46 protein-coding genes (1 of these 46 running past the window's edge) are annotated in these 57,671 nt (G+C 34.8%); 23 read left to right on the top strand and 23 right to left on the bottom strand.

Translation table 11 applies throughout. The features are described from left to right. The 7 genes in view from FNW38_RS12650 to FNW38_RS12620 are tightly spaced (at most 34 nt apart) and all read right to left on the bottom strand, a layout consistent with a single transcriptional unit that may run on beyond the window. On the bottom strand, nucleotides 1-1,212 hold the 5' portion of the coding sequence (locus FNW38_RS12650) for an MFS transporter (RefSeq protein ID WP_144065072.1). Its footprint begins 150 nt before the window's first position; only the first 1,212 of its 1,362 coding nucleotides appear in the window; it begins with the start codon at nucleotides 1,210-1,212; the stop codon falls past the left edge of the window. Then, on the bottom strand, nucleotides 1,196-2,623 hold the full coding sequence (gene uxaC, locus FNW38_RS12645) for a glucuronate isomerase (protein ID WP_144065071.1): 1,428 nt from the start codon (nucleotides 2,621-2,623) through the stop codon (nucleotides 1,196-1,198). The genes FNW38_RS12650 and uxaC overlap by 17 nt, the downstream gene beginning before the upstream one ends. A 7-nt stretch (nucleotides 2,624-2,630) precedes the next feature. Then, nucleotides 2,631-3,821, bottom strand: a complete 1,191-nt coding sequence (gene uxuA, locus FNW38_RS12640) for a mannonate dehydratase (protein ID WP_144065070.1) — start codon at nucleotides 3,819-3,821, stop codon at nucleotides 2,631-2,633. Nucleotides 3,822-3,855: 34 nt separating this feature from the next. Next, on the bottom strand, nucleotides 3,856-4,668 hold the full coding sequence (locus FNW38_RS12635; protein WP_144065069.1) for an SDR family oxidoreductase: 813 nt from the start codon (nucleotides 4,666-4,668) through the stop codon (nucleotides 3,856-3,858). An 11-nt stretch (nucleotides 4,669-4,679) separates the two neighbouring features. Next, nucleotides 4,680-5,345, bottom strand: coding sequence for a beta/alpha barrel domain-containing protein (locus FNW38_RS12630; protein WP_144065068.1), 666 nt, complete (start codon nucleotides 5,343-5,345; stop codon nucleotides 4,680-4,682). A gap of 10 nt (nucleotides 5,346-5,355) precedes the next feature. Continuing rightward, a complete protein-coding gene (locus FNW38_RS12625) occupies nucleotides 5,356-5,808 on the bottom strand; it encodes a YhcH/YjgK/YiaL family protein (protein ID WP_144065067.1) in 453 nt (150 codons plus the stop codon). 11 nt (nucleotides 5,809-5,819) lie between these two features. Next, entirely contained in the window at nucleotides 5,820-6,833 is a 1,014-nt protein-coding gene (locus FNW38_RS12620; RefSeq protein WP_143386337.1) for a sugar kinase, read from the bottom strand. A gap of 430 nt (nucleotides 6,834-7,263) precedes the next feature. Between FNW38_RS12620 and FNW38_RS12615 the strand changes: the two genes are divergently transcribed. Next, the gene (locus FNW38_RS12615; RefSeq protein WP_317130175.1) at nucleotides 7,264-8,298 is read left to right on the top strand and encodes a substrate-binding domain-containing protein; all 1,035 of its coding nucleotides are present in this window, start codon (nucleotides 7,264-7,266) and stop codon (nucleotides 8,296-8,298) included. Between the two features lie 777 nt (nucleotides 8,299-9,075). Here the strand turns inward: FNW38_RS12615 and FNW38_RS12610 are convergent. The 16 genes from FNW38_RS12610 to FNW38_RS12535 all read right to left on the bottom strand — a co-directional run bounded on the left by FNW38_RS12610 (nucleotide 9,076) and on the right by FNW38_RS12535 (nucleotide 36,679). Beyond that, on the bottom strand, nucleotides 9,076-9,747 hold the full coding sequence (locus FNW38_RS12610; protein WP_144064973.1) for a copper homeostasis protein CutC: 672 nt from the start codon (nucleotides 9,745-9,747) through the stop codon (nucleotides 9,076-9,078). Then, a complete protein-coding gene (locus FNW38_RS12605; RefSeq protein ID WP_144064974.1) occupies nucleotides 9,748-10,743 on the bottom strand; it encodes an isoaspartyl peptidase/L-asparaginase family protein in 996 nt (331 codons plus the stop codon). 96 nt (nucleotides 10,744-10,839) lie between these two features. Then, entirely contained in the window at nucleotides 10,840-11,742 is a 903-nt protein-coding gene (locus tag FNW38_RS12600; RefSeq protein ID WP_143388599.1) for an ROK family protein, read from the bottom strand. An 81-nt stretch (nucleotides 11,743-11,823) separates the two neighbouring features. Further along, entirely contained in the window at nucleotides 11,824-14,145 is a 2,322-nt protein-coding gene (locus FNW38_RS12595) for a glycoside hydrolase family 20 protein (protein ID WP_218043836.1), read from the bottom strand. Between the two features lie 103 nt (nucleotides 14,146-14,248). After that, nucleotides 14,249-15,331, bottom strand: coding sequence for an alkaline phosphatase family protein (locus FNW38_RS12590; protein ID WP_144064975.1), 1,083 nt, complete (start codon nucleotides 15,329-15,331; stop codon nucleotides 14,249-14,251). A 121-nt stretch (nucleotides 15,332-15,452) separates the two neighbouring features. Continuing rightward, a complete protein-coding gene (locus FNW38_RS12585; protein ID WP_144064976.1) occupies nucleotides 15,453-16,541 on the bottom strand; it encodes a glycoside hydrolase family 18 protein in 1,089 nt (362 codons plus the stop codon). Between the two features lie 222 nt (nucleotides 16,542-16,763). Further along, nucleotides 16,764-18,224, bottom strand: a complete 1,461-nt coding sequence (locus tag FNW38_RS12580; RefSeq protein WP_144064977.1) for a glycoside hydrolase family 125 protein — start codon at nucleotides 18,222-18,224, stop codon at nucleotides 16,764-16,766. 4 nt (nucleotides 18,225-18,228) lie between these two features. Further along, a complete protein-coding gene (locus FNW38_RS12575) occupies nucleotides 18,229-20,511 on the bottom strand; it encodes a GH92 family glycosyl hydrolase (protein WP_144064978.1) in 2,283 nt (760 codons plus the stop codon). 81 nt (nucleotides 20,512-20,592) lie between these two features. Next, complete coding sequence (locus FNW38_RS12570) at nucleotides 20,593-22,857, bottom strand: GH92 family glycosyl hydrolase (RefSeq protein WP_144064979.1); 2,265 nt, start codon at nucleotides 22,855-22,857, stop codon at nucleotides 20,593-20,595. A gap of 228 nt (nucleotides 22,858-23,085) precedes the next feature. Further along, complete coding sequence (locus FNW38_RS12565; RefSeq protein ID WP_143388594.1) at nucleotides 23,086-25,083, bottom strand: beta-mannosidase; 1,998 nt, start codon at nucleotides 25,081-25,083, stop codon at nucleotides 23,086-23,088. After that, nucleotides 25,073-26,455, bottom strand: a complete 1,383-nt coding sequence (locus FNW38_RS12560; RefSeq protein ID WP_143388593.1) for a vanadium-dependent haloperoxidase — start codon at nucleotides 26,453-26,455, stop codon at nucleotides 25,073-25,075. The genes FNW38_RS12565 and FNW38_RS12560 overlap by 11 nt, the downstream gene beginning before the upstream one ends. A gap of 10 nt (nucleotides 26,456-26,465) precedes the next feature. Beyond that, on the bottom strand, nucleotides 26,466-29,759 hold the full coding sequence (locus FNW38_RS12555) for a VCBS repeat-containing protein (RefSeq protein WP_143388592.1): 3,294 nt from the start codon (nucleotides 29,757-29,759) through the stop codon (nucleotides 26,466-26,468). Nucleotides 29,760-29,864: 105 nt separating this feature from the next. Then, on the bottom strand, nucleotides 29,865-31,403 hold the full coding sequence (locus tag FNW38_RS12550; RefSeq protein WP_143388591.1) for a SusD/RagB family nutrient-binding outer membrane lipoprotein: 1,539 nt from the start codon (nucleotides 31,401-31,403) through the stop codon (nucleotides 29,865-29,867). Nucleotides 31,404-31,420: 17 nt separating this feature from the next. Further along, nucleotides 31,421-34,492 carry a SusC/RagA family TonB-linked outer membrane protein gene (locus tag FNW38_RS12545; RefSeq protein ID WP_143388590.1) on the bottom strand — a complete coding sequence of 1,024 codons (3,072 nt, stop codon included), beginning with the start codon at nucleotides 34,490-34,492 and terminating at the stop codon, nucleotides 31,421-31,423. A 574-nt stretch (nucleotides 34,493-35,066) separates the two neighbouring features. Continuing rightward, nucleotides 35,067-36,077 (bottom strand): LacI family DNA-binding transcriptional regulator, encoded by a 1,011-nt coding sequence (locus FNW38_RS12540; protein ID WP_143388589.1) that lies wholly within the window; start codon nucleotides 36,075-36,077, stop codon nucleotides 35,067-35,069. 314 nt (nucleotides 36,078-36,391) lie between these two features. Beyond that, nucleotides 36,392-36,679 carry a family 20 glycosylhydrolase gene (locus FNW38_RS12535; RefSeq protein WP_235890200.1) on the bottom strand — a complete coding sequence of 96 codons (288 nt, stop codon included), beginning with the start codon at nucleotides 36,677-36,679 and terminating at the stop codon, nucleotides 36,392-36,394. An 80-nt stretch (nucleotides 36,680-36,759) separates the two neighbouring features. Between FNW38_RS12535 and FNW38_RS12530 the strand changes: the two genes are divergently transcribed. The 22 genes from FNW38_RS12530 to FNW38_RS12430 all read left to right on the top strand — a co-directional run bounded on the left by FNW38_RS12530 (nucleotide 36,760) and on the right by FNW38_RS12430 (nucleotide 57,619). Continuing rightward, entirely contained in the window at nucleotides 36,760-37,128 is a 369-nt protein-coding gene (locus tag FNW38_RS12530) for a hypothetical protein (protein WP_143388588.1), read from the top strand. A gap of 201 nt (nucleotides 37,129-37,329) precedes the next feature. Next, the gene (locus tag FNW38_RS17525) at nucleotides 37,330-37,497 is read left to right on the top strand and encodes a hypothetical protein (RefSeq protein WP_185963141.1); all 168 of its coding nucleotides are present in this window, start codon (nucleotides 37,330-37,332) and stop codon (nucleotides 37,495-37,497) included. A 43-nt stretch (nucleotides 37,498-37,540) separates the two neighbouring features. Beyond that, nucleotides 37,541-38,365, top strand: coding sequence for a heavy metal-binding domain-containing protein (locus tag FNW38_RS12525; RefSeq protein WP_143388587.1), 825 nt, complete (start codon nucleotides 37,541-37,543; stop codon nucleotides 38,363-38,365). Between the two features lie 165 nt (nucleotides 38,366-38,530). Beyond that, nucleotides 38,531-39,241, top strand: coding sequence for a DUF3347 domain-containing protein (locus FNW38_RS12520; RefSeq protein WP_143388586.1), 711 nt, complete (start codon nucleotides 38,531-38,533; stop codon nucleotides 39,239-39,241). 1 nt (nucleotide 39,242) lies between these two features. Next, on the top strand, nucleotides 39,243-39,713 hold the full coding sequence (locus FNW38_RS12515) for a heme-binding domain-containing protein (RefSeq protein WP_143388585.1): 471 nt from the start codon (nucleotides 39,243-39,245) through the stop codon (nucleotides 39,711-39,713). Nucleotides 39,714-39,718: 5 nt separating this feature from the next. Next, entirely contained in the window at nucleotides 39,719-41,014 is a 1,296-nt protein-coding gene (locus tag FNW38_RS12510; RefSeq protein WP_143388584.1) for an efflux RND transporter permease subunit, read from the top strand. Then, on the top strand, nucleotides 41,011-42,948 hold the full coding sequence (locus tag FNW38_RS12505; protein WP_143388583.1) for an efflux RND transporter permease subunit: 1,938 nt from the start codon (nucleotides 41,011-41,013) through the stop codon (nucleotides 42,946-42,948). The genes FNW38_RS12510 and FNW38_RS12505 overlap by 4 nt, the downstream gene beginning before the upstream one ends. Further along, nucleotides 42,935-44,188, top strand: a complete 1,254-nt coding sequence (locus FNW38_RS12500; RefSeq protein WP_143388582.1) for a TolC family protein — start codon at nucleotides 42,935-42,937, stop codon at nucleotides 44,186-44,188. Before FNW38_RS12505 ends, FNW38_RS12500 begins: the two co-directional genes overlap by 14 nt. A gap of 2 nt (nucleotides 44,189-44,190) precedes the next feature. Further along, nucleotides 44,191-45,438 (top strand): efflux RND transporter periplasmic adaptor subunit, encoded by a 1,248-nt coding sequence (locus tag FNW38_RS12495; protein WP_143388581.1) that lies wholly within the window; start codon nucleotides 44,191-44,193, stop codon nucleotides 45,436-45,438. A 2-nt stretch (nucleotides 45,439-45,440) separates the two neighbouring features. Then, nucleotides 45,441-46,655, top strand: coding sequence for an efflux RND transporter periplasmic adaptor subunit (locus tag FNW38_RS12490; protein ID WP_143388580.1), 1,215 nt, complete (start codon nucleotides 45,441-45,443; stop codon nucleotides 46,653-46,655). A gap of 162 nt (nucleotides 46,656-46,817) precedes the next feature. Then, nucleotides 46,818-48,326 (top strand): thymidine phosphorylase family protein, encoded by a 1,509-nt coding sequence (locus FNW38_RS12485; RefSeq protein WP_143388602.1) that lies wholly within the window; start codon nucleotides 46,818-46,820, stop codon nucleotides 48,324-48,326. 1 nt (nucleotide 48,327) lies between these two features. Next, nucleotides 48,328-49,212 (top strand): ribose-phosphate pyrophosphokinase, encoded by an 885-nt coding sequence (locus FNW38_RS12480; RefSeq protein WP_143388579.1) that lies wholly within the window; start codon nucleotides 48,328-48,330, stop codon nucleotides 49,210-49,212. A gap of 403 nt (nucleotides 49,213-49,615) precedes the next feature. Next, nucleotides 49,616-50,413, top strand: coding sequence for a sulfite exporter TauE/SafE family protein (locus tag FNW38_RS12475; protein ID WP_143388578.1), 798 nt, complete (start codon nucleotides 49,616-49,618; stop codon nucleotides 50,411-50,413). 148 nt (nucleotides 50,414-50,561) lie between these two features. Continuing rightward, a complete protein-coding gene (locus FNW38_RS12470; RefSeq protein WP_143388577.1) occupies nucleotides 50,562-51,974 on the top strand; it encodes an MBL fold metallo-hydrolase in 1,413 nt (470 codons plus the stop codon). A gap of 311 nt (nucleotides 51,975-52,285) precedes the next feature. Next, nucleotides 52,286-52,555: a rhodanese-like domain-containing protein gene (locus FNW38_RS12465; RefSeq protein ID WP_235890237.1), complete on the top strand. Its 270-nt coding sequence runs from the start codon at nucleotides 52,286-52,288 to the stop codon at nucleotides 52,553-52,555. A 282-nt stretch (nucleotides 52,556-52,837) separates the two neighbouring features. Then, a complete protein-coding gene (locus tag FNW38_RS12460; protein WP_143388672.1) occupies nucleotides 52,838-53,146 on the top strand; it encodes a DUF202 domain-containing protein in 309 nt (102 codons plus the stop codon). Between the two features lie 97 nt (nucleotides 53,147-53,243). Further along, nucleotides 53,244-54,458, top strand: coding sequence for an MFS transporter (locus FNW38_RS12455; protein WP_143388671.1), 1,215 nt, complete (start codon nucleotides 53,244-53,246; stop codon nucleotides 54,456-54,458). 25 nt (nucleotides 54,459-54,483) lie between these two features. Beyond that, entirely contained in the window at nucleotides 54,484-54,804 is a 321-nt protein-coding gene (locus tag FNW38_RS12450; RefSeq protein ID WP_143388670.1) for a rhodanese-like domain-containing protein, read from the top strand. A gap of 63 nt (nucleotides 54,805-54,867) precedes the next feature. Further along, nucleotides 54,868-55,437 (top strand): TlpA family protein disulfide reductase, encoded by a 570-nt coding sequence (locus FNW38_RS12445; protein WP_143388669.1) that lies wholly within the window; start codon nucleotides 54,868-54,870, stop codon nucleotides 55,435-55,437. Between the two features lie 101 nt (nucleotides 55,438-55,538). Further along, nucleotides 55,539-56,102, top strand: a complete 564-nt coding sequence (locus FNW38_RS12440; RefSeq protein WP_143388674.1) for a YeeE/YedE family protein — start codon at nucleotides 55,539-55,541, stop codon at nucleotides 56,100-56,102. Nucleotides 56,103-56,113: 11 nt separating this feature from the next. Then, nucleotides 56,114-56,611: a DUF6691 family protein gene (locus tag FNW38_RS12435; protein ID WP_143388668.1), complete on the top strand. Its 498-nt coding sequence runs from the start codon at nucleotides 56,114-56,116 to the stop codon at nucleotides 56,609-56,611. A gap of 6 nt (nucleotides 56,612-56,617) precedes the next feature. After that, nucleotides 56,618-57,619, top strand: coding sequence for a c-type cytochrome (locus FNW38_RS12430; RefSeq protein ID WP_218043842.1), 1,002 nt, complete (start codon nucleotides 56,618-56,620; stop codon nucleotides 57,617-57,619). Nucleotides 57,620-57,671: the final 52 nt, after the last annotated feature.

Raw genomic sequence — 57,671 nt, 5'->3', positions numbered from 1 at the left:
AACTTTTGTAACTAAAACCCCTCCTATTCCTCCAGCCATACCTCCGATTCCAACCACAGAACCTATGGTTTTTTTGGGGAACATATCGGATACAGTAGTAAAAATATTAGCAGACCAAGCCTGATGTGCCGAAGCTCCTAAACCTATCAGTATTACTGGAATCCAAAAACTAATATATCCTAACGGTTGTGCCAATAGCACCACTAGCGGAATTAAGGCAATGATTAACATGGCTTTCATTCTGCCATCATAAGGTGTAAAACCTTTATTAATAAAATAAACAGGAAACCAACCTCCTCCAATACTACCAATCATTGTCATACTGTATAAAACCGCTAAGGGTAAAACGATAGCGGTGCCTACCATGTTAAACTCTGCTTGTAGATATTTTGGCAACCAAAATAAAAAGAACCACCAAACACCATCTGTCAAAAATTTTCCAATTACAAAGGCCCAAGTTTGACGGTAACCTAATAATTTAATCCAAGCAACCTTTTCTTCTGTTTCGACTATCTGAATAATAGTGGTGTCATTTTCGCTGGCTATATAATCAAATTCTTCTTTGGACAACTTCTTTTGATTTTCAGGTTTTTCATATAAAGCATTCCAAAATAAAATCCATAAAAAACCTATTGCACCAACTGCTATAAAGGCACTTTGCCATCCCCAATGAACAGCAATCCATGGAACCGTTAATGGTGCTAATATAGCACCAACATTTGAACCTGAATTGAATATACCTGTTGCCAAAGCACGCTCCTTTTTTGGAAAATATTCCGCTGTCACTTTTATAGCAGCCGGAAAATTTCCAGATTCTCCAAAACCTAAAACTGCTCTAGATACCATAAATCCTGCAATTGATATAGGAACCGCCGTAATACCTACCCATGCCAATACATTAGTAAAAACACTTCCAATAGCGATTGAAAAGGCGTGCATTATGGCCCCAATTGACCAAATACTAATAGCAAGGATATATCCCCATTTTGTACCTAATCTATCTATAATTCTTCCTGCAAAAAGCATAGAGACGGCATACACAAACTGAAATACCGCAGTAATATTAGCATAATCAGTATTAGACCAGTTGAATTCTTTCGATAAAGCAGGGGCCAATAGACTAAGTACTTGCCTGTCCAGATAGTTCACTGTTGTAGCAAAAAACAAAAGCCCGCAAATTGTCCAACGGTAATTTTTAATTTTTATGTCCATTTAGAATTAAATTTAAATATTTAAATGCATTATTATAACAAATATTCTCGATTATATTTCCAATCAAAGCACTATCGTCGGGCAACTCACCATTTTCAATTTCATGCCCAAGCTTATTGCAAAGGATACGACGGAAATAATCATGACGTGAAAAAGACATAAAACTTCTTGAATCGGTAACCATTCCGACAAATCTGCTCAGCAACCCAAAATTCGACAATACATTTAACTGATTTTCTATTCCTTGCTTTTGATCTAAAAACCACCAAGCAGCTCCATATTGCATTTTTCCAGGAATTGGCGCCTCATTAAAGTTAGCAACCATTGCAGCCACCATCTCGCTTTCACTCGAATTGAGATTATAAACAATAGTTTTTGTTAACCCGTTAGCCAGATTAAGTGTATCGAAAAATCGAGACATTTTTTCGGCAGTATTTGGAGATCCAACAGAATCAAAACCGTTGTCAGGACCCAGCATCTGATTCATCCTACTATTATTATTTCGAATAGCACCCACATGAAACTGTTGTGTCCAGGATTTTTCATTATTCATTAATGCTAATTTCAAAAGCATTGCTGATTTGTATTTGTCTATTTCTAAATCACTAAGCTTTTTCCCTTCCCTTGCTTTATCAAAAATTACAGCAACCTTATCTGCTGTGAAATCTGAAGCATAATAAGTTGCATGTCCGTGATCAGATATACGACAACCCATTTCGTGAAAGAAATCATGACGCATTTGAATAGCATTTACAAAAGATTCAAAATTATTGATAACATAGCCAACACTTTTTTCAAGTTTATCAATCCAACCAATAAATTCAATTCTATTCTCAATATTAACAGCTTTATCAGGCCTAAAAGTAGGAACAACCGTTATTTCAAATTTATCGTCCTGAATTTTTTTATGATAGCGTAAATCATCTGTGGGATCATCAGTAGTTCCTACTACAAGTACATTCATTTTGCGCAATAAATTTTTGACGCTAAAATCTGGAGTCTGTAATAAGGCTGAACAGGTATTAAAAATAGTTTCGGCATTTTCGGCATTTAAAAGTTCCTCTATTCCAAAATATATTTTTAATTCCATGTGTGTCCAATGATACAAAGGATTCCTTAAGGTATATGGAACTGTTTCTGCCCACTTTTTGAATTTCTCCAAATCAGTTGCATCACCTGTAATATATTTTTCATCAATTCCGTTTGCTCGCATGGCCCTCCATTTATAGTGATCCCCTTCAATCCAAATCTGGGTAATATTTTCAAACTGGCGATCTTCGGCTATATCTTTTGGAGACAAATGATTGTGGTAGTCCAGAATAGGCTGCGTTTTAGCATATTCGTTATAAAGTGCTATTGCTGAAGGATTATTCAACAAAAAATCGTCTGAAATAAATATTTTTTTAGACATAAATATTTTAATTAAATAGACTTTTTTCAATTCCCATTTCTAAACCTCGCAACTCGGCAAGACCTCTCAAACGACCAATTGCTGAATAGCCTGGGTTTGTTTTTTTATTTAAATCATCCAACATCTGATGTCCGTGGTCAGGACGCATTGGGATTATATTGTTTGTTTCTTTTTGTTTCTTGATAATCGCTTTTACAACAGCATACATATCCACATTACCTTCTAAATGGTTCGCTTCAAAAAAACTTCCGTCGCTTTCTCTTTTGGTACTTCTCAAATGAATAAAATTCATTTTATCACCATGACGATCAATCATACCGGCAAGATCATTATCTGGTCTTACACCATAAGAACCTGTGCACATGGTAAAACCATTTGAAGGAGAATCTACAACTGCTAACATTTCAATTAAATCGGCTTCCGTACTTACTACTCTTGGTAAACCAAGGATTGGAAATGGAGGATCATCAGGATGGATTGCCATTTTTACATGAACACTTTCGGCAACCGGGATGATTTCTTTCAAGAAATAATAAAGATTTGCTTTTAGTTTAGCACCGTCAATGTTCTTATAACCGTCTAAAACTGTCAGAAATTCTTGGACACTATACGCTTCCTCGGCACCAGGTAAACCCGCAAGAATATTTTGTTGTAGTTTCACTTTGTCAGCTTCGCTCAATGCTTTAAAACAAGCAGTAGCAGCAGCAATTCGTTCTGCTGAATACTCTTTTTCTGCATCTGGTCTTTTAAGAATGAATAAATCAAAAGCTGTAAATTCATTAATATCAAATCGCAATGCTTTTGACCCATCAGGCATTTCATAAGCCAAATCGGTTCTGGACCAATCCAATACGGGCATGAAATTATAGCATACCGTATATATTCCACAAGCAGCAAGGTTTTTGATACTTTGCTTATAGTTTTCAATATATTGAAGGTAATTTCCTGTTTGTTTTTTAATGTCCTCGTGTACTGGTATACTCTCCACAACAGACCATTGAAGACCCGTTAAAGTATTGTCTACTTCTGCATTTTTAAATGTAATTGTTCGCTTTCTTTCCAGAATATCCACTATTTCCCATACTTCTCCATTGGGAATATGATGTAATGCAGTTACAACCCCAGTTGCACCCGCTTGTGCTATATCTGATAATTTTACTGAATCATTAGGACCGAACCATCTCCATGTTTGTTCCATTTGCTTATATTTTATATATTATTATTTACTTTATTTATATACTTGATACTCCAAATCCACCATCTACATTTACACTAATACCCGTAACAAATTTAGAAGCATCACTGCACAGCCAAATTAATGTTCCGCTTAAATCATCTGGCACACCAAATCGTCGCATTGGAGTTTGATCAATAATTTTCTCTCCTCTGGTTGTCAAACTACCATCCGATTCTAATAATAGAGCTCTATTTTGTTCTCCAATAAAAAATCCTGGTGCAATGGCATTAACACGTATTCCTTCTCCAAATTTAGTTGCCATTTCCACAGCCATCCATTTAGTAAAATTATCGACAGCAGCTTTTGATGCAGAATATCCCACAACACGAGTCAAAGGACGTTGTGCCGAAGCTGAAGATATATTGATAATTACTCCTTGTTTTTGTTTAGCAAAAATTTCAGAATAAACTTGCGTTGGTAACATTGTACCAATAATATTTAAGTCTAATACCTTTTGTAAATCACCTGTCAGCATATCAAAAATTGCCTTATCTGGAGCAATAGTCGCGCCTGGCATATTTCCTCCTGCGGCATTAATTAAAATATCAAGTCTTCCGTATCTTTCTACTATTAAATCTCTTACTTTTTCAAGGGAATCCTTGTCTAATACATTGGCTACTACAGAAAAAGCTTGTCCTCCATTAGCGTTAATTTTATTCACTACAAGATCTGCTTCTGCCATGGATAATCCCATTATACCAGTAATTACACCGGATTGTGCCAAAACTTCACCCATGTGACCTCCTAAAACCCCTGCTCCTCCTGTTATTAAAGCTACTTTCCCTTTTAAATTGAATAAATCATTCATGCTTATATTATTTATTTGTTTTTTATTGTTTGAATTAAATGTAAAACTGCAGTGGTATTATTTTCGATAGATTGATACTCCTTTTGATCCATTACTGTTTTACTGATAAGTTTACTACCCATACCCACAGCACAAACTCCTGCTTTATACCAAGCTTCAATACTTTCTTTAGTAGCATCAACTCCTCCTGTAGGCATGAATAAAAGATTTGGAAAAATATCTTTGATACTATTCAAAAATTCTATTCCTAGTATGTTGCCGGGAAATAATTTAATGAATCGTATTCCAGCATTTTCAGCTGCAATTATATCCGAAGGTGTCATACAACCTGGCCCATAAAAAATATCATTGCTTAGTGTATAGCTTGCAATTTCGAGAACAAAACCAGGGCTTATTATAAAATCAGCTCCTGCTTCAAGATATTCTTTAGCTTGGTTTAAATTTTTGATTGTACCAATACCAATTAACAAACCAGGCATTTCTAAATTTCTTAATTTAACAAGTGCTTTAAAGTTATTTAAGGCTGTATCTCCTCTGTGCGTATATTCAACCGCTTTTATTCCTGCTTTATAGATAGCTTTAAGCACTTCAACACTTATTGTTTCATCTGTATTAAAATACAAAGGCAATATTCCCTGTTGAACAATGGTATCTGTTACTTGTTGGATATTTTTCATTTACTTATGTTTATATCTTAATTTTTATTACTAATTTTTTAATTTCTCTCTCTCCAATCATGGGAGCGTGAACATCCTCTGGAAAAAAAATGACAAATTGACCTTTTGCTAATTCGAAAAACAGATCAGGTGCATCACTAAAAAATCGCACATCTTTTTCCGGATTATAATCCCCATTAGGTATCACACATTTCTGTCTGGGCTTCCAGCCAAAAGTTTCTTTTCCCGATATACAATACTGAATATCAATATTCTTATCATGACATTCAAATTTCGACAAACCAGTTTCTTTAGATACCCCTTGGAATGTTGCTACAAAAGCCTTTAAATTTTCAAAAGTACCAACAGTACCATCTTCTGCTTTTTCAAGATTACTGTGGCCCATGATAAATTCAAATGCTTCTTTAAAAAAAGGGTTTATACTAAAATATTTTGAAGCATTTTCTAGAGTATCTATAATCATAAAAGTATTTCTTATCGTTGAACCCTAACACTTCCTTCACCTTTCATTAAATCTAACACTTCATTTAAAGACGCGTGATTAAGATCCCCAGGAATAGTATGTTTAATTACGCTGGCAGCAACTGCAAACTCAGCAGTATCCTGCGTTGACATACCCGTTACCAGACCATAAATTAAACCGCTTGCAAAAGAGTCTCCTGTACCAACACGATCAACAATTCTGACATCATATTTCTTGGTCACGTGAAATTCAGTGCCATCATAAACCAAAGCACTAAAACTATTATCACTCGCGCTATGGCTTTCTCGTAATGAAGTGGCTATAAATTTGAATCCAAACTTTTCTTTCATTTGTTTGAAAATATCCTTAAAACCGGCAATAGTAATTCTACCATCTACAACATCGTTTCCTTTTGGTTCAAAACCCAAAGTTGTATCAGCTCCAATGCAAACATCCACATGTTGGCAAATTCTCCCCAATACCTCAGCCGCTTTTTCTTTACTCCATATTTTTTTTCTATAATTAATATCGATGCTGGTAGTAATCCCCTTTGCTTTTGCAGCTTTCAAAACAGATTCGGTTAATGCGGCTGCCTGATTACTCAAGGCAGGAGTAATTCCACTAGTATGAAACCATTGAGCTCCTTCTAAAACGGCATCAATATCAAACTCGTCTATACTAAAATCAACAATGGAAGATCCTGCTCTATCATAAATAACCTGCGAGGCTCGCAAAGATGCACCTGGTTCCAAAAAATAAATACCCAAACGATTACCTCCTTTAACTATAAATTGAGTATCTACACCAAAACGTCGCAAATGATTAATTGCCGATTGACCAATCGCGTTATCAGGCACTTTTGTAATAAAAGTCCCTTGCAATCCATAATTACACATAGCAGCTGCAACATTAGCTTCTGCTCCACCATAAGTAGCATCAAATGTTTCAGACTGGACAAAACGTTTATGATCTTGTGTTGACAATCTCAACATAATTTCACCTAGCGTTACAACTTTCTTAATCATTATATTTAATTTTTTATTTGATCTGCAAAAACGATTATTTTAAACTGTATTTAAAACTATAATGATAAAAAAACTACAGAAAGAATTAAAACGTGTTCGAACACGTTTTTTTTAATATATTTGTCTACTTTAAAAAAAAAAGATGGCAAATTTATTTTTAAAATTATTCTTTCTTAAATTGATATCAAGAAGATAAAAATCAATTCGTGCACGTACACGGAATATGGCAAATATATAATAAAATTTCAATCATGCAAAAAAATATTATATTATGTTAAAGAAATAAAAATAAAAAAACATTCATACATTGACAAGCATCGATTTTTTTGCTTACCAATGATACAATTAAGACTTTTGTAAATTAAAAAAAAACATTATTTTTGATTTCACTTATGAAAAGTGAAATTTTATCATAACCTTAAACTAAACGATTATTATTACAATTAAAAAAATTGCTCAGCTTGCTGCTGTTTCTGAGGGAACAGTGGATAGGATTATACATAATCGAGGTCAAGTTACACAAGAGAACATTGATAAAGTTAATGCCATCATAAAAGAATATGGCTATAAAAAAAATATTTTTGCTAGCAATCTCGCTTTTAACAAAAAGTTCAAATTTGCAGTTTTCTTACCTAAAAATGAGGGACTTGAATATTGGGAAATCCCAATTAATGGTATTGAAAGAGCAGAAGATGAATTTGAAAAATTTGGAGTTACTCTAGATTATTATTTTTACAAATACAATTCAAATTCATTCAAAAAAATAGCTTCAAAATTATTAGAGCAAAAATATGATGGTATTTTATTTGCTCCTATCTTTCACGACGAATCAATTTTATTTTTAAATCAATGTAAAAAGAAAAATATTCCAGTAGTCATGATTGACTCTAATATAAAAGAAGTTGACAGTTTTGCCTATATAGGTCAAGATGCTTTTCAAAGTGGATATCTCGCAGGAAGACTCGTTTGTTATAATTCGACTTTGGAAAATAATGTTTTGATAATAAAAATCACTCGCGAAATAGAAAGTACCTCCGTATATCTGCAACGAATTAAGGGATTCTACTCTTTTTTTGAAGATCATAAAGAATTTGCAAACTTTAAGTTTTCAGAAATTAGATTGAAAGACTCCGGTCAAAAACAACTAAACGTAAAAATGTTTGAAGGAATTAACACCATTTTTATTCCAAATTCAAGATCATATATTGTTGCTAAATTTTTGAATAAAAACAAACTAAATCATATTAAATTAGTTGGTTATGATTTATTGCAGGAAAATGTAAAATATCTAAAAGATGGAGTTATTGATTTTTTAATAAATCAAAAACCAGAACAACAAGGTTATTTGGGTGTTGAATATTTATATAAAAAAATTATACTCAAAGAAAATGTTGAAAATACTTATTACATGCCTTTGGAAATAATTATTAAGGAGAATTTTTCCAATAGCCATGAAAATATTTAATATGACTATCCGTAATGCGGACTAAAATCATTTCGAATACAATTTTCGTCGTTTGTACATTTATAAAGCATAAATATTAGCCCACAGATTGTACAGATTATACCGATTTACACGGATTTTTTTACTCGGTGAATCAAATTTAAATCTGTGCAAAATCCGTTCAATCCGTGTTATCTGTGTGCCATATTTTATCCTTTGGAACATATTGCGGACTGTCATAATATTTAAAATTAATTCTAATTCAAAAATACTAATTTTAATAATACATAAAAATCTATAAGCTAATCGGGGCTTGAAAAAAGGTGATACAAATTAGAATATACAACAAGACTAATTCGGCATAAACAAAATGAAATAATTACTAAAATAATCAAAATGGTTAATGGGCCATTTCCAATTATTAATTATATATTCTTTTTTAGTTGGTTCACTTCATTTCAGTTTCTATTTTAGTATTACTGCTAACAGGCCTCAACTTGGTCGTCGTCTCGATCCGGGTTTACCCGTTTCCGAGACGACGACCAAATTGAAGATGTGGTATGTCCCTGTAAGGGTTCTTCCATGTCTTCGACGTAGTCGAGGCCTGATGTAGTGTAGCCCGCAGGGATGTACTACAATCTAGTATATATGTGTGACTTTATCACACAAATTTAGTATAAACATAAGGTATAGTTTCATTAGATTTACTATATAAAGAAGTTGCAGTAGGTTGTGTTTTTAGTGCCAAATGTACTATATCAAAGACAATATTTTTAAAAAATTACGCTTTTACAATTATTACAAATTAGCTTTTAAAGCTTTTACTTCATCGCCACTTGCCGTTTCTCTTGAATCAGTTATAGCAGATGAATGATAGAAAATAGCCTTTGTCTTTTCTTTTAATAACTCAATATTAGTTGAACGCAAGCTACCACCGGGCATGATAACAATTCGATTGTTGGCTTTTTCAACTAATTCAGCCAATACATCAATACCTTCAACCACATTATTTTCTTGCCCAGAAGTCAATATGGCTTTAAAACCGCATTCAATTACGGATTCAAGCGATTGATTTACGTCTTTTACCACATCAAAAGCACGATGAAACGTACATGAAAGTGGATGTGCCAGTGCCACTAATTCCTTGTTTTGTTCTTTATTAACACTTCCATCTTCTTTTAAAATTCCGAAGACAAAGCCATTAACTTTTAGCTTTTTGAATGCTAGGATTTCTAATTTCATTTGTTCAAATTCAAAATCAGAATAGACAAAATTTCCACCACGAGGCCGAATCATTACATTCAAATCGATGGATAATTCCTTTTTTGCCAAATTAGTTATTTCAAGATCTGGCGTTGTTCCTCCTTCATTCATATTGGCACACAATTCTACTCTATCTGCACCATTTTCTTGTGCAATAATTACAGATTGCAGATTAAAACATGCTATCTCCAGTTTACATTTTTCCATTTATTTTAAAAAATAATCTGCATCAATTAATCGATTCCCAGTTTCATCATTAACGGCGTAATTAAAACCTCCTTGTATACAATAAGCACCGTATTCTCCTTGCTTATTCAAAGCTATAAAACCAACTTGAATTTCTTTTAAGTCTTTATTTCTATTTTTAGTCAATTTTACAATTCGAGCAACTGCTTCTTCACACGCTTTTTGTGGTGATTTCCCTTGACGCATCAATTCTACAACCAAATGACAACCCGAAATCCGAATCACTTCTTCACCATGACCAGTGGCAGTGGCGGCTCCAATTTCGTTATCAACATATAATCCTGCCCCAATAATTGGAGAATCACCCACACGTCCGTGCATTTTGAAGGCCATTCCACTTGTAGTACAGGCACCTGAAAGATTTCCGCTTGCATCCAAAGCAATCATTCCAATAGTATCATGATTTTCGATATTGGCAATGGGTTTGTATTGACTGGTTTTCAACCACTCTTTCCATTCTTTTTCGGATTCTTCGACCAATAAATTCTCTTTCTTAAAACCTTGTGACAAAGCAAACTGCAAAGCACCATCACCTACCAACATCACGTGAGGCGTTTTTTCCATCACTGCTCGAGCCACAGAAATGGGATGTTTAATATATTCCAAACAAGCCACCGAACCAATATTTGCATTTTCATCCATTATGCAAGCATCGAGTGTTACACGCCCGTCTCTATCTGGTCTTCCACCATAACCCACACTTCGTTCTTTTGGGTCTCCTTCAGGAACTCTTACTCCAGCTTCTACAGCATCTAAAGCACGTCCTTTATTTTTTAATATTTCCCAAGCGGCTGCATTAGCTTGTACTCCAAAATTCCATGTAGAAAGCACAATGGGTTTCTTTCCTTTTTTTAATGAAAAATCATTTTCTTCTTCCGGTTTCCCTTTGAATGAATTTAATGCCACAGCTACAGAAGCAATCGCCGCTGTTTTTATAAAATTTCTACGATTTGTCATATTTTCTATTTTATATTAATTCAAATATGGTTTAAAAATAACCTTAATTGTAATTGAATAAATCACTTCTTTTAGCAAGTTAAACATATTAAAATACTACATTTTACACAGTAAACTTACAGCCCCCAATAAAGCGGCTATTTCATTATCTGTTGAAACCAAAACAGTGACTTCACTACCTGCATTCTTTATTTTTTGTTGAAAAGCCGGCAAGAAATAGACACTGGCATTTGCAATTTTACCACCAATTATAAAGCTATCAGCTTTAAAACTCCTTAACCACGGAATTACAATTTCGGCTAAATCCTCTCCTACTTCCTCGAATACTTTTATAGCCAAAACATCTCCATCATTAGCACGATTAAAAAGTTCAAGACCATTGCTAATTTTTATACCGCTAACAGCTTCATAACGAAATAAAAGCCCCCGAGCAGACACATAATCTTCAGCAATTCCCTGTTTAAATGGAATGTTATATAACTCGCCATCTGTTGGCACTTGAGTTCCTGAATCTATTGCTTTACCGTTATCTATAAAAGAAGCCCCAAGACCAGTACCAAGGGTAACCGCCATTACTTTTTTTGAAATATTTTCTGCATTTTTAAAAAATTCTCCTTTACCAAAACAATTGGCGTCATTATCGAAAAGAATTGGTAAATCGTTAGACAAATTAAGCCTTTCTTGAATTAGTTCCCGAATATTTAAACTATAAAAATGTTCATATTTAGCTTGCCCTTTTATCCAACAAATGCCACTTGCATAATCAAATGGACCTGGCATACATATTGCTAATCCTTCCAACTTTTCTATCCCAGAATTCTTCCATGAAGTACGAATGGCTTTTTCCCAAATATCCATAACCTCAGCTACTGGTAAATTAGAATCAAAAGACTCTATATGCAACGAAAAATCAAGAACTTTCATTTTATTAATAGCTATAACTGCCACAGTAATGTGAGTTCCTCCAACATCTAACCCTAATGCATATTCTTTATTCATTTATTTTTTTCTTGTATTTACTATTTGTTTAAAAAGTTACACAATAACTTTTTGAAAATTGCACCTTTATGCTGCGTTCACTTAATCTGCTATAATTTCATCTACAAATAACCATCCTGACTTTCCTGCTCCACTATGACCCGGAGGACAAAGATTATTTTTAGCCGTTACTCTAATATACCTTACTTTTTGCTGTGTAAATGCGGCGCTAAAATCATATAATACCGTTTTCTGATTAATATCAATTGGGTTGTTAATCGTTTTTATTTCAGTAAAAACAGTTCCATCAGTTGAGACTTCAAATTTCACGGATTGTGGTAAAAAAATCCAGCTGCCATAATTTTGTAAAAAGCCTAATGAAATATTTTTAATTGGTTTTGTTTCACCTAAATCAACCGTTGCAATCATGTCATTCCCACTGAATCCGTGCCAATATTTGCCTGTAGCATTACCTCCTCTGACACCATCAGTTAAAGAGTTGGGACCATCGGCTAAATAATATTCACTTACAGGATTGGTATACTTCACCGAACTTCCAATAGCTTTATGCATGACAAAATTTTGTTTTGCAGCTTGTACTCCTTTTATCTGGCCATCTACAACCGTGGATGCTTTTAGCACAAGAGATGATTTGATAGCTATAGGCTGTTCGTATTTTTCACTTTGTAGGGTTGGCTCTGTACCATCAGTCGTGTACCGAATTTCTCCGTTCAGTGCTTCCGAATAAAGATTTACCAGCAATTGTCCGTTTTGGGAAGAAGGTTTGATGTTTACCGTAAAATTACCAGGAGAATAACGCAGCCCTTTTTGTCCGTATCCTTTAAAATGATACTGCAATCGCTCATTAAAGTTATCCCAGTTTTTATTTTCTTTTGGAGACCATATAACCTCTGCTAACGCTGCCATTCGAGGAAGCACCATATATTCCAGATGTTCAGTAGTAGTAATAAATTCAGTCCAGACATTACCCTGAGCACCTAACACATACTTTTCGTCCTCAGCATTTAATTCTTTAGGAATAGGCTCATAGTCATATACTTTTTTTACGGTATTAAAACCGCCAATAGCAAAAGGTTCTCCCTCTGGTCCTGCCTGATAATGGTCAAAATAACATGGAGAACCGGGAGTCATTACTACATTATGTTTCATTTTTGCCGCTTCGATTCCACCAGCTTCACCTCGCCAACTCATAACAGCTGCTTCAGGAGCAAGTCCTCCTTCTAAAATTTCATCCCAGCCAATCATTTTTCTGTTGTTGCTGATGATAAACTTCTCCATTCTTTTCATGAAATAACTCTGCAACTCATCTTCATCTTTCAGCCCTTCCGCTTTCATTCTTGCCTGACAGCGGGGACATTTTTTCCAAGGTGCTTTGTCTACCTCATCACCTCCTAAATGAATATAGGTAGAAGGGAAAAGTATCAAAACTTCGCTAAGCACATCCTGTAAAAAAGAAAAAACCTCTTCATTACCGGCGCAATAATTAGATGACATATTGGTATAGTTACCTCCTGTTAAGGGCAATTGCGGTTGTTGAGTACAACTTAATTGCGGATAAGAAGCAATCGCAGAAGCTACATGGCCCGGCATTTCAATTTCAGGTACAATGGTTATATTTCTGTCCGCAGCATATTTTACAATTTCTTTAATTTGATCTTGCGTATAAAAACCTCCGTAAGTTGGCTTTTCTCCCTCTTTAGCTTGTGGTCTTTCACGCCAATTTAAATTAATGTTATCTACTCTCCAAGCACCTATTTCTGTAAGTTTTGGATATTTTTTTATTTCAATTCTCCATCCTTGATCGTCCACAAGATGCCAATGAAACACATTAATTTTGTAAGATGCCATCAAGTCAATGTATTCTTTTATCATCTCGGGACCAAAGAAATGGCGACTTACATCCAGATGCATTCCTCTCCATTTAAAACGAGGATAATCATTTACCTGCATAACCGGTACTTCCAAAGCCGCATTAGTACGTATAGCCGGTAAGGTTTGCAGTATTGATTGTATGCCGTAAAAAATACCTTTTGGGCTGCTCGCTTTAATTACAATAGCAGTTGGAGATACATTTAACTGATATCCTTCTTCTTGAATGTCTTTTTCAATTACAAACTCCACTTTTTTCGCTGCAGCTTTATTTGATTTTAAAGAAAATCCTGAAATATTTTTAATATAGGATGCAAAAAAGTCAGCAGTTGCTTTTAAGTCTTTTTGTGATTTCTTGTACTGGATAGCCGTATTCCCATCAATCGTAAAGTAGCCATTTCCCATTTTAAGATCAACGGGTTTTGGAATAATGGAAGGTTGTTGTTGCGCTTTCATTAGCACTGAAACTAATAAAAGAAATACTAAAATTGAACTTCTAAGTGCCATAACTGTTTGTTTTATTATACTATTCATTAGGTTATATTTTATTTTGATAATCCAGAAAGATGTTTATTCTCATCCCTCCTATTTTAACTGGTTTCAACTACTTAAAGTCGATCGATCTAAAAATGGTTAATTATTTCAATACTTCTGGTATCTCTTTGGCTATTGGGTGATTAGCCTTAAAAGTGTATCCCAATAGTTTAGCAATCGTTTGGGCAAATTGTTCCTGATATAATTGTGCTTCAATTTTTATTTCTCCTTTAAAGGGAATTTCTGGTCCCATTGCTGCAAACCATATTTCCGATGCATCCTGTATAGAACTGCCGTGACTAGTCCATTCCGCTTTAATTTTATCTCCTCGTCCATGATCCGTTGTAAAGAATAAAGCAGTTTTATTTTTATACTGCGGATCACTTTGCACAAAATCCCATATTTGCTTAATCCATGCGTCTACTTGATGAGCGGCATCTAAATACGAACGATACTGTCCGCCATGCGCCCATTCATCTGTCTCTCCATATGCGATATACAATACTTTTGGCTTCTTGGTCTTTAATTCCTCTAAAGCTTCATATTGTGTAAACACATCTAAGCACTCATCCAAATGCCAAGGCTTATAAGAATCAGCCAACATATTATTGATAAGATTCTGTTTCACAGTTGGGTTATTTCCTCCTATTTTATCAAAGGCTGAAGTTACCGGTATACCACTTCTCTTTTCATTTAGAATTCTATCAAAAGCTTTCCAAGCTCCAAAAGCAGCTACTTTACCTTTCAGCTTTGGTTGTTGATTTAAAAACTCCAATACAGTAACATGAGGGTTAGGCTCATATTCATTTGAATTGATTGCGGGATCAGCATAACCAGTCATTATTTCACTATACCCAGGATAACTAAACCAGTGAGGATTGGCATTATTTACCTTATTATTATAATTTCTGTTGCCATATAATTGTCCTTTTGCGGCAACAACTGACCACATAAAAGGCATCAGCTTTTCCCTGCGTTCTTTAACATCATGACTCCAATATTTTTTAAAAATATAAGTGCTGTCACCCTGATTAAATTTTCGATCATTGGCAATGGATGAATCCATCCCTTTAAAAAGCTCCTGCCATCTAAACCCGTCTGTTGTTATGATGATGATGTTTTCCGCTTGTTGCGCATTAGAAATAACACTTGTAAAAACCAACACTAATACTGCAATTTTTTTCATTTTATTTTTTATCAAGTTATAGATAATATGCTTTTTCGTTATTTTTGATAAACGCTTACATAATCAATTAATTTGTTCTTTTTAATTGGATCAATACCGATTATAAAATATCCAAATTGAATTATTTAGCTGTTTTTATTTGATATATAGTATCTAACATCCCATTGCGCGGACTGTCTAAAACCAGTTCCCAAAACATAACACCACCCAATTTCTTTTGTATTGCATAGCTCGTTTTTGCTTTAACAGAAGAAATATCATCACCTGTAGCAAATAATTTTTCTTTTTTATTATACCAGTAAGGTGCTTTTGCTTTTTTGTCCCAAAAATATTCCCAACCCTTAACTGCTGTAAATGAAGTAGTATATTCTTTAAAATTCACACCACTAGTTGGTTCACCAGATTGATATAAACCATTATTAATAGTAGCTACCTCTTTCCAAAGTCGGGTGTAAAATGCCGCCCCAATGACTAATTTCTTAGCAGGTATTCCCAATTTTAATAAATAACGCACCACTTTATCTGTAGATTCTTCGTCCTTTTTAGTGCTAAACAGTGGCGTATGATGTCCCGTAATCTTTGTGTAGCCGTTTACCAAATCGTAACTCATAATATTTACACGGTCAACCAATGGCATTATTTTTTCCCATTCGACAGATTCGTCTAAATATTTCTGGAATCCCCCGGCAGCAAAACTAAGCTCATTCTTATTCCCTAAAGCTTGACGAAGAATTGTTATAAGCTCCGTAAAATTATTTTTGTCAGCTTCTTGATGCAAATGACCTGAAAATCCTTCTATAGTTGGATATTCCCAATCCAAATCTAATCCATCACAATTAAAATAAGTATTGACTTCTTGTACCGATTTTGCAAAAACTGCTCTTCCCTTTGCCGTAGAAAAAATATCAGAACAAGGAGCACAACCTCCCCAGCCTCCTAAAGACAGCATGATTTTGAGTTGCGAATTTTTAGCTTTTAAGGATACCAAATATTTGATGGTGATAGAATCCTTAGCCGTATCAACATTTAATTTACCATCCTTCAAATGACAAAAACTATAGATAATATGCGTCAATTTATTTATCTCAAATTCATTTATTAGTTTATCATCACCCGTATAATACGCAATTACAGCTAATTTTTTATTGCTCTGAGCAGTTATACCGTTAGTAATAAGAAGTAACAAAAAAAGGAATTTTATACTTTTCATTTTTATATTATTTATTGATTTTTAAATTACCATTGCTCAGGGCATTCTCTTTTAAAAAATTATTACTCAATTATTAGGATTTTACTAAATCTGCGTGAAAAAATAGGCACGCAGATCTAGCAGATTTACGCAGATTTTAAAACAAAAAATATAGAGACAAGCTTTTTTATGGATTAAAAAAATAGTTTATTTTAAAAGCTAATGCCATAGTAATTGATATGCCTAAATATTTTTATCACTCAGAATATGAGGATATTTAATACTCGTATGAACAATCAATTCGCCAAACAATGTATTCGCCCATGCAAACCATTTACGCGTAAATTTTGTTACATCGTCTTTATGAAATGACTCATGCATAAACCCAGTATCGGCATTTGTTTTTATCAAATTGCTAATACACATTCGTATTTCCTTTTCATCTACACTGGTAATTGCTCTCAAAATAATGCTCATTGGCCAGATGGTATCAGCGCCAGTATGCGGACCGCCAACTCCTTCTCCAGCTTTTCCTTTATAGAAAAATGGATTGTTTTCTGAAAGAACAACTTTTCGAGTATTAAGATACAAAGTACTATCCGGTTGAATCGCTCCTAAATAAGGCAATGACAATAAGGAAGGCACATTGGCATCATCCATCATATGAAAACTACCGTACCCATTTACTTCAAAAGCAATGATTTTTCCAAATTTGGGGTGTTTGATGATTCCGTTTTCTTTTAATCCTTTTTGTACTTGTTCCTGCAATTCTTTTGCTTTAGCGACCAAATCCGTATCCTTCATTTCCGGCAAAGAGAAAATCTCCATTAAATAACCGAGCACTTCAATAGCAAACATATTACTTGGAATTAAATACCCAAACAAAGTACTATCATCGCTTGGTCTAAAAGTAGAAACAATCAATCCACAAGGTTTTACCGGATAGCCGTAACCACTTAAAGAAACTCCGTCTGTAGCCCAAGCCGTTTCTCGCTGAAAACTATATGGACCTTTATCATGCATTCGCTGTTGTTCCTTGAAAGTTTGCAATACTAAAAGCATGGCTTCTTTCCATTGTTTGTCAAACAAACTTATATCTCCGGTTTTTTCCCAATAACCATGTGCCAGTCTGATAGGATAACACAAACTGTCTATCTCCCATTTGCGTTCATGAATACCTGGTTTCATTTTAGTTAAATCGTTCTTCCATTCACTTTCTTTGGTAAAGTCTTTATAAAAAGCATTGGCATACGGATCGAGCAAAATGCATTTCGTCTGACGGTTGATTACTCCTTTTACCAATTCACCAAGTTTAGCATCTTCTTTTACAAATGGAAGATAAGGCCAAATTTGGGCGGTACTATCCCGCAACCACATCGCATCAATGTCTCCAGTAATTACATAGGTATCCGGTTTTCCATCGATGATTTCAAAATCGACTGTAGTATCCAATGTATTCGGAAAACAGTTTTCGAACAACCAAGCCAACTCGGGATTTGCTATTTGTTTTTTGATTCGTACAATAGCCGCTTCAATCGCTTCACTGGTGAATTTTCTTTCGGCCAATGGAGGACGTTTACTAACGAATTGATTCATTGGAAAATTAAAAATATCTGACTGAAAAGCAAAAACTTCTGATTGAATTGCCAACAATCCTGCTGATAAAATTCCTGTGTTTTTTATAAATTTTCTACGTGTTTGCATAGTATTATTTTGAAGTTGAATAAGAATATGGATAACTACTCGCGGAAGTTCCTCTTTTATTATTAGGAGTATCGTTCATATCAAAATCCAATACCGTTCCTTTGAGTAAATCAAAATGATTGATATAGTTCTTAGAGTAGGTTTCATTATTCCATTTTAATTCCTGAACATATTTATTATCTTCAGAATTACCAGGAGCATTTATGATTACTTCTTTTCCATTTTCTAACTGCAACGTTACTTTCTTAAATAAAGGCGCTCCAAGAACATACTCTTCTGTAGCCGGACAAACGGGGTAAAAACCCATCGCTGAAAAAACATACCACGCCGAAGTTTGTCCATTATCTTCATCCCCGCAATAACCATCTGCGGTTGATTTGTACAAACGATTCATTACTTCTCTGGACCAGTATTGTGTTTTCCAAGGCTGACCAGCATAATTATACAAATAAATCATGTGTTGAATAGGCTGGTTGCCGTGCGCATATTGTCCCATATTCATAATTTGCATTTCCCGAATTTCGTGAATAACGGAGCCATAGTAACTTTCGTCAAAAACAGGAGGCATACTAAAAACAGCGTCTAACTTAGTAGTGAATGTCTTTTCGCCACCCATTAAATCAACCAAGCCTTGCACATCATGAAAAACACTCCAACTGTAATGCCAACTATTTCCCTCGGTAAAAGCATCTCCCCATTTGAAAGGATTAAAATTAGCAGGAAAGCTTCCTTCTTTATTTCTTCCACTCATGAGTTTGAATGATGGATTAAAAACGTTTTTATAATTCATCATTCGTTTTTCAAACAAATTAATTTCTTCTTTGGGACGGTTTAAGGCTTTCGCCAATTTCCAAATAGCAAAATCATCATAAGCGTATTCTAATGTCCTTGCCGCATTTTCATTAATCTTTACATCATAAGGAACATAGCCTAACGTATTGTAATACGCCACGCCTTTTCTACCTACAGCATCCATTGGCCCTTCATTATTGGCTCCATGTAACAAGGCTTCATACAATGTATTGATATCATAATCCCGCAATCCTTTCATATAAGCATCTGAAACTACGGATGCCGAATTATTCCCAACCATCACATTTCTAAATCCCGGACTGGACCATTCCGGCAAAAAACCTCCTTCTTTATAATCGTTAATTAAACCTTCCTGCATTTCTTTATTTATAGAAGGATACACTAAATTTAGCAAAGGATATAACGCTCGAAAAGTATCCCAAAAACCGGTACCAGCGTACATATAACCCGGCAACACTTTGCCATTATACGGACTGTAATGAATAATTTTCCCTGCGGCATCTATTTCATAATGTTTTTGAGGAAAACAAGCGGTACGGTACAAACAAGAATAAAAAGTTTTGAATTGTTCGTCACTGCCACCTTCCACTTTTACTTTCCCTAAAACTTTATTCCATTCTTCTTTTGATTCCGCTACAGTTTTTTCAAAAGAAGCATTCCCTAGTTCAATTTTCAAATTCAATTCAGCTTGTTCAATACTTATAAATGAAGAAGCGACTCTGACATTAATTTTTTCTCCTTTCTTAGTTTTAAAACTCACTACAGCACCTGCGTGATTGGCTAAATTTTCTAATTTATCTTTTTCCAAAACTGTGTCTTTCCAAGTATAATTCAATGAAAAAGACTTGTCGAATAGTAGTACAAAATAATTCTTGAAATTATTTGGAACACCGCCGCTATTACGGGTAGTGTATCCTATAATTTTATTTTCAGATGGAATTATCTTAACATAAGACCCTTTATCAAAAGCATCAATTACAATAGCCGATTGTTTGTTTTCAGGAAAAGTAAATTGAAAATGTGCCGCTCTTTCGGTAGTGGTTAATTCGGTAGTTACATCGTAATCAGCGAGATATACGCTGTAATAATAAGGCTTCACGGTTTCAGATTTATGACTGAACCAACTGGCTCTTTCATCTTCTTTAAAAGCTAATTTACCTGTAACAGGCATAATGGAAAACTGCCCGTAATCATTCATCCATGGCGAAGGTTGATGCGTTTGTTTGAATCCTCTAATCTTATCAGCTGTATACGTATACGCCCATCCATCACCCATTTTACCAGTTTGCGGTGTCCAAAAATTCATCCCCCAAGGCCTGCAAATTGCAGGATATGTATTCCCATTGGAAAGATTGGGTGAAGATTGTGTTCCCATCAAAGGGTTTACATATTCTACTGGATCTATAACTTTAGTCTGTGCATTTACAACAACACTAAGTAACATTAAACCAAAAATCAAATTCTTTATTTTCATAATTTTAATATAAAATGATTCTTAAAAACCTCAGCCACTATCTACTATAGCTGATTACTAAAAACTGACTACTGAACATTCCTACATTGGTCTGTCTTCTTTTTTTACACCCCAAGTAGTTGACGGTTTACTTCCCATATACAATTTCAATTCTCCTCCTTTTGTAATCATTTCGTGAGTAATATAGGATTTGGCATAGGGCTTCCCATTATATTCTGCTTTTTGAATATACATATTGGTACGGCTATTATCTATTGCTGTTAATTTGAAAGAAATACCGCCCTTATAATTTATTGTAGCATTATTTACCAAAGGACTTCCCAAAACATAAACACCATTTGCTGGATTAACCGAATAAAACCCCATTGCAGAGAAAACATACCAAGCGGACATTTGTCCCAAATCTTCGTTACCACATAATCCATCCGGTTTTGTGGAATAAAATTTATCATCAATTTCACGAATCAGTTTTGCCGCTTTCCAAGGCTGTCCTGCATACGCGTACAAATAGGGAATATGATGATTGGGTTCGTTTCCTTGCGCATATTGTCCAATCAAACCGCTAATATCCGGAGAAGCTTCTTCGCCTTCCACTTTGTCAGTTATTAGGAATAGAGCATCTAACTTCGCTAGGAATTTATCTTCACCTCCAAACAAATCAATTAAACCATGAGGATCTTGAGGCACTAACCAAGTGTATTGCCAGGCATTTCCTTCTACATAATCGTCTTTGCGATGTGCAGATGAAAGCGGGTTAAAAGGCATTCTCCAATTTCCATTGGTTAATTTCCCTCTCATAAATGTTGTTTCTTTATCAAAATAAAGTTTATATAGATTGGCTCTTTTTGAAAAATAAGCAAAATCCTCGGTCTTGTTCAAGGCTTTTGCCATCTGAGCCACACACCAATCATCGATGGCATATTCCAAAGCGTTTCCAACGGTTTCTAACATGGTATCGGCAGGAATATATTGTAGTTTTTGAACATAATCCATTCCGTCGCGGGTTTGCATCGCCGTTTTCTTGATGGCTTCATACGCAAGTGCCGTATCATAATCGCGATAGCCTTTTAGATACGCATCAACAATAACTGCAATCGAATGATTTCCATTCATGGTATTAGTTTCATTACCCATCAAGTGCCAAACCGGTAATCTTCCTTGTTGCTTATAAATTGCCAAGAATGATTTAACAATATCATTGATTTTATCGGGTTGCGTAATGGTGTACAAAGGATGCAAAGCACGGTACGTATCCCAAAGCGAAAAAGTGGTATAATTAGTAAAATTTGCCTTCTCATATACCTTTTTATCTGTTCCTCTATAATCGCCATTGGCATCATTAAAAATAGAAGGCGCAAACGCCGTATGGTACAAGGAAGTGTAAAAAACTTTCATCGTTTTTTCATCCGCCTTAATCTGAATTTTATTTAATTCTTTATTCCATTTCGAATTGGCTTCTTTTACCGTTTTAGCAAAATCCCAATTTGGAATCTCCGCTTTTATATTTGCGGAAGCATTCTCATAACTTACCGGAGAAAGGCCAACTTTGACTAAAACCTGTTTGTTTTTTAAATGCTTGAAATCAATAATAGCTTTCATACGGACGCCTTCTCCTTCATTTCCTTTTACTACGGCAGTGCTATCGAATAAGGAAAGAGTTGTGATTGGCTCAGAGAATTCCATTGCAAAATACACGCGTTGATCATCAGCCCAACCTTTCGAATGACGATAGCCAACAATGGTCTTGGCTCCTGTTTTTTTTATGAATGTTTTCATTGGTTTATCCCAACCAATACCATCAGCCAAATCAAGTAAAATATGGGAATCATCGCTAGAATTAAAAGTGTATTTATGAAATCCTACTCTTTCGGTTGCCGTTAACTCTGCTTTTATTTTGTATTTATCAAGTAAAACACTGTAATATCCAGGCTTAGTAATTTCATTTTTATGTGAAAAATAAGAACCATAACCGGTAACCATATCTTCTTTTGTTCCTTTGGTAAGCGGTACTTTTCCTGACACCGGCAATAAAAGAATATCATTCAAATCTCCAATTCCAGTCCCGCTCAAATGAGTATGTGTAAATCCCAATATCGTATTACTCGCGTAATTATAGCCACTGCACCAATCCCAACCCTCAAAAACATTTACTGGTCCTAGTTGTACAGCACCAAAAGGCACATTAGCACCCACAAAAACATGGCCATGACCAGCAGAACCAATCAAAGGGTTAACATATTGAGTGTAATCTAAACTGTTTTGTTTTTTAGCTTTTACCTGTGAAGTTACAGGCAAAGTGAATAAAATAATTATTGAGAAAACAATGTGTTTATATTTTGTAACCATTTTGTTTTTGTTTTTGTTTTATATGACTTGCGTACTGTAGAAATAGATCTCTCTAAAAAAATGGAACACAGATGACACGGATTAAACGGATTTACGCAGATTCAGCATTTATAATTAGTTGGATTAAAAAACAACATTTAGTCCTGTTCGGATTGTAGTATTGCTTTCGTTTTAAAATTAATCATTACCAACTTACAAACAGCAACTTACATTAAATTTTATTAGTTTTTATTTGTATCTGTTAAGCACATCATACAATGACGTAACTGTTATAATAGGCTTGATTATCTTCCCTTCGAACGAAATTATTCTTTCTTCTCCTGCATCCAAATCCATATAATTAGTACTTAATTTTCCTTTGTATCCCTTAATTTCCACATATACATATTTAGCTGATTTCAGAGCTTTAATTATTATTTCATTTCCTTTAATTGTCCATGTGATTTTAGGATTTTCCAATTTCAAATCTATAGGACGTGTAAGGTCTATTTCAGGAGTTTTATCATCCCGATACGCTTCCCGCATGGCGTACCAAGCTGCTTTGGGTTGTCGGTTATAATAATCCGTTACACTCCAACTCGCCACAGGCCAACAATCATTCAATTGCCAAACTAAAGTTCCCATATTGTATGGTGCTTTGGAACGGTGAATTCCAATTATATTCTTTAACGAATAATACTGTAAACATTGGGTGAGATAGGTATAATCTTCCACTTTCATGTTTTTCACTTTGGTGGAATCAATAAAATAGCGATTCAAGTAGGAGTTTAACTTCGTAAAACCTTTCCCTGCTTTTTGATGTGCTTTTAATACATCCGAAAATAAATAGCGATCTTCAGGTGACGTAAATTTTTCTATTGAAGAATAATTCGGCATCGCTTGCATCCCGTATTCACTAATAAAACGACCTGTTTTATTTTGTACTACTTCAATATCTTCCAGTCCCCACCAAGTTCCCCAATAATGACTATCGCCTTCTTTTATGCTTTTCTCTTTACCCCAACCAAATAATGGTGAGCTACTGATATAAGGTCTCTTGTCATCCACTTCTTTTACCCATTTTGGAATACTGTCCTGAAACAATCGAACATAATCTTTCCATAAACGAGTCGAATCCTGCTTCGACATATTCATGGATTTTTGCCATCCCCAGTTTTTAAATGCTTCATCAGATTCGTTATTACCACACCACAAAACAATACTTGGATGATGACGCAAACGCTTCACTTGGTATTGAACTTCTTCTTTTACATTGTCTAAAAAAGCTTTGTCTCCGGGAACCATGGTTCCTGCAAACATGAAATCCTGCCAAACGTTGATTCCGTATTTATCACATAAATCATAGAAATAATCATCTTCATAAATACCGCCACCCCAAACACGCAGCATGTTCATATTGGCATCTTTTGCCATTAAAATCACCTTTTCATATTCTTTTTTGGTAACTCTCGAAAGAAAAGCATCCGATGGAATATAATTGGCTCCTTTCATATACACTGGTTTACCATCAATTTTAAAATAAAATGATTTACCAAGACTGTCCGGTTGTTGTACTAATTCTATTTTACGGTTAAGAACATATGGCTTCTCTAATGTTTTTTCATCGTAGGCTTCCAATCGTACTGCTTTCCAAATTCCGCAAGTCGTAAATTTAGGTCCCCAATCCCATCCAAAATGATATTGTGCTTTCCGTACATAAGCACGAGGATTGTCTGGAATTACAAAAGGCAAATCTTTCTTGGCAAGCGAATCAACAACATTTTGTGCCGATTGAAATACAACTACCAAATCATTATTACCTGATTTTATTATTTTTTTCACATCAACACGCCATTGACGAAACATATTATCTGCTTTTAAAACTAACTGTTTATTCAAATAAACCGTTGCATACGTATCCAGTCCGTCAAAAACGAGTGTTGCATTTTTTTTATTTAGAGTTGCTGGAGTCACCTGAAAAGAAGTTTTATACTCCCAGTTTTTTTTCTCGATCCATTGCAGTTTTTTCTCATTATCACGATAAAATGGATCTGGAATGAGTTTGTTATTCAACAAATCAGTATGTACTTCTCCAGGAACTGTTGCAACATTCCATTTTGCCGTTTTCTCCTGACGAAATTGCCAGCCGTTTTTAAGAACTACTGAACTATTTTGAGCATTCGCCACAAAGGACAGGTTTGTAAAGTAAAGAACAAAAAACCAATAAAAGTCTTTTTTACATTTCATTGTGACGGAGTATTTGATTATTGTTTCGATTTCTTTCTTTCATAAAAGTAAAATTCTTATTATTTGATTCCAATATTTTCTTTGCAATGTATTTTCCAATTTGTTCTCCTTGTAAGACTCCATTATCAACGGCGTCCCTAAAATGAATACCGCCGTACAACCTTGAAATGGCGGCTTCTTGTGATGCCTGCAAAAAGGATTTAAATTTTCTTTCAGGTAAACCAAATTCTGTTTCGCTAGTGTCAGTAAAGGAAAAATTATCTCCGAAAAATTTGGTAAGCACCGTTGCAGCTGCAGTAGATATAACACTATGTCCTGAGGTATATTCCGGAAAAGGTGGCGTTTGTAATAATGGTTTCCATCTATTGTCAATCCATTTATTAATCGCCGTTTCTGGTCTTACTCTATTCGTTTTATATTTTCCATCCCAACAGGAAATAAACGCATCGGTTAATGTAATAGCGACAGTCGCATGGATAAAAATGGTTTGTTCTAAACTTGTTTCCTTTTTTAAACAGGCATTGCCCGTAATACCAATCCAATGTCCGCCTGGAGATATTTTTTTTAGTCCAAATTCAACATGTCCAATCTGTTGCAAAGCGAAAGGATTACAATCCCAAAAACTCGCTATTGCTTTTTGCTTTTTGGTCAGTTTATTTACAATGGTATAAACCTCATTCATTTGTTTATAGAAAGAAGATGTTTTCGTAGTATCAAATGCGATGGAAGCAATTGGTTTAAATTGTTGTGCTGAATCAAGTAAGAATGGTCTCACCCGATTCCAATTGGGTTCCAGTGCTTGCATATATCCCGGGCCGGTTGGCTGCCAATGTCCATCACCACTTAATGGTGTATATTTTTTATAGCTGCTCAATTTTCGAAAATTATCTTCCTTTACATATTGTATCATTTGGTTTACCGCAACTTGTACTAACTGTGAGGTACACAAAGCCTTTTCTTTAGAAATTTCTTTTTTTATAGCTACCCGCATTAAAGAATCTGCTTCGGTTGAAAACTTATATCCTGAAGGCAACAGTTTTTCGGCCATTTTATACACTGTATATACTGATGCTAAAGAGGCGTCACTTTTTGTAATGAGCGTATCTGCGACCTGTAATTTTTGAAAACCATTGAGCGATTTCGAAAAAGATTGCTCCGGCATTTGAAATAACGACAATACTTCATTCGAGGCAAGCGTTACATAAGCATAATATCTTGCTGCTGCCACTGGCGATGTAACATCATTGACGATAACATCTGTTACTTTTTTCAAAGCTGAAACATAATCCTTTGAAGAAAATTTTTCAGAATTCTGGGAAAAACATGTAGTTCCCAGAAAAAGTATAAACGCGATAAGAATATATTTTCTCATATTGAATATATTAATATTTGTACACAGCAGGAAGCTGATTGTTGATAGAAAACAACACCTTTTTTTCACCCTTAGATTCTATAGAAATAATATCCTTCACACAGCCCTTTACATTCAAACCAGAACTTAGTTGAGGCATATAAGTAAAATTTCCTTTCCCGTCTCCTGTTAATAAAACACCATAATTAGCATCTATCTTTCCCATTTTTATTCTTGTTTTCTCTATATTTCCTCCTAATAGAATGTCATTTTTGCCGTCATGATTATAATCTGCGATGGCAATAGCATAAACAGGAGCATAATTTGCTTCCACGGGTAAACTATGTTGAATGAAAACACCTTTTTTATTTTCGAACCAGCTTGTTTCAAAAGAATCAGCTTTCAGTTGTTTTGCTGATTGCAATTGCTCTGGTGACAAAACTTCATTTATAGTTGCTTCTGAATAGGAATCATAAGTAGGAAAGCGTTGACGGAGGCTCACCATCTGATCTGTCAATTCATCTCTACTCGCCACAGGAAAAGATTTGCCCTGAATGTATTGACATAAAAAGGGATCTATAGAACCGTTTTTGTCAAAATCTCCATAATAAAGCGTAGCCGGTTCATTGCTGCTAACCTTGATTTGACTGTTGGTACCCCAATTTGCGGCTACAAGATCTTCATCGCCATCACCATCTAAATCAGCTGAAGTCAATCGGTTCCACCAACCAGATAAAGCAGTAGGGAAATATTTTTGAGAAGCATCGATAAGCTGTCCGTTTTTGTTTTCGAAACAAGATATTTTCATCCATTCTCCACAAACGACTAAGTCTGGTTTTCCATCTTTGTTTAAATCCATCCACATGGCATCAGTAATCATACCCAACCGTTGTAATACAGGTGCTACTGTTGCAATAGCATTTGTGAACTTCCCTTTTCCATCATTCAATAATAAAAGACTCTCTGGTGCTTCGGGATATTTACCTGAAATAGCACGACCTCCAATAAATAAGTCAGGATCGCCATCACCATCTACATCCTCTGATTTCACACAAGAACCATTACTTGTTTCTATTGGTAAAGCGTCCTGACTTTTTATATATGTACCGTTGTCATTTATATAAATTCTGTCTTGTAAAGCAGGGTCATTTTCATCAAATGCATAACCACCACTTACTACATACAAATCCATATCTCCATCGGTATCCGCATCAAAAAATAGCGCATCTACATCCTCAGATTGGCTGTCTTCTTCGAATGCTTTTTGAGGAGAACGAATAAAACTTCCGTTTTGCTGTTGGATTAATAACTGCCCAGATTGATTTTTAGCTCCGCCAATGAAAATATCTTCGAGCCCATCTTTGTTCACATCCGCTTTGGTAATATGTGGTCCACTATACGAAAGCATCATAGTCATTAAAGGCTGTGTCTTAAAATCATTAGTTTCCTCTTCCGTATGTCTATAAGGAACAGAAACATCTGCTAAAGAAAATACAGTTGAATTACTAATTGAAGGAGCATAAATACGATTTGGATTATTATATGTAACATTTATAGTTTTATTTACAGTGTTATCTTTAAGCGTCTCCAATTTGCCGTTCGGCCAATAAACAGCAATCGAATCAATTGTAGCACAAGGCAAACCAATATGCATTGGCTCTTGCATCGCACTTTGAAAACCGTGTACCGGATAATTTTCCTGCATCACTATACCAGCTGGAGTATACACTTTTACTTTCGCTCCCAAAGCATTTGTATTTTTCCCCGGCATTTGTAATGCTATGTTAATATAATTCCCCGTATTATTCATCTCAACAGCATTATTGCGATAAATTGCTGCCACATCATTCATCCGGTTTATTACCAAATCAAGATCTCCGTCATTATCAAAATCTGCATAAACCGACCCCTGAGAAAAATTTTCATTTTCGAATCCCCAATCCATGGAGCAATCTTTAAACTGAAGATTTCCTATATTTTCAAAAATATAATTGTGGAGCGGAGTAGACTGAATTCCCTGCAGCATTTGGAACATTCTTTCTCCGGACTCTCCACGCAAATATTTCAATCGTTCATTCGCATAAAATTTAGCAAAATCTCGATTTATCATATCTCTTCCATATCCATTGGAAACAAAAAGATCTTTATTACCATCATTATTAAAATCGGCAAACAATGCTGACCAACTCCAATCCGTATTGGAAATTCCGCTTAATTGCCCCGTTTCGCTAAAGGTGTTATTCCCGTTATTTACCTGTAACATATTGCGCATTAACTGGTGGTAAAACCCATTTTGTAATGTATTGTTATAGAGCTCATAATTATCTGGAGCATAAAATAATTTCTGCCTTTTATTATCTGCTGGCAACATGTCCAGCGTATAAATATCAGGCCATCCATCATTATTAATGTCCGCTATATCAGCTCCCATAGAAAAATTAGAAATGTGCCCCATTTGTTCTTTTAAACGATCTGTAAAAGTTCCATCGCCATTATTGATATAGAGATAATCTTCTTCTACATAATCATTCGACACATACAAATCTGGCCATCCATCATTATTAACATCGCTTACAATAACAGAAAGTCCGTATCCAAGTGGGTTGGAAATAATTCCAGCCTCCACGGTTACATCAGTAAAATGATTGTTATCATTGCGATAAAGTCGATCACCGGCATCAGGGTCTACCATCTTTTTGACAAATGCAGCATCAAAATTGCGTAATTCTTTAATGTTGTGATTCAATACAAAAAGATCCAAATCACCATCATGGTCATAATCAAAAAAAGCAGCTTGTGTTGAATAGCCTTCATCGGCAACACCCATTTCAACGGCTTTATCGGTAAATGTAACCTCACGCTTGGCAGAGGAAGAAGGACCATTGTTCATAAACAACTGGTTCCTTCTCTTTTCTGGTTCGGTATCGCCGGAATAACTAACATAAATATCCAGCCAACCATCTCCATTTACATCTGCCACACTTACACCTGTTTTCCAACCTTTACGACCAGCTGTGCCGGCCACTTTTGTAATATCTTCAAACTTTAAGTTTCCTTTATTAATGTATAATTTATTAGGTTCTGTATTAGAAGTAAAATACAAGTCTATTAATCCATCATTATTAAAATCACCGGCAGCCGTTCCGCCACCGTTATAAAAGTATTCGTAAGATATAATGTTAAGTTCGAGTGATTCTTTAAGAAGATTATTGAACTTAATTCCAGTTTTTTCAGCAGGGAGCAAAGAAAACAATTTTGTCTGCTGCGAAAAAACAGGTAAAAAGAACAGTAAACCAAACCCAATAGGTAACAAAAACTTTTTCATACTTTCTTGTTGTTATTAATATCGATAGCTTAATTTAAAACAAGTCGGGTAGGTTTTACTACCCGACTCAGATTAAGTTTTTATTTAAACTTTTAGCTTAAAAGATTATGGTTTATCCCACCAAACTCTAGTAGTGAATTCATCAGAACCTTGTTGTGTAATAGCCGCATTATAATTTGCAGTATTATTAACACGCTCCGTTTCATCATAAATTAAACGTCTTGGTAATGTCCCTCCAGTTAAATTACCTGGGAAATTCACTGGTGTTATAGTAGGGTAACCTGTTCTTCTAAGCTCAGCAAATGCTTCCAAACCATTGAAGAATAATGCTATCCATTTTTGTGTACCAATCTGATTTAATTTAGCAGCAGTTGTACCCAATGTCATAAAAGGATTTGCAACTAAATAAGCAGCAACTTCAACATTACTTACAGGAGCCACAGCATTTCCATACACTGTAAGCATTTGCATTGCTGCAGTTACTCCATTGTTGTAATATGTTTGTGCATTTCCTGAATCCCATCCTCTTACGGCTGCCTCAGCTAATAAAAATTGAACTTCGGCATAGCTCATAATAATATCTGGTGCATCTTGACGTAATATGGTCAAAGTATTAGGATCAGAATAAGCTTTAATTCCAGCAGCAGTCCAGCTTGGATGTGCAGTAATTGTTCCTGAAGTATAGCCATTAGGCAAACCTTTTTGACTCGCAGGTGTATTATCACCCGTGCTTTCTATACGAGCATATACACGTAAACGAGGATCACTTGTATTCTGCAATTGATCAACAAATGTCTTGCTTAGTTTGGTGCTACCATTTCCTTCTTGTAAATCTTCACGTAAAAAAGGAGAGGTATAAGGATTCCTGTTTACACCATCAGGTCCAGTAGCATGATTTAAAACTACATTATCTGCATTAGATTGAAATACTCCTCCAGCTATTGCTTTTGAAACATATAATTGTGCTTTCACAGGATCTACTTTGGAAAGACGCATACCCAACCTAAGCATTAGAGAGTAAGAAAACTTTTTCCATTTAGCAATATCTCCAGAATAAAACAAATCTGAAGAGCCGAAAAAAGGCTTACTTGCATCCAAAGCCTGAGCTGATTCGTCCAATTCTTTCAAAAGATCGGTATAAATATCTTGTTGCTTGTCGTATTTAGGTTTCAAAATTACATCAGTATATCCTTTCCCTGCATCAAAATAAGGAACATCTCCGTACAAATCAGTCAAACGGTGAAACATATATGCTTTGATGATTCTAACAGCACTTCTCTTACCAGCATTTTCTGGAGTATCTGGAATGGTAGCTAACAATTGTGATGTTTCCTTTATTCCGTTACTATAAGTTGATCCGAAAAAAGCACCAGACCACTCCGTTGAATAGGCATATTTATCTCCAGAATAGGCAAATGAACCTAAATGTTGAACCATAGCACTGGCATAGATTAAGTTTGCTCTATGATTTTCATAATCCTGTCCATTCATGTACACTTCTGATAAAGAAAAAACGGAGTTTACATCAGGAGTAACATATGCATTGGGGTTTTTATTTAAATCTTCAAACCCATTGTCGCAGGATGTAAGCACTAGAATACATCCTAGACCAGCGCTTAAATACTTTATTAAATTATTTTTCATTTTCTTATGATTTTTTATTAAAACTTAACATTCAGGTTTAATCCAAAGCTTCTGGTTACAGGCACTCCACCTCTTTCAAGTCCTTGTTCATTACCATTTTGATAATTAGATTCAGGATCAACATTAGGAACCTTACTATAAATACTAAGCAGGTTACGAGCTACAAAAGAAATATTTACACCTTCGATATGTGATTTTCCAAGTACGCTTTTTGGAAAGTCATAGCCTAGCGACACCGATCTCAATTTGATAAAATCAGAAGAATAAACAAAATTAGACGTTTGTCCACGTGCCCATGCTCTCCAATAATCCTGCGCATTTGCAGTTACATTTACCGGAGCTCCATTTACATCTACACCACTAACCGGAATTCCATCTTCTCTTCCTTCTAATGTACCTTTATGTAATCCCAATCGATATCCTAAATAATTACTGGATGAAAATACATCACCACCAAATTTACCATCAATTAATACTGACAATCTGAAATTTTTATAAGAGAAATCATTAGTAAAACCTAAGCTATATGGAGCTACACCTTTACCTGCAGTCACTAATTCACCTCTGCGTAAAGTACCATCAGCATTATATACCAAAGCTCCACTAGCATTTCTTTCAAAATCATATGCTTTTATAATCCCGAATGGCTGCCCTTCTTCTAAAACAACAAAAGCATTCCCATCTCTGTTATCCGCTAACGTTTTAGACTTAAGTTCATCCGAAAGTTTTACTACTTTACTTTGATTATACCCCATGTTAAAACCAGTATTCCATGTGAAATTATCAGTTTTAAAAGGGATTCCGCTTATTTGTAGTTCTACCCCTTTATTAGATATTTCTCCAACATTTATTTTAGTTGAGTTATAACCTGATGAGATAGATACATTTGCATCAGCAATATCATTGGTAGTTGTTTTACTATACCAAGTCACATCCAGGCTCAATCTGTTTTTAAGGAAAGAGTTTTCTGTACCAAATTCTATAGTTCTTACATTATAAGGTTGCAAATTTCCATTAGGTATGGTATTCCCATTTGTTCCAACCAATGGTTGTCCAAAATAACTTTGTCCTACAGGATTGTATGTTAATACCAAAGCATAGGCATCAGGCAAAGCACCTCCTACATTACCCCAACCTCCTCTGAATTTACCGTAGCTCCACCAGTCTGGCAATTTTACTGCATCTGAGTAAATAAAACTGGTACTAACTGAAGGATAAAAGGTATGATTATTTTTTGGACTCAAAGTAGAAAACCAATCTTCACGTCCAGTAAAGCTTACAAAAAATAAGTTCTTATAACTCAAATCGGCAGATCCAAACAACGAGTTCACTTCACTTTCTGCAAAATTTTCATTGGAAGACTTATTTTTCAAGTTGCCATAAAAATATTGAAAAGGAACAATGAATTCACCACCACTAAGGCTGATTCCCTTGCTTCGATTATGCTGACGGTTAGCCCCTACAAAAGCATTCACTTCAAAATCTTCAAAAAATGTATTTTTATATCCAAGGATACCCTCAGCATTATACTCATATCTGGTTTGTTGAATAACATTCATCCCTCCTTTTGGGTTATAGGCTATACCTGTAGGCTCAATATCAGTATATTCATAATTAATATGGTCAATCCCTAATTTACCCTTTGCGTAAAGATTTTGATTTAAATTATAAGTAATACTGGAAGAACCAATAAATCGGTTTCTACGATCAAAATTCTTAACATAATTTGTAGCAAAATAAGGTGTTTGAGAATAAATATTCCCTCCAAAATGACTCGCTTCAAACCCGTTTACATCCACACCTGGTTTCAACCATCTAACATCTGTATTGGTCGCCAATTGATAAACAGATAGATTCGCATTCTTTGGTGAATCCGAAAGAAAAGGTCTGTTGATTGCTCCTTCAATAACATATTGTGCATTTGTCTCCAAAGTAATTTTGTCATTAGGAGTTGCATTCAGCGATAAAGTGAAATTTTTTCTATTAAAACCTGCATTCGGCAGAATGGCTTTATTCTCAACATTTCCTAATGAAAATCGATAATTGATTTTATCATCTCCACCAGTTAATGCAATAGTATTTGAATTGGTAGTACCATTGTTGTAGAAATTTTTCATATTATCCTTTTGAGCACTATAAGGATGCATCAAACCATCGATAGAAAGCACTTGAGAACCATCTAATTTTGCTCCCCAAGAATAATTATATAAATCCTGTGCATCTGATAAATTGGCTGGTTTTTGACCTCTGTCTCCTGAACCATATACATATTGCCAATCAGTAGTTTTAAAGACTTTTTCAAAAGTGTAGTTCGATGAGTATTCAATTCCTATTCCATGTCCGGATTTCCCTCTTTTAGTAGTTATTAAGATTACTCCATTTGAGCCTCTATATCCATATAATGCAGAAGCAGCGCTTCCTTTCATAACAGATACAGAAGCTATATCATCCGGGTTAAAAGAAGATAAACCATCTCCTTTGTCTGCTCCACCCCAACGTCCTGCGTTACCTTGCTGTGTATTATCGATTGGAATACCATCCACAACATACAAAGGCTGATTAGAACCGGATGCCGATGTAGCTCCACGAATCACTACTCTACTGGAACCTGCTGGCCCTGTGGCTGTTCCGGAAACGTTTACTCCAGCCACTCGCCCTTGCAAAGCATTTCCTAAATTAATTTCCTTTGCTTTTGATAAATCATCTCCTTTTACCTGACCAACAGCATAACCAAGTACACGTTTTTGTTTTTTTAATCCTAAGGAAGTAACCACTACTTCACCAAGCTCTTGTGTGCTCAAAGCCAGTACAACAGTAATATTATTTTCATTTTCAGTAACATCTACTGATTTTGAAGTAAACCCGATAGATGATATTGTCAGGGTTACTTTACCCGAAGGGATCATCACCGCAAAGTGCCCGTCCGAATCTGTTATTGTACTGATGGATTTCCCTTTTACCTTTATGGTTGCAGAAACAACGCCCTTGTTTCCTGCATCTGCTACTACGCCTGTTATGGATCGGTTTTGTGCTATTGCGCCAAAGCAGCTGAGCATAACCAATCCTAACACTGCTAAAATTCGTTTCATAAGCAATTGTTTTAGTTTGTTTTTGGTTTTGTTTTAAAATATTAATAAAAAAAATAAGAACTTAATTTTAAAATAGAACTGGAATAAATTCTCAGATCCTACTCTAATTTCTTGCACTTTAAATACTATAAATCGATTGCTTAAATCGATTTAATAATTGGAAGAAAAAAATTATTGCATTTCAATATTTTAAAATAGCTTACTATTCTTACTAAACAAAAATCAAGTTGAGCAACTACATCGATTTCGCAAATAAAAATAGCATACAGATTTCCTGTTTTTTAAGCTATTCCATCTCTCAATCAAAAATCGAATAGAGCAATTATCGATTTTGCGATTAACAAAAAAGCAATATGAATTTCCAACTCCTAAATAGTTATTCCAATACTTTATAAAAATTATATGAAACAACTATGTTTACTTAATAAGTAAATGAAAATCAGCTACATTTTCATTTTCTAAATAACCTCCACTTCGAATAAGATCATATTTAAATTACTAAATCGATTTAGCAATTTGATAAAAAAAAACGAACCGTCATTTTTTACTCTAAAATGACTAATCCTAATCTAAATTATACCGATTCCCTTATAACTAGTCTCCCTTTTTGAAGCACCTTCTCTATCACAAAATCCCTATCATCCATCATTTGATCCATAAGCATCTCAACAGCTTTTACCGCAATAGCATCAATGGGTTGTTCAATAACAGATATTGGTGGTGTATGCAATCTAAAACTATAATGATCATCAAAACTGATAATCGACAAATCCTCCGGTATTTTTAAACCCATTTTACGAAAAGCCTGTAGTCCCGCAAGACCCATATAATTAGCAGAAAAGAGCACTGCATCAATCCCAGGGTTCTTTTCAAAAAAATGAACTATGGCTTCAATTTTAGTATCTTCATTACTATGATAATCTAAATGAAGAATATGGGATTCATTGTAAAGTCCCGCCTCTTTCATTGCATCAACATAGCCCTTTTCTCTTAATTGCATCTGAATCATTCCTGATGTATTGTTAACTAAAGCAATAGTACGACGCCCGTTCTTTATAAGAAATTGTGTTGCGGAATAAGCCCCTTCATAATTATCCATAACAACATGACTAACATTTTGCCCCGGAAAATACCTGTCAATCAATACCACAGGCTTTTTTAATTTCATAAGGTGATCGATACTTTTTTCCAACTTTTCTGTTGGAGTAATAATAAAGCCATCCACATTTGCCTGAAGAAGACTTTGTATCAGTTCATCAGAACGGTCATCATCATCACCGGTACTGCAATAAAAAACCCTGTAACCCAGCTTTTTTGCCTCGTCCTCTATTACCCTCGCGAGATCGGAAAAAAATTGATTCGAAATATCCTCAACAATAAGACCAATCGATCTTGTCTTTCCTGTACGAAGACTACTCGCAATCATATTAGGTCTGTAATGTAGCTTTTCAGCAACATCCTGCACCTTTTTAATAACAGCCTTGCTAATGTTCATTTTTTCACCCTTATCGTTAAGGACAAAAGATACCGTAGAGATAGAAACCTTAGCTTCCATGGCAATATCTTTAATAGTGATTTTTTTCATTTAGCGCGTTAATTTTGTATTAAACTGTTATTAATTCTGTCACAAATATATATAAAAATAGTTACAAAATCGTTTTAGTAAATATTTTTTTTTAAAGAATTATTTTTTTAAAGTTAATAAACAAACAAAAACACAGTAATTGAGGACATTTACAGATATATCCCTATAACTGAATAATAAACAAATTCGCATTAAAATTTGATTTCCGACTAATCGCCATCTGATAAAACAACACTTTCTTCCTGAGGGCATTATCAAGATTGTTTAATAAACCAAACTGTTTAGCAGGATATTATTCTTTTTCTTTAAAATAATTAGTTCCCCACATTTCGTATCGTTTCTTCCTCATCGAGAACATCTTCCAGGAATTTAAAGGTGTACTCCGTTGGAGCATATACATCCGTAAAAACGCCCCATGTTTCTTGTACTAGTTTTACCTTTCCGTTTACCAATTCCTGTTTACTTTTTTCAGAAATCATGTTATCAGGAAGATCTCTTTTTTGATTTGGAAAACAACTTAACATTGGGTAAGCAGCAATTGCAGCACCACTGTGTCCTGACATCTCAATTTCCGGTATTACTGTAATGTATCTAAAGGACAAGCATTAAAAGTTTTTAACAAATGTTTAGTGATCTATCAATATAATTTAGCTAACTTTATACGAATATTTGTAGAGTACAAATGAAAAAAATTCAGATAATATTAATCATTACCCTTGGCATTTTCTTGATGCCAAGTGATGGCTTTGCGTGTGGAAGAAATAAAATTAAAACTGAAAAAACCTGTTGCAAAAAAGAAACTGCCTCCAAAACAGAAAAAAAATCTTGTTGCGATAAAAGCGATAATTGCACAAAAGAATGTCGCGGTAAATGTGGACATTTTGCCTGTACTGCTGTTTCGATTCTTCAGTTTAGTATAATCAATACTTTTGATATTGATTTTAAAAATAATAATTTCAGTTTTTCGGTAGAGAAATTGAGATTTTATCAATCAGAGACCTTCGTTTCTTCTGGTTTCTATTCTATTTGGAGTATACCAAAAATAAGCTAAATCCCAATTTTGACAGCCATAATTATGTCAAATTGAGAGCAATTCTCCCTTAAAATTATTTGCTTTTTTTGCTAATTACAATTATTAAATCATAGCTTAATTACTATTGTTTAGTTCTTCTATTTAGAGTTATTCAAACAGAATATTGGTAAACACTTATTAAAAAACAATAAAGTAGATATCAAATAAATTACAAAAACATTGAAAACAATAACCACATTGTTTTCAGTGGTAATCGCCAATGCACGAATTAGAAATACTAAAACTAAAACGCCAATGATTATCAATATTGACCATTTACAAAAGCAGGTTGATTTAACAAAAACAATTAAAAATCATTATTGTAATTCTATAATTTATGAATTGTAACAAAATAGCAGAAATAATCAAGTTAAATTTTAAAAAATTAAAAATGAAAACATTAATTATCGTACTAAGCGTATTCTTAGCAGTAAATTCATTGGCGAAAGCTCAAGAGGTCCCACAACCTCCACAAAAGGAAGCTCAAAAAGCAACTTACACTTGCCCTATGCACCCTGATGAAATGAGTTCAGACCCTGGAAAATGTACCAAATGTGGTATGGAAATGGTAAAAACTACTGAAAAAAAATATAAACATGCTGTAAAGGGAAGTCAGGCAGGAGTTGAAATTGTGACTAAATACGTTTGTAAAGTGGATGGCACAACTTCTGACAAACCGGGAAAATGCCCTAAATGTGGTATGGATCTGACTAAAACCGAAGTCCAAAAAGTAACTTACACTTGCCCTATGCATCCTGATGAGGTGAGTTCAGATCCTGGAAAATGTACCAAATGTGGTATGGAAATGGTAAAAACTACCGAAAAAAAATATAAACATGCTGTAAAGGGAAGCCAGGCAGGAGTTGAAATTGTGACTAAATACGTTTGTAAAATGGATGGCACAACTTCTGATAAACCAGGAAAATGTCCTAAATGCGGTATGGATATGACTAAAACTGACGTTCAAGAAACAACTTATACTTGCTCCATGCATCCTAATGAAGTGAGTTCAGATCCCGGAAAATGTACCAAATGTGGTATGGAAATGGTAAAAACTACCGAAAAAAAATATAAACATGCTGTAAAGGGAAGTCAGGCAGGTGTAGAAATTGTGACTAAATACGTTTGTAAAATGGATAGTACAACTTCTGACAAACCAGGAAAATGCCCTAAATGTGGTATGGAAATGATTAAAAAAGAAGGCGACAAAAAATAATCCCGTCGCATAAATTTTAAATTCCCTTTAGTTTAATTCAATGCGCATCGTACCAATTATGACGGTGCGCTTTTAATTATAATTAAAAAGGATAGTGATGTTCCAAAATAAAAGGGTAATTACCAAATTTAAATAATACCATTTTTAACAATTTAATAAAATAAAATGAAATACATAATTCTTTCAGCCCTAGCGATCACATTAATGATGGTTTCCTGTAACCAAAAAAACGAACAAGTCAAAACAACTAATTCAGAAACAACCGAAAACTCTTCGCAGCTTTATGCCTGTCCTATGCATCCCGAAATTACGGGAAAGAAAGGCGACAAATGCCCTAAATGTGGAATGGAATTAACAGAACCTGTAGTACAATCAACAAAGTCAACTTCAAATACTCCAACCGATGTAACAGCTGAATCAACCGCAGCACCAGTAACACATACTCAATTTAGTATCGATGAAATTATAAATAACTATTTAAAAGTGAAAAATGCACTAACTAAAGACGATACACAAAATGCAGGAAACGCTGGAAAAGTACTGTACGCAACTTTTAATGCAATAAATCCTAGTGCAATAGAAGCAAAATTGAAAAAAGAATATCTTGACATTGCAGATGATGCTAAAGAGCACGCTGAGCATATTGGTGATAACGCCGGAAAAATTGACCATCAAAGAGAACATTTCGCAATGTTGAGTGAAGATATCAATGATTTAATAAAAGTCTTTGGTACAAAACAAAAACTATATCAAGACTTTTGTCCTATGTATAATGAAGGAAAAGGGGCTATTTGGATCAGTGAAACCAAAGAAATAAAAAATCCTTACTACGGTTCGAAAATGCTTACTTGTGGTTCTATGAAAAAACAATTATAAAATGAAAAAAATCATCAAGAAAATACTAATAATTGGGTTTGTTATTTTTTTGTTGATGCAGTTATATCAACCTGCTCGTAATGAAAGTTATGAGCAGGAATTAATTGCAAATTTCACAAAAATGTACGATGTTCCTAAAAATGTTGAAACTATTTTGCAAACTTCTTGTTTTGACTGCCATAGTAACAATACCAATTATCCATTATATTCTTACATTCAGCCAGCACGGTTTTTTATGGAAGAACACATTAAAGATGGTAAGAAGGATTTGAACTTTAATGAGTTTGGAAAGTACTCCAAGCGAAAACAAGAAAACAAATTAGAAGCTATCATCAAACAAATAAAATCTGATGAAATGCCCTTAGCGTCCTACACGTTACTTCATAAAAATGCAATAGTAACACCTGCTCAAAAAGAGGAAGTAATCGATTGGTTTAATAAAACGGAAGATAGTCTTTCATCAAAATACTAAACATTATGGTCGAAAAATTAATATCATTTTCATTAAAAAACCGATTTGTTGTCCTGCTTGTTTCCGCCTGTTTATTTGGTTGGGGTATTTATAGTGTGCAACAAAACCCTATTGATGCCATTCCTGATTTATCAGAAAATCAAGTCATAGTTTTTACGGAATGGATGGGAAGAAGCCCACAGGTTATCGAAGCCCAAGTGACCTACCCTTTAGTTTCTAATCTTCAAGGAATTCCAAAAATTAAAAACATTCGTGGTGCTTCTATGTTTGGGATGAGCTTTGTCTATATCATTTTTGAAGATGATGTAGATGTCTATTGGGCAAGAACTCGTGTATTGGAAAGATTAAATTATGCGCAACGATTATTACCCCAAAATGTTGTCCCAACCTTGGGCCCCGATGGCACAGGTGTGGGACATATTTTTTGGTACCATTTGGATGCAAAAGGAATGGATTTAGGAGAGCAAAGGGCTTTACAGGATTGGTATGTGAAATTTGCATTACAAACCGTTCCCGGGGTGGCCGAAGTAGCTTCTTTTGGAGGTTTTGAAAAACAATACCAATTGGTGTTAGATCCTTTAAAAATGCAGTACTATAATGTAAGCATAATGGAGGTGATGAATGCCGTGAAGGCAAACAACAACGATGTCGGCGGAAGAAAATTTGAAATGAGCAATATGGCCTACATTGTGAGAGGATTGGGCTATATTAAAAACATAAAAGATGTAGAAGATATTGCCATTAAAAATTACAATGCTGTTCCCGTAAAAGTAAAAGATATTGGTTCCGTACAAATGGGTGGCGATTTGCGTCTTGGAATTTTTGATCAAAATGGTGAAGGTGAAGTAGTCGGTGGAATCGTGGTGATGCGCTATGGCGAAAATGCCAATAAAGTGATAAAAGCGGTAAAAGAAAAAATGAAAGAAGTCGAAAAAGGATTGCCCGAAGGGGTTTCTTTTAAAATTTCGTATGACAGAAGCGAACTAATAGAACAAGCTCTCGAATCTGTTAAAGGCACTTTGATTGAAGTGATGATTACCGTTTCTATTGTTATTCTTATTTTTCTTTTTCATTGGAGAAGCGCTTTAATCATCCTCATACAGTTGCCGATATCCGTTTCGATTGGGTTTATTTTGCTTGAGGCTTTCGGGATATCGTCCAATATTATGTCACTAACCGGTATTGCTCTTGCCATAGGTGTTGTGGTTGATGACGGTATTGTGATGGTTGAAAACGCGTATCGGAATATTTCAGAGAAACAGGAAGAAATGGATAGTAATCAACAATCGATTGAAAAATGAAAAATCTTCTAAAAAAAATCTTCAAAAAAGAACACGACCCGTTATCTTCTGAAGAAAAACTTAAAATAATTGAGGCTTCCTCCAAATTGGTGGGGCCAGGTGCTTTTTATTCAACCGTAATTGTAATTACTTCCTTTTTACCGGTATTTCTTCTTACGGGTATGGAAGGCAAGTTGTTTAGCCCATTGGCTTATACAAAGTCATTTATACTCATTATTGATGCCTTTATAACCATTACACTTACACCTGTTTTAATTAGTTTTTTACTCAAAGGCAGACTTCGCCCAGAAAATAAAAATCCAATAAATAGGAAACTAGAAAGTATCTATACTCCTATTTTAATTTTTTGTTTAAAATGGAGAAAAACAGTGTTGGGTTTAAATATCATTGCCTTACTGATTGGCGTATTGATGTTTACACGTCTGGGTTCAGAATTTATGCCCCCTTTGGATGAAGGCTCCATTTTGTTTATGCCGGTTACCTTGCCCGATGTGTCAAATTCCGAAGTAAAACGAATTTTGCAAGTCCAAGACAAACTGATAAAATCGATACCCGAAGTTGCTCATGTTTTAGGAAAAGCCGGCAGGGCAAATACAGCAACCGACAATAGCCCAATAAGTATGATTGAAACGATTGTTTTGCTAAAGCCCCAACACGAATGGAGAGAGGATAAAACAAAAAATGACATTATAACAGAAATAAACAATAAGCTTCAAATGCCGGGTGTAACTAACGGTTTTACCCAACCCATTATTAATCGAATTAATATGCTTTCAACAGGTATTAGAACCGATGTGGGAATAAAAATTTACGGAGCAAGTTTAGATACGATAGAAGTTTTATCTCAAAAAATAAAAAAAGCACTAGAGGGTACGGCTGGAATAAAGGATTTATATTCTGAACCTATAACTGGCGGAAAGTATATTGATATTGAAGCAAAACGGGAGGTAATTGGCAGGTATGGACTTACCATTGACGATGTGAATAGCGTTGTCGAAGCTGCAATTGGAGGAATGAAACTAACCACAACTATCGAAGGAAGACAGCGCTTTTCTGTAAATGCGAGATATGCACAAGAATACAGAAATAGCTTGGAAGCCTTGAAAAAACTGCAAATACAAACCATGCAGTTTGGACCAATTCCATTAGAAACCGTTGCCGATGTAAAAATAAGTGACGGGCCACCCATGATAAATAGCGAAAATGCAATGCTTCGCGGTAGTGTATTGTTCAATGTTCGCGAGCGGGACCTAGGAAGTACTGTAAAAGAAGCGCAGAAAAAATTGAACGAAATGATGACTAAAATGCCTAAAGGGTATTATGTGGAATGGAGCGGGCAATGGGAAAACCAAATCAGAGCCAACAAAACACTTCGTATGATTTTGCCGATTGTTATTAGTATCATTTTTCTTGTTTTATACTTCAGATATCATTCAATGAAAGAAGCTTTAATTACTATGATAACAGTACCATTTGCCCTAATTGGCGGGATATTTATGGTCTATTTTTATGGTATCAATTTATCGGTGGCGGTGGCAGTTGGATTCATTGCACTATTTGGACTGGCCATAGAAACGGCGATGCTAATGACCATTTTTTTAAATGAAGCCATGAATAAAATGGTGGCAAAACATGGCAATAATAAAGAGGTTATCACCGAAGCCATTTTACGACAGTATATTATTGATGGTTCTGCCAAAAGGTTGAGACCAAAACTAATGACGGTTTCCGTTTCTCTGTTTGGATTAATACCTATTCTGTGGGCAACAGGAACAGGTGCCGATGTGATGCTTCCTATTACAGTTCCGCTCATTGGAGGAACAATCACTTCAACGATTTATGTTTTATTAGTAACACCTGTTGTTTTTGAAATGGTAAAACTACGCGAATTAAAAACAAAAGGTAAAATAGATCTTATAGATGTTAAAGAATAAATATTATATCGCCATAAGTTGTTTGATTTTAAGCACTACAAATTTAGTGGCTCAAACACTTTCGTTGGAAGAAGTTTTGACAACCATCAAAACGAATAATCCACAATTTAAAATGTATGATGCCGATATTCAAAGTATGGATGCCGCCGCAAAAGGAGCTAGAAGTTGGATGCCTCCACAAGTGAGCACCGGTTTCTTTATGACGCCTTACAATACAAAAATGTGGAAAGCAGACGATATGTTTCCTGGAATGGGGAATTATATGCTGGGAATTACGCAAATGATACCAAATTCTAAAAAACTAAAGGCAGATTACAACTACATGAGTGCAATGTCTTCAGTTGAGAAAGAAAACAAAAACTATACTAGTAATCAATTAAATGCTTTAGCAAAAACGAATTATTATCAGTGGTTAGTGCTAAATAAGAAAATAATAATTGCCAATGATAATCTATTGCTTTTAGACTATATGATTAAGAGTATTGAAATTCGCTACCAATACAATATGGATAAATTACCAACCTATTACAAAGCAAAATCACAATACAGCGCATTACAAAGTATGATAGTAATGTTAGAAAATGATATCTCTCAAAAACGAATTATGTTAAACACCCTGATGGTAAGAGATAAAAATACTTCATTTGAAATAGATACAACCTATAAATTAAATGATTTTGATTTGATAAAATCAGATACAACCTCACTTTCCCAAAGCCGAAGTGATGTTAAAGCCATTGAAAAAACAATTGCGTTAAACCATCTAAAAATAGAAGCTGAAAAGACAAAATTATTACCAGAGTTTGGCATTAAATATGACCACATGTTTGCCTTTGGACAACAACCACAGCAATTCTCTTTAATGGGAATGGTTACTATTCCTATGCCATGGTCGTCGAAAATGAATAAAGCCAACATCAATAGTTTTCAGATAAAAAACGAAAGCCTTAATTGGCAAAAACAAATGATTCTGAATGAAGCATCAGGGATGATTTCGGGTATGAATACAGAATTGACAAACCTGAAAAAGCAATATGATATTACCGAAAAAAGCATCATTCCGGCCTTGCGAAGAAATTATGATACCGCAATAATAGCCTGGCAAAATAACACTGGCGATTTGTTTGTTGCTCTCGATGCCTGGGAAGCACTAAACATGGCTCAAATAGATACATTAGATAAACTACAAGCTATTTTGAATGCACAAGTAGAAATCGAAAAACAACTGGAAACTAAATAATTATGAACAGATATTTAAAATATAGTTTGGTAGTTATAGTAATTTCAATTATTGGAATGGCAATATATTTCTTTGCAATAAAGTCAAATGAACCAGTAGAAAATCAGCGTCAAAAAGAAGTGTACACCTGTCCCATGCATCCGCAAATTATTCGGGATAAACCTGGAAATTGCCCTATTTGTGGAATGATTTTAGTAAAAAAAGTAAGCAACAATCATGCTGTGGAAAGCAATTCCATTGAAAACCTTTTAAAGCCTACCGATAATTTTATAGTGGGCAATTATCAAACCACAACAGCAAAAGATACTACATTAATCAGTGAGATAAATTTGCCCGGTATCGTGGCTTACGATCCAAATTCATCAGTAAACATTGCTGCACGAATAAGTGGAAGAATAGAAAAAATGTATGTCAATTATAAGTATCAAAAAGTAGCTAAAGGACAAAAATTATTTGATTTATACAGTCCCGAATTATTGACTGAGCAGCAAAATTTTATTTATCTTGTTTCGAATGATTTCGATAATGCTTCAATAATAAAAGCATCAAGGCAAAAATTATTGCTCTATGGAATGAGTGGTAACCAAATAAATGCATTGGCTTCAGCCAAAAGAACAAACCCAGTAATTTCTATATATAGTCCGGCATTTGGGATTGTACAAGGAACGGAAAGTATGGTCAAAAGCACAGAGGGCACCATGCAAAATCCGAACACAACCACGGAACCTTTAAATGTAAAAGAAGGAGATTATATTAAAAAAAATGAAATCGTTTTCAAATTGATAAATACAGATAAAGTGTGGGCTGTCTTTAATGTTTTGCAAGGTTATAATAGTCTGATTAAGATGAACCAGCCTATTAGCATTTCCTCGGAGTTAAATGAAAAAGAAACCATTACTGCCAAAGTAAATTTTATTGAAACACAATTTAATCCAACGGATAAATCCAATAGAATTCGGGTTTATTTAAACAACAATACGCTGAAATTACCCATTGGTTTACGGTTACAAGGGATTGTGAAAATAAATCTGATGAAAGCTGTTTGGTTACAAAAACAAGCATTGGTGAGTATTGGAAACAAAAAAGTGGTTTTTATAAAAATGGATAATGGCTTTAAAGCAGCAGCAATAAAAACGGGAATTGAAGTCAATGGTTTTGTCCAAATTATAGACGGCATTTCCGTTGAAGATACCATTGCTAAAAATGCGCAATATTTAATTGATAGTGAAAGCTTTATTAAAACCGAGTAATTATGAAAAAGATAAAAACAATAGGCTTACTATCAATACTACTTACTGTATTTATAGCATGTAACACTAAAAACAAAGAAGAACATAGCGCACATAAAAGTAAAGAAGCTATTTTTTACACCTGTTCTATGGATCCTCAAGTAAAGGAAGATAAGCCCGGGAAATGTCCCATTTGTCACATGGAATTAACTCCAATGAAAAATGACGATACGGAAGCTAACGAAATAAGCTTGAGTAAACAGCAGCTACAATTGGGGAATATCACCACGGAAACTATAGCAACAACTCAAAGCAGTTTAGAGCAAAATTATACAGGAGTTTTAACAATTAATCAAGAGAAAATCAATACCATTTCAGCTAGAGCGATGGGACGAATTGAAAAATTATACTTCAAAACGGTTGGAGATTATGTTGCTGAAAACGAACCAGTATATCAATTGTATAGTGAAGATATTGCCATAGCCAAACACGATTATTTTACAGCATACAAACAACTTACCATGCCAGGTGATTTTGGGAAAAATGCACGTACTATGCTCATTGCTGCCAAACAAAAACTATTGTTCTTTGGTTTATCCAATGCCCAAATTGAAAATATAAAATCGACCAAAGAAATTTCTCCTTACACTATTTTTTACAGTACTAGCAGTGGAACTATCTCAGAGATAATAGCAACAGAAGGCAGTTATGCAATGGAAGGTGCCGGTATAATTAAATTGACAGATTTAAATAGTCTCTGGCTTGAAACACAAGTAAACGTAAACTATGCGAAAAGCGTGCACCTTGGGCAAAACGCCAAAGTTTCATTTTCCGATTTTCCTGATAAAACTATAAATGCAAAAATTTCATTTATCAATCCTGAAATAAATCCAGACACCAGACTGCTTTTAATTCGAATGGAAATACCTAATCAAAATTTGCTGTTAAAACCTGGGATGCAGGCCATTGCAAAATTGACACAATCTAATATAACAGGATTATTTATTCCAACTGATGCCGTAATTCGAGAAGAAAATGCTTCTTATATCTGGATTGAAAAAAGACCAGGAGTATTTGAAAGCCTAATGGTGGAAACAGGAGTGGAAATAAATGGTATGATTGAAATTAAATCGGAAATAGATATAAACAAAAAAGTTGTCATCACTGGAGCGTATGCTATAAACAGTGAATATAAATTCCGCAAAGGAAGCAACCCTATGGAGGGAATGGAAATGTAATGTTTAAAATATAAAAATGACACACCTACACCATTACCGGAATGGCTTGTGATATTTGTTTTTCTAAAGTTGAAAAAAATTGAAGTTTATTTATGGGATTGTAGCTTCAGTTTCATTACCCTCGCCAGTGGCTACTATAACAATGATAAAAACGATACAATAATGAAACAGCCCTATCATTCAAATACATTAAAAGTAAAGGCACTTGGTATAGACACATACCGAGAGAATAATATTTACATGCTGATCGACTGTGATATCTGTCGATCTGAAGGGTTTACGGCGCTTACACGAATCGTTGTTCATCATAACGGCAAAAGTATCATTGCAACGCTTAACGTAGTGCATTCTGAATTATTACAGGAAAATGAAGGAGGGCTTTCCGATATAGCATTAAAACGCCTCGATGTTAAAGATGGGGACTTAATTACCGTATCACATCTTAAACCGATTGAATCATTAAGTGATGTTCGGGCTAAAATGTATCACAAAAAAATTGATGAAGCCGCTTATTATAGAATTATCAATGATATAACCAATGGGCTTTATTCTGACATCGAGATAGCTGCTTTCATTACTGCATGTGCCGGCGATAATCTGGATTTGGACGAAATCACATGGATTACCAGGGCAATGATTGATTCCGGATCAAAATTAGAATGGGATGAAAAGATTATTTTGGATAAACATTCCGTTGGTGGCTTGCCTGGCAACCGGACAACACCAATAGTGGTGCCAATCATAGCGGCATCAGGGTTGACAATTCCAAAAACATCTTCACGTGCCATTACATCTCCGGCAGGAACAGCCGATACAATGGAAACAATAACTACCGTGAATTTGTCCATTGAAAAAATAAAAGAGGTGGTAAATAAAGAAGGCGGATGCTTTGCATGGGGGCGTTTGGCAAAACTGAGTCCTGCCGATGATATCCTTATCTCGATCGAGAAAGCTTTAGATATTGATAGTGCAGGACAAATGATTGCATCAGTCCTTTCGAAAAAAGTTGCCGCAGGTTCAACACATGTTGTAATAGAAATTCCTTTTGGAGAAACGGCCAAAGTGCGGACGCACGATGAAGCATTGAAATTGCAATATTATTTTAAAGTTATAGGTGATGCCATAAAATTAAATGTTGAGGTCTTGATTACTGATGGTTCACAACCTGTTGGGAAAGGCATTGGCCCTTCCTTGGAAGCAATGGACGTCCTTTCGGTATTGAGAAATCAGCATGATGCCCCGAGTGATTTAAAAGAAAAAGCGCTGATGATTGCGGGGGCATTACTTGAATTATCGGGTAAAATTGAAAAAGGGAAAGGGGTTTCGGAAGCAAGACAAATTCTGGAAAGCGGAAAAGCATATGCGAAGTTTAAAAAAATTTGCTTTGCACAGGGAGGAATTACCGAACCTGAATTTGCAGAATATAAAACCGAAATAAAATCGGAAATTGCCGGAATCGTCACGGGGATTGACAATAGGAAATTGGCGAAGGTTGCAAAACTTGCAGGTGCGCCACATGATCCTTCGGCAGGAATTTATTTCAATTCACCAATTGGAACTAAAGTAGAAAAGGGGCAGACGCTTTTCTCCATTTATGCTGAATCGGAAGGGGAGTTGCAATATGCAATTGACTATTTAGAATCAGTGAGTCCGATAATAAAAATCGTTTAAGATGAAAAAAATATTTTTTGCTTTACCCGGAAACGATGAACTGGCTACATTACTGGCAGAAAAATGTCATGCTGAATTGGGCAAGGCAATTATCCGTCAATTTCCCGATGGAGAAACCTATGTTAAAATCGAATCGGATGTAAAAGATAAACAGGTGATACTGATTTGCACGCTGAATCATCCCAATGAAAAATTATTGTCACTGTATTATTTGTCACAAACCGCAAAAGAATTGGGAGCAAAATCCATCTGTATTGTGGCTCCGTATTTGGCATATATGCGGCAAGACAAACGCTTTTTGGCAGGAGAAGGAATTACTTCGGTCTATTTTGCCAAACTTATTTCATCATTTGCCGATTCACTCATTACCATTGACCCTCATCTGCACAGAAGAAGTTCCTTGTCTGAAATATATGCTATTCCAACCACTGTAATTCATGCCGCCGTGCTCATTTCAAAATGGATTCGAGGCAATATTGAAAAACCGCTATTGGTTGGTCCTGATATTGAAAGTGAACAATGGGTTTCCGAAGTTGCCCATCATGCAGATGCACCTTTCATTATTCTAAAAAAAATAAGAAGAGGTGATGAAGAGGTAGAAATATCAGTTCCGGATGTCGAGAAGTATAAAGAGTATACTCCGGTTTTAGTAGATGATATTATCTCTACTGCCAGAACTATGATTGAGACTATTGGTCATTTAAAAAAAGCAGGAATGAAAAAACCGGTTTGTATCGGCATTCACGGAATCTTTGCAAACAATGCTTATTCCGATTTGTTCTTTGCGGGAGCAGATAAAGTGATAACATGTAATACTATTCCGCATGAATCGAACAGAATAAAAATTGATGAAATTATTTCCATATCGATCAACCGTACAAAATAACGTTGGTAGGAAAAGATGATGGTTATTAATTTTAGTGAGACAGTTACGAAGTGGCAACTTGAAAACAAACAACTATTCTTATTGTGCCGCCCCATTGAGAATATTCATCGCAACTAAGTTTTGAATGATTTCAAACAAAATTTTCATCATTTAAAGTACATTTCAAAAAACAAATCTCAATAGTGGTACTAAAACCTTTTTTACCCAATTATTAACTAATTAAATATCAATACTTTGTAATGAAAATAAATATTAAACTCTTAGATGAGTTAACCCACAGTATTTTTTATTTTTATTTACTTCCCAAAAAATTCATTTTTTAAAAATAAAGTTACCTATGTGATAAATGTTACTGTACGAAAAATTTTAACTGACAATCTTTGCAGTATAAAATTTTACAATTATGGAATATATAGGTTATTTTTCGTCAATACTCATTGGCGTTGCATTAGGACTAATTGGCGGTGGCGGTAGTATTCTTACAGTACCGGTATTAGTTTATTTATTTGCCATTGAACCTGTTTTGGCAACGGCTTACTCGCTATTTATTGTAGGACTTACAAGTGCTGTAGGTACTGTTGGCTATTTCAAAAAAGGTTTAGTAAATATCAAAACAGCTACTGTTTTTGGTATTCCTTCAATCATTGCCGTTTTTACAACTAGAGCTTATATCGTTCCCGCAATTCCAAAAGAAGTATTTACTGTTGGTGATTTTATGGTAACCAAAAACCTCTTGATGATGTTGCTTTTTGCGGTAATAATGATTGCAGCTTCGTACAGCATGATTAAAAAAGATAAAAAAAATATAGAAGAAAAATCTGAAGAACAAAAATTCAATTATCCGCTCATACTTATTGAAGGAGCTATTGTTGGAGTTATCACCGGTTTAGTAGGTGCTGGTGGGGGGTTTTTAATTATTCCCGCATTAGTTATTTTAAGCAGGTTACCTATGAAAGAAGCCGTTGGAACTTCATTAGTAATTATTGCTGCTAAATCTTTGATTGGTTTCTTTGGAGAAGGTGGAGAAAATGGTATTAATTGGCAGTTTCTATTTATCATTTCGGCATTTGCGATTGTTGGAATTTTCGTAGGCACAGCATTATCTAAAAAAATTGATGGCAATAAACTTAAGCCTGCCTTTGGTTGGTTTGTTTTAGTGATGGGAATTTATATTATAACCAAAGAACTTTTTCTAAAATAAAATACTATTTTATAAAAAATAACTGATTCAATATTAAACATTTAAAAACAAAACGACTTTTTTTCTGCTGTGTGACATTAGTTACTGATACTATGATAATCGAATACTAATTTTGGACTATAATAAAAACATTAAAATTAATCTCATTATGAAAATAGAACAAATATATACAGGATGTTTAGCACAGGGTGCTTACTATATTACTTCAAATGGTGAAGCTGCCATTATTGATCCACTACGTGAAACAGAACCTTATATGAAGAGGCTGGAAAAAGACGGAGTAAAATTGAAATACATTTTCGAAACCCATTTTCACGCTGATTTTGTTTCTGGTCATTTAGATTTGAGTAAGAAAACTGGCGCTGCAATTGTATATGGACCCAATGCAAAACCAGAATTTGAATTCATTTCTGCCAAAGACAATCAAGAATTTTCTATTGGAAACATCAAAATAAAAGTATTACACACACCTGGTCACACCATGGAAAGTACCACATACTTGCTCATAGACGAAAACGGAAAAAACCATGCGATTTTCTCTGGGGACACTTTATTTATTGGTGATGTAGGTCGTCCTGATTTGGCTCAAAAAGCGGCTCATATGACACAAGACGAATTGGCTGCAATATTATTCCATTCGTTAAGAGACAAAGTAATGACTTTGGCTGATGATGTAGTTGTATATCCAGCTCACGGTGCGGGTTCTGCTTGTGGAAAAAACATGAGCAAAGAAACCGTTTCTACCATTGGTGAACAAAAAGCAACCAATTATGCTTTGCGTGCCAATATGACTGAAGCCGAATTTGTACAAGAAGTTACTGAAGGTTTATTACCTCCACCTGCTTATTTTGGAATGAATGTAGCTATGAACAAAAAAGGAATTGAAAGCTTTGAAAATGTTTTCAATAACGGAATGAGAACGATCAATGCGATAGAATTTGAAGTTGTTGCGGAAGAAACCGGCGCTTTGATTTTAGACACCAGAAAGAATGGTGATTTTGCAAAAGGATATGTACCACAATCGATAAACATTGGTATCAATGGCGATTTTGCTCCTTGGGTGGGTGCTCTGATTGCCGATGTAAAACAACCGATTATTCTAGTCACTGAATCAGGATTTGAAGAAGAAACTGTAACCCGTTTAACACGAGTTGGATTTGATAATTTGATAGGACATTTAGAAGGTGGATTTGAAGCTTGGAAAAAAGCCGGTTTTGAAGTGGATACTGTAAATCGCATCACTGCGGAACAATTCGCAAAAGAAGTAAAAATTGGCGAAAGCAAAATAATCGATGTTCGTAGAGAAAGTGAATATGAAGCGGAACACGTTGATGAAGCCTACAGCCGACCATTAGCGTATATCAATGACTGGGTAAAAGACATTAATCCAGAGGAACATTTTTACATGCATTGTGCCGGAGGGTATCGCAGTATGATGGCTGCATCTATTTTGCAAGCACGAGGATACAGAAACTTCACAGAAATTAAAGGTGGTTTTGGAGCGATAGCAAAAACTACTGTTCCTAAAACTGATTTCGTTTGCCAAAGCAAAGTATTATAATAATAATATATGACAGTCCGCAATATGTTCCAAAGGATAAAATATGGCACACAGATAACACGGATTGAACGGATTTTGCACAGATTTAAATAACAGTTTGATTCACCGAGTAAAAAAATCCGTGTAAATCGGTATAATCTGTACAATCTGTGGGCTAATATTTATGCTTTATAAATGTACAAACGACGAAAATTGTATTCGAAATGATTTTAGTCCGCATTACGGATAGTCATATAATAATAGCAATACTAACACTATAAATCATGTTTGGAATTTTCAAAAATATGTTTTCTAAAAAAGATACAACACAAATGGAAAAATTAATAAAAGAAGGGGCGTTCCTTGTAGATGTTCGCACACCAGCAGAATTCGCAGAAGGTCATGTAAAAGGATCAACAAACATTCCTTTGGACCAAGTCGCAAACCAATTGGCAAAATTTAAAGGAAAAGAGCAAATCATTGTTTTCTGCCGAAGCGGGAATCGCAGCGGTCAAGCCAAATTGATTTTGGAACAAAATGGTTTTACCAATATCACTAATGGTGGTACTTGGCAAGATGTCAATGAAGTGTTAAACAAATAAATTTCAGGCAATATTAAAATAATGTGCAGTTTAAAACAAAAAAGTATTTGTTTTAAACTGCACAATTATTTGTTTAGAAATCGAAATTTGATAAGAATAATAGGCGGTTTAATTTTTAATCTGTTTGTGAAATCACCTAAAAAAGTTTAATTTTTAAAATTGATTTTAAATAAAGGGGTAAATTTGAGGGACTTTGGAAAGAATACTACTGGATGTATTCCTTTGTATTTAACAAAGACTACTGAACTACCTTTTGAAATTAATTCGAAAAAATAAAATGACATGGAAGCGAAAAAAGCAATGAACAAAGACTTAATTTTAAGAGAAAAGTTAGCATTACAGCGAACTATACTGGCCAATCAATCAACTTTTCTTGCCTTTTTGAGAACGTCAATGTATTTTTTGATTGCGGGTTTGAGTTTGCGAAATTTATTAAAAGTAGAAAATAGTTTTCTTATTGAAATCGCACTTTTCATCACTTCGTTTGTGATTTTTATTCTCGGAACGCTCAACTATTTCAAGCATAAAAAATCCATTTCCGAAAACAAAAAACACATTGGTGATTACCAATTAGAATATTACGAGTTATAAAAACGCAACTCTTTTTTTGCCTTTACTCCTTTTCTAAACTAGCAATCGGTTTAAAAAACACGAAACTATTTTTTGAACTTAAAAAAACCACACACAGTTGAAAACAAATACAACCAAACTTGGGCTGAAAGAAAATTGGAAACAATTTACCATTTTGGTCATCGTCAATGCCTTTGTTGGCGGAATGATAGGAATGGAAAGAACTATTATTCCAAAGTTTGCCGAGATTGAATTTAGCATTGCTTCAAAAACGGCTATTTTATCTTTTATAATTGCCTTTGGGATTACAAAAGCAATAACCAATTATTTTACGGGCAAGTTGGCGAATCGTTTCGGCAGAAAAAATTTACTTTTATTTGGGTGGATTCTCGCCATACCTATTCCCTTTATTTTGATACATGCAGCCTCGTGGAATTGGGTAATTTTTGCCAATATTCTGTTGGGCGTTAGCCAAGGACTAACTTGGAGTAGTACGGTGGTTATGAAAATTGATTTGGTTGGAGAAAAAGATCGCGGACTGGCGATGGGACTCAATGAATTTGCCGGTTATTTTGCCGTTGGATTAGTCGCTTTTCTTTCAGGCTATATTGCCCAAAAATATGGAATTACCCCCTACCCCTTTTACTTGGGAATTGGAATTTCCATAATTGGTTTTTTATTGACTTTGTTTTTTGTGAAAGACACAAGAATATTTGTAACCAAAGAAAATACGACCAATAAAACCGAAAAATTAGAAAATATCTTTATAGAAACAACTTTCAAAAACAAAACGTTAAGTGCCATAACACAAGCAGGATTAGTCAATAATCTGAATGACGGAATGATTTGGGGACTTTTACCTATCGTCTTACTTTCTTTGAACTACGATTCTGAAAACATTGGTGTGATTACCGCCATTTATCCTACTGTTTGGGGTTTTGGACAATTGATTACCGGAAAAATGTCTGATGTTTATTCGAAAAAAAAGATGCTTTTTTGGGGAATGTTATTACAAGGAATAGCGATACTTTTTATTCCTTTTGCTAAAGAATTCTATCTGTTAGCCATCATTTCAGCACTTTTGGGATTTGGAACTGCCTTGGTCTATCCTACTTTTTTATCCGCTATCGCGCAGGCGACAAATCCGCATCAAAGAGCCGAAAGTATTGGTACATTCAGACTTTGGAGAGATTTAGGGTATGCCATAGGCGCCATTATTTCAGGAATAACAGCCGATTTATTTGGAGTAAATTATGCCATTATACTGATAGGAGTTATCACTATTGTATCGTCCCTAATTATTCAAATCCGAATGCCGAAAGACAATTTATAAAGGGCAAATAACTAATACAAACAATATGAAAGAAATAGATAATACAGCAAATGAATGTATTCAAGTCGAAGAAGTAAAACGAGCACTTCAGCAAAATGAAAAAATACAGATTATTGATGTTCGTTCCAAAGAAGAATTTGAAAATTACCATATCCCGGAAGCCATAAATATTGCTTTGTCAGAAATTGAAAACCAAATAAATCAGATCAAAAAAGACCATAAAATTATTATAGCTTGTGGCAAAGGTGGAGGAAGGTCGATGGATGGAGCCAAACTTTTAAAGAAAATGGGGTACAATGCAAATTGGCTTTGCGGTGGAACGAATGAATGGTTGAATTTAAAATAAAGTATAAAGCTATAACGTCGGGATTCTTTCTTTTCAGAAAGTAATGATTCAAAAAAATAAAAAATGAACTGGAAAACACCAAAAAAATCTACTATTCAAAATATTGCTTTTATCATATTTATAGCACTACTTCTGTTTAGTCCTTTGGGCACTTTTGTAAAAATACAATTAAACCGCTTAATTGCTTTTTCGCCCAAAACGATTGCTGTAACAGATCAAAAAATGCTCTCCAGTTACCAATGGCAATTAGTCGATGCTACCGGTAAAAGTGTGACATTGGAAGAATACAAAGGAAAAATAATATTCATTAATTTCTGGGCCACATGGTGTCCGCCCTGTATTGCCGAAATGCCAAGTATGCAAAAATTATATGCTGACTATCAGGATAAAATTGTGTTTTTATTTGTAACAACTGATTCTTTTGAAAGAGCAAATGCGTTTTTAGTCAAAGAAAATTTAACGCTTCCTATCTATCAATCGGTTACTAATCCTCCTTTAGAAATGGAGTCGTCTACAATTCCAGCCACTTATCTTATTGACAAACAAGGAAATGTGATTTTAGCCAAAATTGGAACTGCAAATTGGAATAGTGATTCGTTCAGAGAAAAGTTAGATCATTACATTAGAAAATAAAATCAATGTAATTTTTTTAATTTTTTTGTTGTGTGACAAAAGTAACACAACTACTCATTTATAAATATAATCTTTGCAGTAATAAATCAACAAATATGGAAATTTTAGAAATAATCAAACAACCTTGGCCTTGGTATATTGCAGGCCCATTAGTTGGACTTACAGTTCCGGCATTATTAATAATTGGAAACAAATCATTTGGTATTAGTGCCTCATTACGTCACACCTGTGCGATGTGCTTACCAGCAAATATTGCTTTTTTCAAATACGATTGGAAAAAAGAAATCTGGAATATGTTCTTCGTATTGGGTATTTTAATTGGTGGTGTTATCGCTTACAGTTTTTTATCAAATCCGGATCCAATTAGTATTAACGCTAATCTAAAAACAGAATTAGCAACTTACGGAGTTACTAATATCAGCGGAATGCTACCCGAACAATTATTCTCGTGGGAAAATTTATTTACCCTTAAAGGATTTTTTATGATGGTCATAGGTGGTTTCTTTATTGGTTTCGGTTCCCGTTATGCGGGAGGATGCACCAGTGGTCACGCTATTTCTGGTTTGTCTAATTTACAATTGCCTTCGCTTATTGCAACTTGTTGTTTCTTCGTTGGCGGATTGATTATGGCAAATCTTATTTTACCTTTTATCCTTTCACTTTAAAATTAGTAGCTATGCAAATTAAAGATAAAAATACAGATTTCGAAACTCGTTCCTTAGATACTGTTTGTATCAACGAGAGTCAATTAGAACACAAATGGTACCATAATTTAAAATACTTAGTCATCGGTTTATTGTTTGGTATTGTTTTCATCAAAGCCGAAATCATCAGTTGGTATCGCATTCAGGAAATGTTTCGTTTTCAATCCTTTCACATGTATGGCGTTATAGGAAGTGCTGTTGTTGTTGGGATAATATCCGTTTTCCTGATAAAAAAATTCAATATTAAAACCATTTATGGTGAGAAAATTGAGTTCCATGACAAAACGTTCAACAAAGGTCAAATTTATGGTGGACTCCTCTTTGGATTGGGTTGGGCAATAACAGGAGCATGTCCTGGACCTTTGTTTGCACAAATTGGAACTGGCGCAACTGTAATGATTGTTACCCTATTTTTTGCAATAGTGGGAACTTGGGTATATGGATATTTTAGAGATAAACTGCCTCATTAAAAAAGTATGAATCCAGAAAAACAAAATATACTCCAATTTAAATCGCTTGTAAAAAGGCTGATTTATCTGTTTACAACTATTATTTTCTTAGTAATAGCAGTGTTCTTGTTTTTGTTTTTCAATTCATCAATCACTTCTTGGTTTCAAAATAGTGATACGGAACTCGATTCCCTTTACATTGAAGCAGAAAAAAAGGTGCTTGTACAAAATGAAATGGCAAAAACTTGGAAACCTGCTGATATTAGTCTGATTACAGATGCCACCTTAAAAGAAAAAGTGGAATATGGCAAAGAATTAATTGCACATACCGCTAAATATTTGGGTCCAAATGGTAGTGTTAAGAAAATTACCAATGGTATGAATTGTAACAATTGCCATTTAGATGCCGGTACAAAAGCTTGGGGAAATAACTACGGCTCCGTATATTCTATGTATCCAAAAATGAGAGCGCGAAGCGGGCAAGTGGAAAACCTTTACAAAAGGGTTAACGATTGCATGGAAAGAAGTTTAAATGGACAGCCACTCAAAGAGGATGAAAAAGAAATGAAAGCCATGATTGCGTACATTGAATATATTGGCAGTAATGTTCCTAAAGGCAAAGAAGGGTACGCCTCCGGAATATATGATTTGGAGTATTTAGATCGCGCAGCCGATCCTGCAAAAGGAAAAGCTTTGTATGATGCCAAATGTGCCAGCTGCCATCAAGTAAATGGTCAAGGGATTTTGGCAGAAGATAAAAAAGAATATACCTATCCTCCATTATGGGGTGCTAACTCCTATAATAATGGTGCTGGATTATTTAGAATCAGCCGCTTTGCAGGGTATATAAAATACAATATGCCACTGGGAGCAACCTATGAAAATCCACAATTATCGGATGAAGAAGCCTGGGATATTGCAGCCTATGTGGAAAACCAACCAAGACCATCCAAAGATTTAAGTCAAGATTGGCCTGATATTTCTAAAAAACCGGTCGATCATCCTGAGGGTACTGAAAAAGTCCTTTAAGGAATAAATACAATAATTTAAGGAGTAGAAATCTTAGTTTTTCTGCTCCTTT

Origin of the sequence: Flavobacterium gawalongense (genome assembly GCF_007097265.1) — a bacterium.
Lineage (GTDB): Bacteria > Bacteroidota > Bacteroidia > Flavobacteriales > Flavobacteriaceae > Flavobacterium > Flavobacterium gawalongense.
This window is presented reverse-complemented; position numbering and strand designations above follow the sequence as displayed.

Coding starts and splice junctions, on each gene's coding strand:
- FNW38_RS12515 (WP_143388585.1), top strand. CDS start 39,243: ATGAAAAAAATCATCAAGAAAATACTAATAATTGGGTTTGTTATTTTT.
- FNW38_RS12460 (WP_143388672.1), top strand. CDS start 52,838: ATGGAAGCGAAAAAAGCAATGAACAAAGACTTAATTTTAAGAGAAAAG.
- FNW38_RS12620 (WP_143386337.1), bottom strand. CDS start 6,833: ATGATTAAGAAAGTTGTAACGCTAGGTGAAATTATGTTGAGATTGTCA.
- FNW38_RS12475 (WP_143388578.1), top strand. CDS start 49,616: ATGGAATATATAGGTTATTTTTCGTCAATACTCATTGGCGTTGCATTA.
- FNW38_RS12595 (WP_218043836.1), bottom strand. CDS start 14,145: ATGAATAGTATAATAAAACAAACAGTTATGGCACTTAGAAGTTCAATT.
- FNW38_RS12520 (WP_143388586.1), top strand. CDS start 38,531: ATGAAATACATAATTCTTTCAGCCCTAGCGATCACATTAATGATGGTT.
- FNW38_RS12590 (WP_144064975.1), bottom strand. CDS start 15,331: ATGAAAAAAATTGCAGTATTAGTGTTGGTTTTTACAAGTGTTATTTCT.
- FNW38_RS12610 (WP_144064973.1), bottom strand. CDS start 9,747: ATGGAAAAATGTAAACTGGAGATAGCATGTTTTAATCTGCAATCTGTA.
- FNW38_RS12550 (WP_143388591.1), bottom strand. CDS start 31,403: ATGAAAAATAATTTAATAAAGTATTTAAGCGCTGGTCTAGGATGTATT.
- FNW38_RS12545 (WP_143388590.1), bottom strand. CDS start 34,492: ATGAAACGAATTTTAGCAGTGTTAGGATTGGTTATGCTCAGCTGCTTT.
- FNW38_RS12430 (WP_218043842.1), top strand. CDS start 56,618: ATGAATCCAGAAAAACAAAATATACTCCAATTTAAATCGCTTGTAAAA.
- FNW38_RS12560 (WP_143388593.1), bottom strand. CDS start 26,455: ATGAGAAAATATATTCTTATCGCGTTTATACTTTTTCTGGGAACTACA.
- FNW38_RS12510 (WP_143388584.1), top strand. CDS start 39,719: ATGGTCGAAAAATTAATATCATTTTCATTAAAAAACCGATTTGTTGTC.
- FNW38_RS12555 (WP_143388592.1), bottom strand. CDS start 29,759: ATGAAAAAGTTTTTGTTACCTATTGGGTTTGGTTTACTGTTCTTTTTA.
- FNW38_RS12485 (WP_143388602.1), top strand. CDS start 46,818: ATGAAACAGCCCTATCATTCAAATACATTAAAAGTAAAGGCACTTGGT.
- FNW38_RS12495 (WP_143388581.1), top strand. CDS start 44,191: ATGAACAGATATTTAAAATATAGTTTGGTAGTTATAGTAATTTCAATT.
- FNW38_RS12530 (WP_143388588.1), top strand. CDS start 36,760: ATGAAAAAAATTCAGATAATATTAATCATTACCCTTGGCATTTTCTTG.
- FNW38_RS12465 (WP_235890237.1), top strand. CDS start 52,286: ATGGAAAAATTAATAAAAGAAGGGGCGTTCCTTGTAGATGTTCGCACA.
- FNW38_RS12580 (WP_144064977.1), bottom strand. CDS start 18,224: ATGCAAACACGTAGAAAATTTATAAAAAACACAGGAATTTTATCAGCA.
- FNW38_RS12445 (WP_143388669.1), top strand. CDS start 54,868: ATGAACTGGAAAACACCAAAAAAATCTACTATTCAAAATATTGCTTTT.
- FNW38_RS12540 (WP_143388589.1), bottom strand. CDS start 36,077: ATGAAAAAAATCACTATTAAAGATATTGCCATGGAAGCTAAGGTTTCT.
- FNW38_RS12565 (WP_143388594.1), bottom strand. CDS start 25,083: ATGAAATGTAAAAAAGACTTTTATTGGTTTTTTGTTCTTTACTTTACA.
- FNW38_RS12630 (WP_144065068.1), bottom strand. CDS start 5,345: ATGAAAAATATCCAACAAGTAACAGATACCATTGTTCAACAGGGAATA.
- FNW38_RS12435 (WP_143388668.1), top strand. CDS start 56,114: ATGCAAATTAAAGATAAAAATACAGATTTCGAAACTCGTTCCTTAGAT.
- uxaC (WP_144065071.1), bottom strand. CDS start 2,623: ATGTCTAAAAAAATATTTATTTCAGACGATTTTTTGTTGAATAATCCT.
- FNW38_RS12490 (WP_143388580.1), top strand. CDS start 45,441: ATGAAAAAGATAAAAACAATAGGCTTACTATCAATACTACTTACTGTA.
- FNW38_RS12575 (WP_144064978.1), bottom strand. CDS start 20,511: ATGAAAATAAAGAATTTGATTTTTGGTTTAATGTTACTTAGTGTTGTT.
- FNW38_RS12625 (WP_144065067.1), bottom strand. CDS start 5,808: ATGATTATAGATACTCTAGAAAATGCTTCAAAATATTTTAGTATAAAC.
- FNW38_RS12505 (WP_143388583.1), top strand. CDS start 41,011: ATGAAAAATCTTCTAAAAAAAATCTTCAAAAAAGAACACGACCCGTTA.
- FNW38_RS12525 (WP_143388587.1), top strand. CDS start 37,541: ATGAAAACATTAATTATCGTACTAAGCGTATTCTTAGCAGTAAATTCA.
- FNW38_RS12570 (WP_144064979.1), bottom strand. CDS start 22,857: ATGGTTACAAAATATAAACACATTGTTTTCTCAATAATTATTTTATTC.
- uxuA (WP_144065070.1), bottom strand. CDS start 3,821: ATGGAACAAACATGGAGATGGTTCGGTCCTAATGATTCAGTAAAATTA.
- FNW38_RS12585 (WP_144064976.1), bottom strand. CDS start 16,541: ATGAAAAGTATAAAATTCCTTTTTTTGTTACTTCTTATTACTAACGGT.
- FNW38_RS12470 (WP_143388577.1), top strand. CDS start 50,562: ATGAAAATAGAACAAATATATACAGGATGTTTAGCACAGGGTGCTTAC.
- FNW38_RS12450 (WP_143388670.1), top strand. CDS start 54,484: ATGAAAGAAATAGATAATACAGCAAATGAATGTATTCAAGTCGAAGAA.
- FNW38_RS12605 (WP_144064974.1), bottom strand. CDS start 10,743: ATGACAAATCGTAGAAATTTTATAAAAACAGCGGCGATTGCTTCTGTA.
- FNW38_RS12600 (WP_143388599.1), bottom strand. CDS start 11,742: ATGAATAAAGAATATGCATTAGGGTTAGATGTTGGAGGAACTCACATT.
- FNW38_RS12500 (WP_143388582.1), top strand. CDS start 42,935: ATGTTAAAGAATAAATATTATATCGCCATAAGTTGTTTGATTTTAAGC.
- FNW38_RS12635 (WP_144065069.1), bottom strand. CDS start 4,668: ATGAATGATTTATTCAATTTAAAAGGGAAAGTAGCTTTAATAACAGGA.
- FNW38_RS12480 (WP_143388579.1), top strand. CDS start 48,328: ATGAAAAAAATATTTTTTGCTTTACCCGGAAACGATGAACTGGCTACA.